The following is a 57,671-nucleotide window of genomic DNA, read 5'->3' as shown; positions in this document are numbered from 1 at the left end:
AGCCCCACCATAGGATTACAAAAATCTACACAATGCCAGAGCTTCGATACCGGTACCACAATAAAGAACATGAGTACTCATATCCTACGAGACTATCCCACCCTATCGACCTACTACGGATCAGAAACCAATAAACAACTTGGCTACACCGTACAGTACAATGAATCTGATTGGGATTTTATCACCCGTATAAGCAAGCGATACGGCATATTTACCTACTATGATGGCGAGCAATTAAATATCGGTAGAAACCCAACTACAGTAATAGAATGGTCTGGCACATTCGGGCAAGATGTTAACGAATTTATCATCAATGACAATCTAGAAGAGCAGTTAGCCACACTACACTATCACGATCATATCACACAGCAACCCCATACCGCTACTAGTACCCATAACAATAGTACCACACCAAACATACTAGCCCCTACCGCCAATAGATCCGCAGCAGCATTTAGCAAACAGAGCACTTATTACTACACACACCTACAGAACGATTATTTTGCACAGCAACACCTAGATTACCTAACCAAAGTACATACAGAGAGCCAAAAAGCCCGTATGATTACCGCTATCGGTAGCACCACTATACTGGGATTAAAACCCTGCGACCAACTACAGGTAACAGGGCACCACTACAGTAATAGTGCTACCTCAGAGCATCCCTATGGTACTTATGAGCTGACTAAAGTAACCCACCACTTTAATAACACCGGCTATTACCATAATAAGATCGAAGCAATTGTAACAGGAGTAGCACACCCACCCTATAGTGATATCAATGCCATCCCTAAGATAGAAGCCATGTCTGCTATAGTAGTCGATAATAGGGATCCAGAGGGATTAAACCGAGTAAAACTACAATTCCCGTGGCAGCAACAAGCCAATACCACTACCGATTGGGTACGCTGTACCAATGCACACGCAGGAGCAGCACATGGCAGTTATATGGTAGCCGAGATCGGAGACGAGGTATTTTGTAATTTTTTAGGCGATAATCCAGAACACCCACTAGTTATGGGATCGGCATATAATAAAACCACTAATCACCAATTCTATACCCCAGATAATACGATCAAAGCAGTAAAAACTAAAAGTGGTAATACTATCATTTCTAATGATGCAGACGGTAGTATCACCGTACAGAACCAGAGTGGTAGTACTATTACCTTAGAACCCAATGGTAATATTAAGATCAGTGCCCCAGAAACACTAACCCTAGAGGCTAAGAATATGCTTTTTAAAACTACAGAAAACATGCGCTTGGAGTCCGCACAAGATACCAGTATTACCACACAAGGTAAGATACAGGCAAGCAGTACAGATACAATGACATTACAAGCTCAAAACGATATCCGTATTGATAGCACTACTAATGCAACACTACACGCACAAGCTGATACCACTATAGAGGGAAAGAATGTAATAACAGAAGCCCTATCCAATGCCGATATGATAGGACAGACCACCACCGTATCAGGCAGAACAACGGAGATCAAAGGAGCAAGTAATAAAATAGATATCACCTAATACCAATAAAACCTATGTCATCAAAACCCATCGCAGTAGTAGGCAGTATGCACAGCTGCCCAATGTATACAGGTAGCACCCCACATATAGGAGGTGCTATTATCACCTCTGCCGCACCAGGCGTAACCATTAATGGGCAAGCAATTGCCCTACAAGGAGATAGCTGTGCATGTGTCGGAGCAACAGATATGATTGTACAAGGCAGTAGTGGCGTTTTTATCAATGGTATCCCTATGGCAACGGTAGATTGCAAAACCGCACATGGAGGAGTAATCACCACAGGCATCCTAGGAGTAACCCTAACTACCACTAGCCCAGAAACAGTACTCACCCTACCCGAAGATCAGATACCCTTCCCCGAGAGTACCCTTATAAATCGTATACTCGGCACTACCAGAACAGCACAAGAAAACCAAGACCTATTACGACAACCAGAAGAAGGCAACCCCAGAGTTGTAAACCCTAGATGGATCAAAGAAGAACGACTCATTAGACAATCTAAGGTAATAAAACGAGTAACCCTACAGGCAGATACCTATACGATCCCCGATGGAGGTATTGCTACCATACGAGTAAAAAAACCAATACCCGATGCAGATGGATACCATACCATAGAAGAGCTATCGGGGCAGGTACAGGATAAGAAGGTAACCATCGTTTGGGAAACAGAAGAAGAAGAACCTAATACAGCATCACTACAATAATGGCAGATGAACTAACATTGCAGCAGCGACAGCGACAGGCATATAATGAGGTCGTAGGGCGTTATATTTTTGAAGTAGAATACCCTGGGGCACCCATCGTGCAGAGTAGAGAACTTACAGTAACCAAAGCAGGGATAAAACTCTATTTTCTAAGGCACGGGGCATTTGATGAGTACTCAATGCGCCCTGCCATAGAGATTGATGTAGAGGATCCCAAACCGATCAAAAAACCAATTCGGATTACCAGCAATGGAGTTATAGAATTAGAAGAAGTAACCGTAATACAGTATGGAGATCGACCAGATATAGAGAACTGTTTTTATGGAGAGACCTTCCTTAGAGAAGGATATATCTATCTTCTTTTTGAAAACCGAGACGATCTATGGTTAGAGTATCAAACAGTGCGTGGCGGTGGGTTAAAACCCATCATCTGGGAGCAAGGCAGTACCATAGCAGGCAATGATGGATTCTATGATGTACGCCAGCCAGATAATACCATTATCGATAGTGGTATATCGGTAGCACAGTGCGATGTGGTATGGGTAGCATTCTCTGATGTACAGTGGTCAGTAGCTTATCATCAAAAGATGCGTAGCGATACCTCGGCAAGAGCTGCCAGAATGCAGCGTATAGAATGCACAGGATTGCAACCCAATGAAGAAATCCCTGGGGTAAAATCCTATGATCAGGTAGATGCCGTATGTACTGCCGAGCAACAAACAGAAGCACGATGGATACACCACCGATTAGAGCAGGTGCAGTTAGAGGATACCGATCCAGAGCTAAAAGAAGATATGTTTATTATACTAGAAGATCCTGTAGGTATCGTATCAGATCTGCACCATATCCTAGCCAACAAGGTACTAGAGCATAAGGCAATGGTAGATGCCGTACGTAGTGGCGAGACCCACCAACAAGCCATCAATCGCTTAGAAAAAGGAGATATTATTCCCCCAGTACCTGAGCCAGCATATCAGCACTTGTTTTCGCTAGCACTAAGCTGTTATCAGATGGTCTATAACTCTCCAAAAACGATACAAAAATATGATGGAGGGGGTAAAGGGATTGATCTTTTGCAGGTACATCCTGGAGATACTACGATTAATAGACGGATCACCAAAACAGGGACAGTAACCACCTATAGCAATACCCAATTAGCATTAGGATATGGGCTTAATAGAGAAAAACTCATCGAGATTCTGGGAGTAAACAAGCGCAGAGAACTACGAGATACCGTACTGACCTATCGTACTGCTCTTGGTAACCTATTACAAGATCCCTATCTATCCCCCTACCTAGAGGATTACTTACATAATACCTCAGAACATCGCCTATGGGGGCGGGCTGATTTCTTAACCTATCTAGAGCATATCGTTAGCACCCCCCATACCTATGAGCGGCATCTACTACTACATAATGAGTTGGTACGTACAGATCAGTGGAGTAAATGGACATGGCAACTACTAGACCCCAATAACCCCCCAGAAAAACCACCAGCACTACCCACAGCAGCACCAGAGTATACAGGTCTAGATCCATTATATGCATTAGTAGGTACCTCTCTTAATCTAACAGAGGTATACCATAAGGGAGACAAGACCAGTATCAAACTCGCAAAGTTGATTAAGAAAATTATAAAACCTCTTGCAGAACAAGCCTATACCTCTAAGATGCATAACGGAAAATTCTACCAAGAAATCGCCGAAAAACACACCTTTATGGTCAATAGGCTTAATCAATACATCAAGGTCTTTGACGAAGAATTGGTCGTAATGAGCAATACCCAGATCCAGCTACGACTACGAGAACTAGGCGTGGTATTAGACCCAGAGTATGTACAGACCACCACCTACCTCCATAAAGAAGAACAGATACTTGCACTCCTAAGAGGGTCTAAGGGGGTAACTGTGGATGAGGGAAGAGTTGGCTATTTCCCCGATCAGCAGACTAAGGTAGCGATCAGTACCGCTAGGGAGATCAATCCCGAGACCCATAGTAGAAACCTAAGGAACCAGAAAATTGAAAAACTAATTAAGAGTAGAGCCTTTAATGGGGTGTTTGCATTATTAGAGATCTATAATTTTAAAAATGCTTTTTTTAAAGTAATAGATAAGGAAAGAAAATTTAAAGAAGAAGCTAACCTTTTAGGATCTTCTGTAAAACTTACTGAGGCAATGCTAAATCTTAGGATAGCATTTATAGAACATAGCGGTAAGGAAGCAACAAGAACTTTTGGGTTAAGAGCTTCTATGGTAGGTGCTATAGGTTCTGTATTTACATCGGGCATGTGTTTTTGGGAAGCTATAGAATCCCATACCCAACGAGATAGCGATGCTGGGATGGCATTTATCGGGGCAGGTATCGCCTTTGGGATCTCGGCAGGAGTAAGTATTACTGCGGTCGCTACCTCGGCAGTCGCTATAGGGTATACTGGTGCAGTAGCCAGCAGTATTACTGCATGGGGTACTGCACTAGGATTAACAGGACCAGTAGGATGGATTGCGGCTCTAATCGGGGTCGGTATACTAGTATTGGCACAGCTCTATAAGGATACTGCACTAGAGACCTATTTTAAGCATTTTTTATTAAGTGATTATAAAGAGTTTACAGCACTCCCTAATGAGCTACCTATGGAGTATACCCGTAGACTGATTGCCGCTAGAGACACATTGGTAGATCAGCCACAGGATAATCAGCATCTTATAGACCCATATCTGGCAAGTGCTACCCTAATGGATCTGGTCGTATGTACTAAGGTATCGATTAGGATCAAAGGAGATCCTAAAAAAAGAATCCCCCTACTGGTTACCAGTACTAGTGATATATATGAGTCGAGCACCATTTATCTAACCATGCGATACCACCATTATTTTAATCATACCGATCAGGTACACTACCATGCGTTTTTATACCCCGATGGTATAGCAGATAGCTCCCCAATTACCCTACCTACTAAGGCAGTGATTACCGAGGTGGTCGATGATCAGTTACAAAAAGCAGTGCAGATAGCACTACGCCTTAGTAGCACATACCAGCGGCTATGTGCAGAGAATGCCTGTATGCTAGTGGCTACCCGACTAGAGGTAGATAGTGATACGGGGCATTATTTTCCGTTTAGGATTGCTACAACAGAGCGATGGCTTGGTACAATAGTACACCTAAGCCCACATAATTATATGGTTAAAGAACAAGAAGAATTTATAATAGGATCATTAGATTTGTTAAAAAAAGCAGCAACATGGCAGTAGAGGAGTATAAACGAGCAATCACCCACCAAAACTATGGCGCTGGGCAGGCTGGGTTAGAGCAATACCACCATAGGGTATATAAAGAGATTACAGAACGCCCCAAAGGATTAACACTAGAATCGGTACGAAAAAAGAGAAACTTTACCAAAGCGACTGATACCTATATGTTAATGGTACATGGGGCTACGGTAGCCCCTATATGGGGGGGGGGGGTAGCTTTTATAATGGTACTGATATTTCTAACACATCTTGGTGAGGAGATGATCTTTTTTGAGTGGTTAGTATTTGGGATTTCTTGCATTACTACAATCTACTTTGCTATTTACTATTTTAGGATGCCCAAAAAAGAAAGTATTCTAAACCGCCAAGATGGTTTGGTTACGATTCCTGGGTTTTATTACCAGCCTAATAGCACCATGCGGTTTGCAGATGCTCTGTTTTCTTATAGTACGGGGGGAGAGGATGCTATGGGGGCGTTTAAATTACAGATCATCCGCCCAACCAAAGGGTATACTTTTTATTTTTTTTCTGTAGGTTGGGGTTGCTATGCTGATATATCGCTAATTACATGGTATATGGATAAAAACAGACCCTTACCCCCCGGAGATGCTTTTGATGCCTACCGCCAGCAAGATTATGAGCGTCGTAAGGCAGAGGGGTTTCCTAAACCTTTATACCCTAGTACGATCCCTACCCCAGAGGCTACCCCAGAGCAACAAGCAGAACGTAAACGTATTGGAGGATGGTAAGCATAGTGAAGTAACACCTAAAACTCTAAATTATGTAGTAACAATATAACACATAAAAGTGAAACATAATGATAAGTTCAAAAACTCAAATACATGCCTATAATAATCAGCACAGCGATATTAAAGGAGGAACAACAAAGATAATGTGAGTTATACTGACAACAACATAATAGTAACTAATTATAAAATAAAATTTAAAATATATGAATACGTTTAATAAATGGATTATGCTAATTATTTTTTGCTTAGGGGCTTTATTCTTTTTATTTAAAGCATTTATCAGGTACGAAGTAAGAGATAATGACTCAGGTACTATGTTTGTTTTAACAGCCATTATGTCTTTGATAATTGGAATTGTAATATTCACTAATAAAAAAAATAAGTAGATGGCAGAAATAATTATCCGCTTTGAAGAAAAAGGAAGAGCAAAAGAATTAGATGTAATTTTGAATAAACAAAAAATAGGTTCCTTATCCAGAGGAAATACAGGTAATTTTTTGTGCAGCGATAATGCTCATACTATTCTGCTTAAAAACGAAGGATACATTACCAATGAATTGAAGTTCTACATTAAAAAAGATGAAAAAAAAACCTTTATTGTCTCTAAGCCGTCATTATTTGTATATGTAAGAATACTATTTTGGTTGGCAGCAACTTCATTTTGTGCTCATAAAGCGATAGGAATAGGTTACTATTTATTTTTTGGAGGTTTAGTTGGTTTTTTTCTTCTAGCACTATATAGTAAGAATCGTTATAACTTAAAACTTGTTAAAGAATAATTAATAGTATACATAATGAAAGATATTCTTAATAAAATTGATTCATTTAGGCTCAAAGGGAGTGATTGGTCTGAATTAAATGAGTTGTTAACAGATTTAGAAAAAACAGCTCACCCAGAAAAAGGAATTGTTACTCTTTTTAAGGTATTAGAAAGGTATCATGATAGAGATGATCATGTTTTATGGGAAGTTGGTCATGCTGTAGAAGATATGAAAGGTTTTAAACAAGAGTTGGTCAATTCTTTAAAAAGGCAACCTTCTGATATCGGGATTATGATATTAAACGCATATTATAATGATGGGGTTAAAGAGATTGGTAATGAAAGTATGACTGATATTCTAAAACACTTAGAAAATCATCCAAAATCTTCAGATTCTATGATCAGCTATATTAAAGAGGCTTTCGAGCAATGATAATAAAAAAAATAAGTATAGAAAAACCGAGGGTTTCTAAAATCTTTATACCTTAGTGATATAGGAACTCCATATAATATCCCATCGATTAAAAATGATTTTTGATACTACAATACAAAAACTTATCAATCCAGATTTTAGATGTGTAATAAAGCAGAGTGAAGAATACCCTATTTATGGCGCAGTTTTTACTTATGATAGTAAACATACTTATATGAGAAAATTAGGAGGGATAAAAGAATGCATAGAAACTATTATAAAAGAAGTAGAAAATGATCCTAGATATATTTCACCTGTTGCAGTTCAAGTTTTTGACCAAGACACAGAAAAATTAATATGGCATGGTACAATAACCAAACAACTTGATAAGGATTAGGAATTCAAAACATTATTTAGTGTTACGTTTTTAATGCTTTTGGCAAGTTGATTTAAATTAAGATCAGTCTTATAAATTGATCGTTACTTAGCTTTATATGCAATACTAAAATCATATTAAGCTGATATACCCCTATTTAATCTAAGAAACACCCTGCAATACGTTTTATTCTATAGTAACGTATTAGAGAATGGTAGCTTTTTTTTAGAGCTCTACTATTAACTATTTTTTATAAACAATTCAATAATAAATAATTATGGCATTTCGATTTTTTTCGTCAAAATATATAACTGATTTTACAACAGAACTATCTAATAAACAATCCGTAATCATAGCTTTAGAAACCATAGAGAAATTAAAATGGTACGTTGATTCTTTTCATGATGAAAAATCTATTATTATCGCCTTTACTAGATTCTCTTGGCGATCATGGAGAGAAGAAATAATTATTACTATCAATAATGGTACTATTAATATAGAAAGTAAATGCGTTGAAAGTCAATTAACTGATTTTGGAAAAAACAAAAAGAATGTTTCTCAATTTATTTCAACATTTAACACTATCAAAGAGAAGCTGTCTATATCTGATATAGAACATAAAATAACGGAGTTAGAGAATAATTTAAAATCTGCAATTGAAATAGATTAAAGATATTAGTGAAGAATTACAGTTACTATGTTGGGGGGTGAAATCATATTTCAGGAAGCATTGATACTGCGTTTTCATCCTCTAACAATCCCATTGATTTTAAATACCGCTCTGTAGTCGTTACTGTAGTGTGCCTACACATTTTTTGTATTTTTCTAATATCTTTTTCTTCTTTATACCAGTTTACTGCTGCGGTGTGTTTAAAGCCATATAAAGTGTAGTCAGGGTCTTTATCAAATCCAAAATACTGTTTTACTTTCAAAAAATGTTTAGTCATGTAATTCTTTCCCATTTGGGTATGTGATGGTTTTTTACTGCCACTAAAAACATAATAATCTTTTTGATATTGATCTAAGTTCATTTTTATTATGATTTTTCTCAGTGCATCGGCAATTGGTATAATATCACATCTTTTTCCCTTACTGGATTCTACCCAAATACGAATTATGTTTTCTTTTAAATCAATATCACCAATTTTTAAACTCCTTAATTCTACTGGTCGCATAAATGAGTAGTAAATAAAAGAGATAATATCCCATAAGTATGGGTCATTATCCAAAATCCATACTTTCATGTCTGCTATTTGTTCGTTGGTATAAGGTTTGTTTTTAGTACCATAATTTGTAGGAAGTTCGTCTATTTTTTCAAAGGGGTTATTTTCTTTGTTTATCCATTCTTGTTTGATACAATCACTATAAAAAGCACTTAGAACCCCTATTTTGTTATTATGTGTTTTAGATTCGTTTTTAAGATCAGTCAGGACATACATTTGATATTCTTGTAAAATATGAAAATTAATGTCTTGTATACGTGTAATAGGTTCCTCTAATTTTGCACCCCAGTTAATAAAGCTTTGTATTTCCTTTTTAAAAGTGCTAATACCGTTTTCTTTATATTTTTTTGCTTCTCTAAGAATTACAAGTTTATCAAGTGCTTTTTGAATAGTTGTAGGCTTTGTTTTTACTTTCTCTTTAACTTCTTTAGCCTGTTTTATCTCTTTTTGTTCTTTGCCTTTATTACGGTCTATGTGAAAACCTTCTTTCAGAAGTTTATTAATTTGTGTTCTTCTATCTTTTAGGAATGCTTCTTTTTCTGCTTTGGTTTTATATTCAGCAGGAATATAAGTTCTTTTGCGATCCAAATCATTTTTCTGCACATCCCAAACATAAAATTTTATATAATCACCTTTAGTAGCTTTAGAACGTACTATTTCAGCTTTTTTAAATTTTGGCATATTTTGAAACTCATCTTTGCTTACTAGCTTAAAAGTTTCTATTAATGTGTCTTTTACTGACACCGTTACTGACACCACTGCCCCCCTTAAACTAGAAAAGCTCCCGTTATCTGTTGATAACGAGAGCTTTAAATTAGTCGGGGTGGCAGGATTCGAACCTGCGACCTCCGCGTCCCAAACGCGGCGCGATAACCGGGCTACGCTACACCCCGAAATATAAAAAAAATGCGGAGAGACAGGGATTCGAACCCTGGCGACACTTGCGCGTCGACAGATTAGCAATCTGCTCCATTACCACTCTGGCACCTCTCCTAATAAATTTTATTATGAACGTACATTATTATTTCAAATGCGGATGCAAATGTATGCTTTATCACTCTACAATGCAACATTTTTTTAGCATTATTTTAAATTTTATTTAAACTCTTTTTTAAAAACTTAAAAACCAGTCTTTTTCAAAAAATAAAAATTGAAATATTTTTTTACTGAACCTGTAATAGAAGCCTTAAATACTACTTTTATATATTTGTATATTATTGACCCTATTATACGCTTTATGAAAATTTATAAAAATAATATAACCGTAAATAAGAATTATTTTTTAGTTATTGTTTTGCTAATCTCTAGCTATACTTTTGCTCAAAAACCAATTTTGCTTGAAGATTTCTCTTTTAAAATAGGTGAAAAATATAAACGAATAAAAAGTCTCAATACATACCATGTTGCTATTGGTAATCGACTTGCTTCTATTAAAAAAGGAAGAAACTCGATGACTATACAGAGATATTCTCTAGATAACCTTAAAGAAGATGTAAAAAAGAGACAAGTAGTCGATGATAAAGGAAATTTTGAAACAGTTATAAAACTAGGGGAAAAAGCAGTTGCTTTTTATTCTATTAATGATAAAGCCTACGCTCAGAAAATATCTCTTACTGGAATAGTCATTGAAAAACCAATTCAATTAATCAATGATAGAGAGAATGTTAATAGAGATTTTGGTTTTAAAAGCACATATGGATTTGATGCTGGAGGAAGAATCAACAAATTTGCATTTAAAAAATCTACAGACGAAAAAAATCTCTTGATTCTATATCGTATTAAAACAGAATCTGATAAAAAAGATAAAATAGGAATTGCAGTATATAGCAATACTTTAAATCTTCTTTGGAAGAAAAAAGTAACACTCCCCTATCCATCTAATAGAATCCAAAATGAAGATTTTGCAATCGGTAATGATGGAAATTTTTATATGACTGCATCTATCTTTAATGTAGAATCAAAGAACAAAAATAAGTTAAAAGAAACTTATCATACCGAAGTTTTTAAAATTACAAAAAATGATACTGAAATTATAAAAAGTAAAATCGGAATCTCAGGAAAAGCCATTACTGATGCTGTTATTGAAACTGGTCCTTTAGGAAAAGTAACGATTTCTGGTTTATATGCTAATACTGAAAATAAATCTGAAACCTCTGGTGTCTTCTCTACTGAGTTATCTGATAATGGTCTAGTTAATCAAATTACTAAGAGTGATATCCCTATAGAAACACTCCAAGACTTAGCTCTAAAACGCGAAGAACGTATTAATGAAGGAACACAAAAAGAAAATGATAAAAAAGATCTAGAAAACCTTAGAATCAATGCTGTCGCTTTTAATAATGACGGTAGTATTGTTTTAATGGCAGAACAGCGCTATGTAGAATCATTTACTACCTCTAGCTCTTCTGGATCTAGAACTACATATAGATATTTCTATCGAGATATATTTACTTTTAAATTAGCTACAGATAATACGATAGCTTGGATGCATAAGCTACCAAAAAATCAATTTGGAACGGTTAGTAAGCGTAGTATGTCATATTTTAATTTAATGAATGGAGGTAAGCATTACTTGTTTTTTATTGATGATTTTACAAATCTTAAAAGATCATTTAACGAAACCCCTACACGATATTTTGATGGCAAGAAAGAGTTTATTTATCTTACATCATATGTAATTGATGATAGTACAGGAGAAGCCACGAAAGAAGCTATTCTTACAGGAAGCGATATTAGAAATTCTCGCTTAGATGTTCTAGAACTAACTAAAACAGTTATATTACCCAATAAAACAATGATTATGGAGGCTTATGATGGTAAAAAGAGTAATTTATTGCTTAAAATATCGTTAGTAAAATAAGTAATGAGTCTATGTTTTATAGTAGATAAATACAATTAAACTATTATAGCAATAATGAAATTATCAGCAATATTAGTAATAGTATTACTTTCTATTACCAATAATACAATTCATATCAAAGATATACGAGAGTCTTATAAAACATGTAATGATTCTAGAGAAAAAGCACTACAGTTTTTTAAATTAACTCATAACTCATTACAAAACAAAGGAGCAATCTATAAAGGATATCATGGTGCTGCCTTAGCTCTAAAAGCGTCTTTTTCTTGGAATCCATATAAGAAACTTTCTTTCTTTAATAAAGGAAGAAAAATGATTGATAGTGCTATTTTATCAGAACCAGATAATATCGAACTAAGAATGATTAGAATAAGTATACAATCTAATGCTCCAAAGATCGTAGGATATTATAAAAACATCGATGAAGATAGAAATCTTATACTATCCAAGATTGATACTGTGAATGATAAAGAATTAAAACAATATATAGATAATTTTATAGCATATTCAGATGTGTTTTATAAGTAAGAATTTAATCAACTACTTTCTCACAAAAAAGTACCTGTTTTTTGTTATTACAATCTGTTGTAAAAAACAAATACTGATCTCCCCCATCTTTAATTTTTAGTTTTTTACGTATCATGGCTACACTCTCTGAAAAATTACGTGTCGTAATATTAGCTTTAGTAATACCCATTTTCATTAATTTTTTTTTCTGATATGGATATATTGCTACGATCTTAAATTTTCTTCCTGGAAAATCAATTTCATGATCCGAAGTATACAAATGAGAGTTTATGTGTAATTTTTTTAATTTAAAAGTACTAGCAATACTTAAGAAACCTCCACTTTTTAAAATCGAAGCATTAGGCTCATATAGATATTTCATTGGCATTCCTATATCTATAGTTTGTTCTGCTTCTTCGTTTTGCAAAAAAGAAAATCGTTGTATTTTCTTTTTTTGGATATTTACAGTAGTAATAGTAATATGCGCTGTATAAGATTTATCTAAAACCCATAACAACTCTTTTACTTCATTTTCTATAGCCACAATATGGATTTCTTTTACATGCTGTAATGATCTAACTCCTATTTGTATATCTAATAATGGTGAAGTTTTTAGTAGAATATTGTTACTTTTAGTGAATAAAAAATCTAAATTTTGAGGAATATTAGGTAAACAATCTTCTAGAAAAAAAACTTTCCCTTTACTATCATGCCGTCTTGAAGGATCTACATAGATCCAATCTACAATTGTTTGCTCTTTAAGAATCTCTAAGCCATCTCCTACAATAGTTTTAATATTAGTTGAACCTAGTAGTTTAAAATTATGGTTTGCGAGCTCACTAAGCTCTTTATTCAACTCACAATGTAGTATCTCTTTAATTCGTTTTGAAAAAAAATAATCATCAATACCAAATCCTCCTGTTAAATCAACTAGTTTAGCTCCAGAAACAAGATTACTTTTGTACAATGCAGTTACTTCTGATGAAGTTTGTTCTAAATTAAGTATTGGAGGATAACACACTCCGTTCTTACTGTACCAAGAAGGTAGTTTTTGTTTTGCTTTCCGTCTTCCATGAATTTGCTGTGCTAATTCCTGAACTGAAATCCCATCAAAAGGGCTTCCTTTTAGAATAAGAGTACTTAAATCTATTGTACTATTAGATTTTTCTGCAATAAACTCTTGTACTGTTTTTTTTAATAATAAACAATTCAATTATAGATCTTTAGTCAATGTTTTTACAATTTTATACTCTGATAAAAATTCCTTAGCAATTACTTTTATAGCCGTATAAAAAGGTACTGCAATAATAAGTCCGCCAATGCCAAATAATAAGCCAAAAATAAGAATCGCTAAAAAGATTTCTAATGGATGAGATTTTACACTATTTCCAAAAATCAGAGGTTGATTGAGAAAATTATCAATCAGTTGAATAATCAGATATCCTATAAGAATGTATGCTAATTTTGGTAAAATAATTTCTTGAAAATCATATCCTAAATTACTAGTTATAGCTAATATCATTACGAATATCCCTCCAAATAAAGGTCCTATATAGGGAATTAAATTAAAGATAGCAGCTATCAACGCTACTGCAATAGCATTATGAACCCCAAATATCAATAGAAGTGCAGCATATAATACAAACAGTATTACTACTTGTAATAATAATCCGACAAAATATCTAGAGAGTAAATCTTTAATTTTAGTAAATGCTCTCATAAATTTATTTTCATCTTCTTTCTTTGCAAAAATTAATAGACTATTCTCTAAAAGAAGGCTATCCTTCAATAAAAAAAATGAAATAAATAATATAGAAAACAAACCTATTAAAACAGCCCCAAACCCACTTAAAAAGGCATTAATCGCATTAGGAATAGCTTTTAGATCAAAAAACTGCATCAAATCAGTTTGCTTTATAAGCTCTACAAGATTTAATTTTTTTACCTTAAAATAGGTACTAACTTCTTGATTAAGTCTATCTAAATCATCCCCCACTTTAGTGATATCTATTTCACCAATCAACTGCCCTTGTTCGCTAATAATAGGGACAAATAGCATAAAAATACTAAAAAACAATGCTATTGTAAGTAAAAGTGTTACTACTACTGCTATTGTATTATTAAATCGAAGTCTTTTTTTAAGAAATAAAACCAAAGGTCTTCCCATTAAAGAAATTACCGATGCAAAAGCAATATAAATAAGAACAGATTGTATCTTATATAGAAACCATAGTAATCCCAAAATACCAATAATAACAGCTACTGACCTTAGGATACCATATGAGATAGTTTTTGAATTCATTTTTTAGTATTTCAGACAATCAAAGTTACAAAGTTTTTAATGGATCGCTTTTTAATAAACTCCCGTAAGTCTATAATTTAAAAATCCTTTATCATTTATTCACTCACCATTTGTTTTGTTATCTCATAAAGAGCTATTCCTGTAGCAGTAGCAACATTCATACTACTATTATTGCCATACATATTAATATGTAAACTTTTGTCTACTAATGCTAAAATCTCTTCAGCTACTCCAAAATTTTCTTCTCCAATAATAAGTGCTATTTTTTCTTCGGGTTTAAAAATATGTTCAGAAACAGGGATACTAGTCTCCGTTATTTCTAATGCAAATATACTATAACCATTAGATTTTAACTCTTGCACTACAGTTATACTATCCTCTATTAGATCATAAGGGATCATCTCGTGAGTAGCTCTAGATGTTCGAATCATTCGCTTACTGGTTATTATAGTACTATCTTTTCCGCAAAAGTAAATTTGAGGTATCCCAAAACTATCTGCAATTCTAAATATACTACCAATATTAGCAGGAGAGTTAACCCTATCACAGATTAATATTATAGGAAACTGTTTTTTTAAAAACCGTATTGTAGTATGGTTAAGTTGTTGATTCATTAATTCTCAAAAGCATATTTGATAATATTAGCTCCCATTTTAAGAGCTTTAACACGAACTTCCTCGGGGTCATTATGTACTTCTGGGTTTTCCCAACCATCACCAAGATCACTCTCAAAAGTAAAAAGTAATACCAACCTGTTTTCATGAATAATCCCTAAGGCTTCAGGTCTTTTCCCATCATGCTCATGAATTTTGGGTAACCCATTAGGAAATTCATATTTTGAAGAAAAAATAGGGTGTGTAACTGGTAATTCTATTAATTCCTTATCAGGAAAAATTTTAACTAATTCCTTTCTGACATATGGTTCCATTCCATAGTTATCATCAATATGTAAAAAACCTCCACTCAACAGGTAATTTCTTAAATTTTCTACATCTACATCGGTAAAAAAAACATTACCATGTCCTGTCATATGAATATAAGGGTATTGAAATATATCTACACTTTCTGGTTTTACTGTTTTTGGTTTAGCATTTATTTTTGTATTTATATTTTGGTTACAAAACGTTATTAAGTTAGGGAGTGCTGTAGGGTTACTATACCAATCCCCTCCTCCCTTGTAGTGTAAAATAGCTATATCCTGTGCATGGATCGATAGTGCCATGAAAAAAAAGAAGCTCCATCCAGTAAGTTTTAACATCATATCCGTCTAAAAAATAAAATCTAAAAGTACTAAAATTATGCAGATCTTACAGAAGCTTACCATACTATTACTACTTATTTTTTCGGCACTTATAAATGCTCAAGAAAATAATTCTGGAAGTATCGTATTAGAATTATTTACTTCTCAAGGATGTAGTAGCTGCCCTTCTGCTGATAAATTACTGGATAATATTAATCAAAAACATAATCCTAAAAATGTAATTACACTCTCGTATCATGTAGATTATTGGAATCGATTGGGATGGAAAGATCCGTATAGCTCGCCCCTTTTTAGTGATTACCAAAGAAATTATGCTACTCAGTTTAGCAGTAAATCAATATATACCCCCCAACTAGTTATCAACGGAAGTGAACATTTTATAGGGTCTAATTCTTATAAAACAAATATTGCATTAAAAAAATATTCAAAAATCAAACCAGAAACTTCTATCATTATAAAAAATGTAAAACGACAAAATTTTACAGTTGTTTTTGATTATACTATAAAAGGAGAATCCTTTAATACTATTACACTAGCATTAGTTGTTGCTGAACGCATCACATCTATATCCCAAGGAGAAAATCGAAATCGATCTATAAAAAACATAAATATTGTTGCTAATCGATTAGTAAAAAAAGAAAAAACTGGTACAGCATCTATTACGATACCTAATTGGATCAAAGAAAAAGATCAACTTTCTATAATTGCATATACCCAAAAGAAAAGTTTAAAAATTACTGGTGCTGATAAGGTTACATTATAATACTCAAAAAAATAAGTATTTTTACCTTAATTATAATAACCTAATATTATAAAAAGGATTGTATCAAAAGAGTAATTATAGAAAATATTACGAAATATCACCAACAATTGGGATACTAGTGTTTATATGCCTTTATTTTTACTCTTCTACATTATATCCTGGTGGTTCACAAGCTGATATGAATTCTATAGGGTTTGATTGGGTACATAATTATTGGTGTAACCTGATGAGTGAAACAGGAATAAATAAAATATCAAACCCAGCGAGACCTTTTTCGATTTTAGCAATGATAATTTTATGTATCAGCCTAGCTATATTTTTTATACAGTTTGCCACAAAATTTTCAACAGGTTTATTTTGGAAAAATACAATTCGAATCTCAGGAACGCTATCGATGATTTTTGCTATTTTAATATTTACAAAATATCATGATTTAATGACAATATTATCAAGTTTTTTTGCTGTTTTTGTTGTGGCTGGCATTATCCGGCAAATCTATAAGAGTAAAATGACACTATTTAAAATTAGTGGGATTGTTTGTATTGTATTTTTGGTACTAAATAATTACATTTATTATAGTGAACATTTTATTAAAGTATTGCCTTTACTTCAAAAAATAACATTTGCTTTTATTCTTATATGGATACTAGGCTTAAATCATAAATTAATACATTACAATTCTATCAATAAAACAACATAAATATCGAGAATAATATCTTTTAAGAAAAGGAACTGCAGAATCAACACTATTTCTTAGTGTACCAAATGCTTTAATCTTTAAAATACTTGGAGAATATCTACAACCATTATCTCTGAGATCAATTCTACATAAATAATTGGCTAATTTTAGATCTTAATTTTCGTTTATAATCTTCTTCTAGCCAGTCCCTATAGTTTTTAGTACTCTTACTAATACAATATGAGTATCTACGCACTCGATATTCTATATCTTGATCTAATAATTTACTTAAAATTCGAGCATCAAAAACATCTTCACTATTTTTTACACACATTTTTGCATGTTGTTCTATAGAGTTTTCAAGAACTGTTAAGCTTCTATATCCATAACGTTTTGTCTTTGCATATTCTTCCTCTATATCAAAGTCTATATTTGAGGATTTTGAAAATTCTTTTCTTAATTCCTCAGGTAACACATATTTAAAATTACGTTCTATCTCTTCATCTCCAACCAAGCTATCATAATAAAAATCTGGTGATTTAAAAATAGATTGCCAATCTACATCAGCATTCCATAACCCGAACCTTGCTGTATTATTTCCTAAATCAAGTATCAAAAACTCTGATTTAGTAGGTAAAATACGAGAGCCCCTTCCAATCATCTGAAAATATAATGTAAGTGATTTTGTTGCTCGATTAAGAATTATACATTCTACTGTTGGTTCATCAAACCCTGTAGTAAGTATACTGACAGATGTAAGTATTGCATCATCAGTAGTTTTAAACCAAGCTAAAATATCTTCTCTTTCTTGTTTACTGTTAGTGTTATCCAAATGACGAATGGGATATCCTGCCTTTTTTAATGTTTCATATACGTATATGGACGTATTGATCCCATTATTAAAAATAAGTGTCTTCTTGCCTTTTGATCTTTCCTCATAAGCACGTAACAGTTTATCCTGCATTACCGTATTGGTGTATAAATCTTCAGAAGATTTTACGGTATAATCCCCATTCATTCCAATTTTTAAAGCCCCTAACCCTACATCATACGAATAAATCACTGGTTTAGCCAAAAATCCACTTTTAATTAATACACTTATTGTATCACCCACAATCAGCTCATTATAGTTATCCTTCATAGGTAACTTCATATTAGAGCTAAGTGGTGTGGCAGTAACTCCCAAAATAAAACAATTTTTAAAAAATCTAAAAAGTTTTCTAAATGAATTATAATGAGCTTCATCAATAATCACCATTCCAATATTGTCTAGCTTTAGATGATCATCATTAAGCCTATTATTAAGCGTCTCGACCATAGCTACAAAACACATATACTGATTTTGATCGTCAAGTTCTTTAACAGCACTATTTATGATTTTATTCTTTACTCCAAAATCAGTTAGCATTTTAGAAGTTTGACCACAAAGTTCAATTCTATGTGTAAGAACAATCACCTTTTTTTTAGTAGACTCAATATATCTTCTAACAATCTCAGAAAAAACAACTGTTTTCCCTCCTCCTGTAGGAAGTTGATACAACAGATTATATTTTACAGGAAACTTATTTAACCGACTAAATATTTTATCTATATCACGCTGTTGGTAATCGTATAATACTTTTTGTTCTTTTTTATTACTATTTGAGGGTCGCAATCCCATGAATCCCTTATTAAAAATAAGGTACAAAATTAAACACTTTAAAAGGTTATACGAAAGAATTGATCATATATATTTGTTCAACTTACCTTTATACAAAAAAATAATTAGTATGTATTCTGTTCTAAAAGCTAGCTTTTTCTAATTTTAACCCCATAAGTTAGATACACTACCAATGAATAATGCAGATAAAAACCTAATCCCTGTTCAAGCACTTTTGATTCCTAAATCAATTCTATATATTGGAAAAATAGTAAACTGGATTTCTCCTTTTTTAGCCTCAAGATTTGCTGCAAGAATCTTTTTAACTCCTTTTGGATATAAAATTCCTAACAGAGAAAAAAGAATGTATGGAAAAAGTAAAAAAGAAGCAGTTTTTATAAAAAAAATTAATCGTAAAGTTATTGTCTATCATTATGGTAATTCTCAAAAAAAAATCCTTTTAGTTCATGGTTGGTCTGGCAGAGGAACACAGCTATCTAAAATTGCAGATGAGCTATTAAAACAAGGATATAGTACTGTCAGTTTTGATGCTCCTGCACATGGAGATGCTCCAGGAAAAAGAAGTATGATGCCTCATTTCATTGAAACCGTACATCAATTAGAACAAAATTATGGACCTTTTGAAACTGCAATTGGTCACTCTCTAGGAGGAATGTCATTACTTAGAGCAACCAAAAATGGTTTACAAATAAAAAAATTAATCATTATTGGTACAGCAAATAGCATCACTGCAATAGTTAAAAATTTTGTAAAAAACCTACAATTAGACGAAAAAGTAGGAACTCTCCTAAAAGCATATTTTGATAAAAAATATGGAGAAGATCTTGATAATTATTCTGGAGCCATCTCTGCAAAAGAAGTTAAAATACCTACATTGGTTATACACGATATTAATGATGTAGACGTACACTATAGTGCTGCTCATGAGATTGTGGATAATCTAGAAAATGGTAATATATTAATTACAAAAGAATTAGGACATAGAAAAATATTAGGGAATCAAAAAGTCATTGCTAAAATTGTAGAATTTATTTTGGAATAATTATTGATTAGTTATTTTATGCATACTTTAACGACTATTTAAGCATAACTTTATGTATTTAAAATTAAAAAAAACTATGAGACGTTTTATTTTAGTACTCATTGGAGTTCTAGCGATAAGTTGTACAAGTACAGCTCAAAAAGAAACCAAAAAAAACAAAAAATCTTACAAAGTATCTAAAACTGATGCAGAATGGAAAAAGATTTTAACCTCAGAACAATATTATATTCTGAGACGAGCAGGAACTGAAAGACCTTTTTCTAGTCCGTTGAACAAATTATATGCCCCTGGTATTTTTTATTGTGCTGCATGTAATACTCCTCTTTATGAGAGTAAATATAAGTTTGATAGCGGAACAGGATGGCCTAGTTTTGATCGTGCTGTCGAAGGAAGTGTTGATAAAGATGTAGATCATAAATTAGGATATGCCCGATCTGAGCTATTATGTACAACCTGTGGAGGGCACTTAGGTCATGTATTTAATGATGGCCCTAGAGAAACTACAGGAAAAAGACATTGTATTAATGGTGATGCCCTTATCTTTAAACCAAAAGACAAAAAATGAGCAAATATCCCATACAAAAATCCGAAGCTGAATGGAAAGAAAAGCTTACGGAAGAACAATATAGAGTATTAAGACAAAAAGGAACTGAAAGACCTTTTACAGGAACGTATAATATCCATACTGAAAATGGTACATATACCTGTATGGCTTGTGATACACCTTTATTTAAAAGTACTACCAAATTTGATTCAGGTTGTGGATGGCCTAGCTTTGATGAATCTATAGAAGGTGCTATTGAGTATATAAGAGATACCACACATGGTATGGTACGTACAGAAATAGTATGTGCTACTTGTGGCAGTCATTTAGGGCACGTATTTAATGATGGACCTACAGCAACCGGTCAACGGTATTGCGTCAATTCTATTAGTATAGACTTTGAGAAATAAAACAACGAGAAACACTAAAATTACAACCTATGAGATTTATTTTTATTTTACTATGTATAACAACATTCATATCCACATCCTGTTCTAGTGATGATGATAGAATAGATTTAGATACTATTGGTAAAACTTTTGAAGTAGCCAAAATAAATTTTACGTCCGATAACAACATCAGTAGAATTGGAGTCACTATTCCTAATACTATAGAAGTTTTTGAATCCGATGTTGCATTAGTTTATGTTCGCGACCCTCAAATTTCTTCAAATGAAAGAGCTGATGCATGGGAACCATTACCCAGAACTTTCTTTTTTGATAATAATGGTTATGCACAATTTAGATATAATTTCATTTTTGATGCAGATAGAAACATATTTGACATCGAAATTATCTTAGAATCTGATAATTTTGCTGCTTTAGATACTACTTTTACTCAAAATCAAGTTTTTAGAGTAGTTATCGTACCCTCTAGTTTTCCTAAAAACAGTAAAGTAGACCTATCAGATATTAATGCTGTAAAATCTGCTCTTAAATTAGATTTCTAAACAGATTAAATAATTTCATTTAATACTGTAGTTTAGTACTAAAAAACATCAAAACACTAAAGATTAACACCATAATCATATAATATGCTATTTTTTTAATGATTTTAATAATGATCTTCCTCTTAGGGAGTCTTTAAATCCTTTTTTCATTAACTGAATTATTCTTAAATTCGTGTCTTTAAAAAATAAAGATTTATGAGCACATATGATATCGTTGTTTTAGGAAGTGGTCCAGGGGGCTATGTAACTGCTATTAGAGCTTCTCAATTAGGATTCAAAACCGCAATAGTGGAAAAAGAAAAACTAGGAGGAGTATGTTTAAATTGGGGATGTATCCCCACAAAAGCATTATTAAAAAGTGCAGAGGTATTTAATTATCTTAAACACGCATCTGATTATGGGCTTACGGTAGATACATTTGATAAGGATTTTGATGCAGTTGTAAAGCGTAGTCGTGGTGTCGCAGAAGGTATGAGTAAAGGAGTCCAATTCCTTATGAAAAAAAATAAAATTGATATTCTAGAAGGTTTTGGTAAACTAAAATCTAGTAACACAATTACTGTTACCGATGCTGATGGAAAAACTACTGACTACGAAGCTAAACATATTATTATTGCTACGGGAGCAAGATCTAGAGAGTTACCTAATTTACCACAAGATGGTAAAAAAGTGATTGGGTATAGAAAAGCAATGACTTTAGAATCACAACCTAAAAAAATGATTGTTGTTGGATCAGGGGCTATTGGAGTAGAGTTTGCTCATTTCTATAATGCTATGGGAACAGAAGTAACTATAGTAGAATATTTACCCCACCTTGTCCCTCTTGAAGATGAAGATGTTTCTAAACAGTTTGCTCGTAATTTCAAAAAGTCAGGAATTAAGGTTATGACCGATTCTTCTGTAGAAAGTGTGGACATTAGTGGTGATGGAGTTAAAGCAACGGTAAAAACAAAAAAGGGAGAAGAAATTCTTGAAGCCGATATCGTATTATCTGCAGTAGGAATTAAAACCAATATAGAAAATATCGGTTTAGAAGAACTAGGTATCGCTACAGATAGAGATAAAATTGTTGTTAACGATTGGTACCAAACTAATATCCCTGGTATTTATGCTATAGGAGATATTGTACCAGGTCCTGCTCTAGCTCATGTTGCTTCTGCAGAAGGAATTACATGTGTTGAAAAAATTGCAGGAATGCATGTTGAACCAATCGATTACGGAAACATCCCTGGATGTACCTATGCTACACCAGAAATTGCTAGTGTAGGAATGACAGAAAAACAGGCTCGTGAAGCTGGTTATGAATTAAAAATTGGTAAATTTCCTTTTTCTGCCTCTGGTAAAGCTAGTGCAGCAGGAACTAAAGATGGTTTTGTAAAAGTAATTTTTGATGCTAAATATGGCGAATGGTTAGGTTGCCACATGATTGGAGCAGGGGTTACTGATATGATTGCTGAAGCTGTTTTAGGTAGAAAATTAGAAACTACAGGACATGAAGTATTAAAAGCTATCCATCCTCACCCTACAATGAGTGAAGCTGTGATGGAAGCTGTGGCAGATGCTTATGACGAAGTAATTCATTTATAATAATAGATAATATATTTAAACAAAATGCCTTATTCTAAATTAGAATAAGGCATTTTGCATTTTTTGTACAAAATTATCTTATCTCTCTAAATTTTATTTCTTAATACCCCTCTCTAAACAGTTACAAAACTCTGTAGTGCTAATGAATAGCTCTGTAAACCAAAACCTAGAATAACTCCTTTTGCATTAGGAGAAATATAGGATTGATGCCTAAATTCTTCTCTACCAAAAGTATTAGATATATGCACTTCTACCACAGGAGTTGCTATTGCTTTTATGGCATCTCCAATTCCTATAGAAGTATGTGTATATGCCCCTGCATTAAGAATTACTCCATCAAACTGATCATCTGCTTCCTGAATCTTAGTTATCAATTCCCCTTCAATATTAGATTGAAAATAAGCTAATTCCATCATTTTAAAACGAAATTGTAAGTCTTTAAAAAACTCGTCAAAAGTTTGGTTTCCATATATCCCTGGCTCTCTTTTACCAAGAAGATTTAAATTAGGACCATTTAATATTAAAATTTTCATCATTTTATCTTTCAATAATTAAGTGAAACTGAATAGTATAGTTTTTTATTAATACGTTTTTATGGGTATTACTATTCCTGTTCTTGCTGGCGCCTTCTATTATTTTTAGTTTTAAATAAATACCCTACAGATAACTGAGCTACAGAATGTTTATTATCTATATTAGACGTTTCTATAGTATTAATATTGGTCAACCCTAAGTTATAACGAACTTGAAAAAACAGACCGCTTTCTAATTTATAACCTGCCCCAAAAACCCAACTAAAATCATAATTACTAAAAGAATCATAGAATTCTTTAGGAGTATCTTTTGCAGATTCAGTAGCATTTGCCAATGTTCCTAATTGTGGCCCTGTTTCTAAACTAAATTTATCTATAATATTAAACTTAGCTATAACAGGAAGCATTAAATAATTTAAGCTAATCTTATTTTCTATTCCTTCTTCTTTAATTTTATACCCCTGTGCAGAGTATAATAGCTCTGCTTGTACAAAAACACGTGGTACTACAGGAAATTCTATTACAGCACCAAAATGCATGCGTACTCTAGCATCAACATCTGTATCTCCTACTATAGTAGCATAATTCGTTCCTGCTTTAAATCCTGCGCGTGTATATAACGGGTCGTCTTCTTTTTCTTGAGCATATGAAAAAGGAATCGTAATACATATAATCAGGATAGTTAAAAAAATATTCTTTATCATAATAACTAGTATTCTACCAATTCATAGTATAAATGGTATTAATATTCAAAAGTAGTTTTATTTTTTAAAATCTAAAGCTCATAATCAAAAAAAGCACCTCAGTTTAATAAGATGCTTTTAAATAATTAAGCTAAGAAATATTCTTAGAACTTATATCCGACAGATAATTGAAATACATTATTCTTTCTTGTGGACCTGCTTAAATATTAAAACCTTCTGCTACATAACATTTAAGTATTAAAGGAATATTGACATAATCACTATTTGTTTTGTATTCTCTGCCTCCATCTTTTTCTTTTGCTCCTTGTGCAGAATATAATAATTCTGGTTGGAAAACAAATTGATCAGAAATAGGAATTTCTGCAAGTGCCCCTATATGGAAATTTGTTCTTGCATCTGCAGCTTTAATATTGCCTAAAAGAGCAACAAAATTCACCCCTAATTTAGCTCCAAATCTGATGTCTTCTTCTTGTGCAATAGCGACTAAACTAAAAGTAGCAAATACTGCTAATAATAATTTTCTCATGATGAATGATTTTTTATAAAATTAGCCACTAAAGAATACTTTTTGGGTACTTTTTCTTCCTATAACGATGTAGTAAAAAAACAAACTACTATAGGCTAGAAACCGGTAGTTTTAAATAAAAGCTTGATTCTAAAATTATTAATAATCCCAAAGAGAATTGATTTTTTTAGAAAAAATTTAATATCAAAAATATTAAGAGCTAGTTAACAATTTATACAAGTGAATTCTATAAATTTGCCATCGATTTAAAACAAACAACCTTTTAAACAAACAATTATTATGAAAAAACTAATATTAACTGCTTTAGCAGTAGTAAGCTTTACTTTTGCAAATGCACAAGAAGAAGCTACAGCAACAACAGGATTTGCTAATGGAGATATCTTCATTTCTGGTTCTGTAGGGTATAGTTCTTCTAGTACAGGAGAGTTTAAAACAAATACTTTTACTTTTTCACCAAGAGCAGCGTACTTTGCTACAGAAAATATTGCTATTGGAGCAAAACTAAAATTCAATAATGAAACTAATAAAAATGGTGGTAATAAAGCAAAAAACGATTCTTTTGGAATAGGTGCTTTTGGTAGATATTACTTTACTCCTGCAAGTAAATTTTCTATTTTTGCTGAACTAGGATTAGATTACAGATCTTCAAAAAGAGACGATGGTAATACTGCCACTCCTGATGTAAAATCTACTGGATTTGGTATCGCTGTAGGACCTGGTGTTAGCTATTTCATTAGCAACAACTTTGCTCTAGAAGCAAACTGGGGAGCTTTAGGATATGGTTCTGATAAGCCAAAAGATGTTCCTAATGCAAAATCTACAGATACTTTTAACCTTAATGCTGATCTTGAAGATATCACTCTTGGTTTAGTATATAAATTCTAAGTATAAAATATTTTTACTCTTTTAAAACCATTCCAATCATTTTTTTGGGATGGTTTTTCTTTTATATATATTAGTAGTAATGAAATGGAATCATGTCATAAAAGATTACGAACATTACCTTAGAATCGAAAGAGGGCTTTCTGAAAATTCAATTATTAGCTATACTCTTGATATACAACGGTTGTTAAAATTCCTAGAAGAACAAAACACTATAGTTACTCCTCTTTCTATTGAAAAAGAAATATTACAACTATTTATTTTTGAAACAGCAAAATTAGTCAATCCTCGTTCGCAATCCAGAATCATTTCTGGATTAAAGAGTTTTTTTAATTATTTGGTTTTCGAAGATTATCGAGAAACTAATCCTATGGAACTTATTGAATCTCCTAAAATAGGTAGAAAACTCCCAGATACATTATCTGTAGAAGAAATAGATCTTATTATCGCGCAAATTGATTTAAGTAAACCCGAGGGAGAACGTAACCGTGCAATTATAGAAACTCTTTATGGATGTGGTCTACGAGTAAGTGAGCTTATAACATTAAGATTATCCAGTCTTTTTTTTGATGAAGGGTATATAAGTGTTACAGGAAAAGGTGATAAACAACGATTTGTCCCCATAGGAGAGGTTACCTGCGATTATATTAATAAGTATACCAGTGAAATACGAAGTCATATGGATATTAAAAAAGGGCATGAAGATACTTTGTTTTTAAATCGGAGGGGCAAGCAACTTACTAGAGCAATGATTTTTACAATTGTAAAACGTTTAGTAGAAAAATCAGGAATTCATAAACAAATAAGTCCACATACTTTTAGACATTCTTTTGCAACTCATTTATTAGAAAATGGAGCCGATCTAAGAGCTATTCAATTAATGCTAGGACATGAAAGTATTACAACTACAGAAATCTATATGCACATAGATCGAAGTCACTTAAAAGAGGTTATACATAATTTTCACCCCAGAAGATAATAGTTGACTGATAACATATCAATAGAAGGAAGTTTTAAAAAAATAAGTTCCTAGAAAATAAAATAAGTTTTGATAAAAATATTTGTACAATTATTAATTTAGAATAATTTCGATTTGTTTTCTAATTGTAAAACTATCCATTTAACCGCTTCTTCTAGGCTTTCAAATGAAGCAATACCATCTTGATAAAACATATTTTCTATTCGTATACTCGCTTTCTGAGATTTATTATATATAACTGCAGCAAAAGCTATCATATTTGGAAATATATTTTTAATCCTCATATAATCTATTGGCTCTAATGAGTATGAATTTACTCTATTAGAAATATACCCAAAAGAGTGATTTTTATAATGTAAGTCTGTTAATCGGGATATTTGTTTTGCTTTTTCATAATCAAAACAAATACCTTCAGCTACTTCAATAATCAAGTAATTTTTATAAAAAACAATTTTCCCTATTTCAAGGTCATATTGCTTTATCACTTGATTATTTTTAATGGGTTGAAGCATAATTGAATATTAAGTACTGTATAATTTATTTAGATACATCACTATTTTATTATTAGCTATACTAATTTTGTATGTACCCCATTATTTTGATCATGACTATAAATTATAATGGATTTTTTTACACTATTTCTCCTTAAAACAAAGCTGTTTTTAATTCATTAATTTAAGAATCTATTATTAAATTAACAAATTATTTCACAATTTAATTATAAGTTTATTTGTTTTTTAACATTTTTAAAACACTAATATAATTGAGAGTTAGTTTTAAATACATACACCGGTAAATTATATACAAACTCAAAATTAAATTTAATGAAAACGAAAAATGTAGTCAATTGGCTTAGAATTGGTGTTTTAGCAATTGTTTTATCATTTACTTCTTGTCAAAAAAATGAAAACTTTGAAGAAACCCCTGAAGCAGTTAACGATCAGAATCAATTTATTGAAAAGTATTTTTTAAATGAACGTGTTCTTGTAAAAAAACAAGACGACGGAACCTATAGTCTTCAAGGAACCGATGTTCGATTATTTGAAGATCAATTAACTAACTTAGCTATTCCTGTAGCTAATACAGAAGCTCCTAATACTAAGATAAGTGCTAAACTTGGATTAGGAGGAACTGTTCGTAAATGGACAAATAACACTGTTGTATATGTAGTAGAAGGATTGAGTCAATCAGTTCGTAACGAGCTTCAAAAATCAATGGATGAATGGAGTAGTAAAACAAATGTTCGTTTTAAAAAACGTACTAATGAATCTAATTATGTAACTATTAGTAGTAATGGTGATTCTTGTAATTGTGGTGTTGCTACCTTAGGAATGAATGGATCAAGAGGGTTTATTCGTTTAGGAAGTGCTACGACAGCTGTTGTACTTATCCATGAGATTGGACATACCTTAGGGTATATTCATGAACAGAATCGTTCTGATAGAGATAATCATGTTATTATTAAATATGAAAATATACAAGATGGCGCCGCTGATCAATTTTATAAAAGTAATTCTGCCATTCTGGTAACAAAAGATTTTGATATCAATTCTACTATGATGTATGGTAGTTATACATTCAGTAAAAATAGACAACCAACTATAACTGACCTTAATGGTAATGTTTTACCAAGAAGACAGGCTGCTATTTCTGCTTTGGATATTAAAGGAACAAATAAAGTTTACCCATCTGATGATGGTGGTACTCCTACTACAAATCCTTGTAAAGGTATTGCTGAATGGGTAAAAGGTAAACGTTACTCTGTAGGAGATAAAGTAACCTATCGAGGAAGCTTATATGAGAGAGATTTTACAAGATGGAATCGAATTGCTGAATGTAAAAATACTCCTACAAATACTGATATATGTAATGGAGTTACAGAATATTCTGGAAACAAAAATTATGCTTCTGGGGATAAAGTAACTTATAATGGATATTTATATACGCTTGGCACTAATGGTTATTGGTCTAGCAATGGTCGTTGTGGATCGTAAACACATTTGTTGTTTAGAATCAAAAGAAGTGCTATTTATATAAACTAGCATAGCATCATCTTATAAAATTATCATATACTGTGTAAATAGAGATTAGTCGAAGGTTTAAAAATTTTCGACTAATTTTTGTTATTAACATAAGTTCTAAAAAAAGAAATCCCTTCACTAACAATTAAGGAAATAAAAGCTCCTAAACTTCTTTTTATAGTCAGTAATTCTTTTAAGAAGACAATATTTTATTACTCTTTTCTAAGTAGAAAGAATATCCGAAATACGTAATAACTCTCTGTTTATCTCATGATCTTGTATCAAACTATTATCAAAACTGGTAGCTGTAATTTTATTATTTATGATTCCAACCATCATATTTTTATGACCATCCAGAAGTAACTCTACAGCTCTAACACAAAGCCTACTAGCCAATGTTCTATCAAAACATGACGGAGACCCTCCTCTCTGCATATGACCTAGTACAGTAACTCTCACGTCATAATCTGGTAAGTTATCTATAACATAATCCGCTAATTCATATACATTTTTACCTATTTTATCTCCTTCACTTACAACGACAATGCTTGATGATTTCCCAGAACGTTTACTACGTTTTAAAGATTCTAACAATCTATCAAGTCCCAAGTCTTCTTCAGGAATTAAGATTTCTTCTGCTCCAGCTCCAACACCACTATTTAATGCTATAAATCCTGCATCTCTCCCCATTACTTCAATAAAAAATAGCCTATTATGAGAACTAGCAGTATCTCTTATCTTATCTATAGCATCGACTACTGTATTTAAGGCTGTATCATAACCAATCGTATAATTAGTTCCTGCAATATCGTTATCGATAGTACCAGGAACACCTATAACAGGGATATTAAATTCTTCGCTAAAAATTTTTCCTCCTTTAAAAGTACCATCTCCTCCTATAAGTACCATAGCATCTACCCCTATTTCTTTAAGCTGGTCTGCGGCTTTTTTTCTTCCTTCTGGAGTTCTAAAATCTTTAGATCGAGCTGATTTAAGTATTGTCCCTCCTCTGCTTATAATATTACGGACACTCCTTGCATTCATCTCACAGTAATCTCCTTCAATCATCCCTTGATAACCTCTATAAAACCCTATACTTTTTACATTATAATATGCACATGTTCTTACAACTGCACGTATCGCAGCATTCATCCCTGGGGCATCTCCTCCAGAGGTCATAACACCTATTGTTTTAATCCCTTTTAGCATGTAATTTTCTATTCAAAAAATTATAATAAAAACTACTTTTTATTATTTGTAAAATTAATAAAATTTGGGGTATCTATTTTTGTAGTATCTTTTGATTTTGGTTTGGTTATAGAATCTTTTACCTTTTTATTTTTAAAAATTTTAGTCCAGAGCTCATTAAAATTATCAAAATCTACTGAGTATGAAAGTCCAATCCCTTGTTTATACCCTTGGTTTCCTGTACCAACATACTGAACTGTATTTTCTTTGTTAAAAATTTTCCCTCTTAAAGACCCATCTTCATTAAAGAGGTATTCTATTTCTACATCTCCTACGACGCCTGACTCATTAACTCCACCTATAGGAACCCCTACTCTACCATTAATCAAAACCCGATTACTTATTTGGGTAGAAAGAGTTATTCCAAATTGATCTGCATCTTCTCTATCTAAATTACGAATTCCTTGTACATAATTTAATCCTACTTGAAATTTATCATCTTCGTCAGAAAAAATCCCATTAAAAAGACTAGATGCTCGTTCTGCAACCAATCCACCTGTAAGAGTATTGGCATCAAATGTTCCGTTATAAAACTGTCCAGACGAAACTAATGAAATTGCCTGTAACTCTTTATTAGATTGATCACTTAATTTATAATCTAATTCACTTTTTACAACAGAACTTAAATTTGGAAATTCTATATCAAACTTAACATCAGGTTGTATTAACTCTCCCTGAAGGTTTACAAGTACTTCTACAGGAATTTTACGATTTATAGTAGAGTTTTCTAATAATATTGCTGGATTCGCTTCTGTTTTATATACTGCACTAAGATCCAAAATTGCACGTGTGGGATTCCCATCCCAATTGATTGTTCCTCCTTCTCTAACCGTAAATAGTTTTTCTATAAATGCTCCATATCTAAAATTATAAGTCCCTTCATAAGCTACAAAATCTCCCCACATCTTAAATTTTCCATTAGTATTGATTTCAATAAGTAGTGTCCCTGCTCCACGTCCTTTTAAGGAACTTCCTGTATTTTTATCAATTACAACCTCTACTTCCGCTTTATTATTGACATCTAGTTCGAAATTGAGCTCTAACCCTTTTATTTCATTTATTATAATTTCTTTTCCTTCTAATCGGGCACGCTTCTCATCAGGGCTTAAAAAGTGAATATATGAATTATCCCCTATAGATTCTATTTCGTTTAATGGTATTTTAAAAGTAGTCCCTTTTTCTGTAGTTGCATTAACATTTATCACCAATTCGTCAGTTGGGCCATTTATAGTTGCTTCACCACTTATAAATCCTGTACCATAATACAAAGATTCTTCGTCTTCTTCTGTATCCAAAACAAGTAATCGTTCATTAGCCAATACTTTTAAACCTAGTTCCCATTTAGAAAAACGTCGATGAGCAATAAAACCCTTTAAAATCCCTTCTGTATTATATTTAGTATCTGTAATATTAACATCATCAAAATTAAACTGTTGTCCCTCTAACGTAACTCTTGAGTTATTTTCTAAATCAAGATCTATATTTAGATATGGTATGGTAAGCCCTGCATTATCTAAATATAATATTCCATCAATCGAAGGGTTTTTATAGCTTCCTGAGATTTTTGTTTCACCAGAAACAAAGCCTCTTATATTAGTCAATACTTCTCCTCCTAGTGCACTAAATCCAGAAATGTTAAATTTATGTAATGCTACATTTACATCTATAGATGGTTTTTTTTCTGAAACATTAATAACACCAAGAGCTGATAATGTTTTCTGTTTTTGAGAGTTTAATAAGCGTGTATTAACGGTATACTCGGTTAGGGTTTCATTACCAGATACATTAAGCCTTAATTCTCCTAATGGAGTTTTATTAATATCTAAATCTCTAATAATAATTGTAGATGTAGGAAAATAACTACCATTTTCCTGAAGCACTGATAAATCACCATCTACTCTTCCTCTAAAATCTAAACTATCAACTCTTGGTGTAATTTTATTAAGATCTACATTATTAAAAGTTGCTTTTAGATCTTTATAACCTTTACCTTTAGTGATACCATTAATTTTTATTTCTTCATCCATATAACTAAGTATTATGGATCGTATATCTATACTCGTAAAGTTATTATCAAAAATAATTTTATTATTCTCTTTATTTTTTTCTTTGTTTGCATACCAAGTATACCCTTTATATGTAAAATCAGATTTCCTTAATCCAACAACAGAATTATTTTCTTCATTTATAGTATGGTAAAATTCTAGATTAAAATTGTCTTTATTATTTTCTCCTCCTTTAAATTCTGAGTGCATAAATAATGTATCTTTTAGAGTTACATTAATTAAACTAAATTCAGAAAAATCATAGTACTTAGAGTTGATACTATCAATAGCAACATAGGTATTAAATAATGGGTTTTTATTATCTATCTGAATATCCACATCTTGCATTAAATTATCAAAGGCTTTAATAGATGGGGATTTAAATGTCAGTTTAAACTCTGATTCATTACTTTCTACTTTTCCTTTTATAACTGTGTTAGGAGAAAATTGAACTTCTGGAAAAAATACATCTACTATTTTATTATAAATATTAAAATCAAAGACCATAAACTCATTATCTGTAACTTCTGTTGCTTCAAAATTTGTGTATAGACTTCCTATAGAATTTCTAAATAAGTCATATACATTTTCAAACCTAAAAATCCCTTTTACATTTCCTTCTATAATATCTGGACTATTAATAGTAATTGTACGTATGTTATCATCATCAAATTTAGAAGTGATCTCAAAATCTTCAAAATAAAATGCTGCATCTTGATTTGTATAGAGTGTTTTTTCAAAAGAAATTGTTCCAAAAGCGTCATTAATCCCTGTACCTTTCATATTCATATAAACATCTCCTTTAAAAATCGAAATACTATCTCTCTTAAAAAGGTTTAATGCATTAAAATCTATATGGTCGACGTAAGCCTTAAAATTATAATTATGTACATCCTGTGATAAATCGGCAACTCCATTAAAATCAAATTGTATATTAGGGTCTTTAGACTTTAATTTACCATCAAATACACGTTCTTTAAGAATCCCTAGAGCTTTTATATTTGTATACGTATATTCATTAAATTCTAGTGCACTTATATCTCCTTCTATCTTAGTATTGAGACTTCCTAACGTAAAACCACTTCCATCTATATGAATATCAAAAGCTGAGTTTTTTACAGATTTCTTACCTAACAATTGACCAATATTAAATCCTTTAGAAATAATATTTCCATTATACGATGCTCTTTTTACATCATTAAGGTTCTCTAATAAGACAAAAGCATTTATCTTTCCTAATTGAGAATACAAATCCATATCTACATCTACAGTTTTTGTAGTTATGATGGCATTACCTGTAGCTTTTACACTTCCAAATTGATATAATTGCCTTGGTAGAGACTCTCCTAATATATTAGGTAATAAATTAACTAAATCGTAATAATTAGTAGTTATATTTTCAAAATCTCCTTCTAGTTTAAATTTTGAAGCATCATCTAGAACATTCTTAATCTTTATATTTCCTTTTATGATAGATCGATCTAATCCAGATATAGTAGTATTGATAACTTCAAAATCATTTAGAACTCCTGTGATTGCTGTATTTTTTAATTTTAGTTTTTGATCTTTGCCAAACTCGTTATAAAAAGGGATTAAATCATTTGTAGAAATTATAGCATCTTCAAATTTTGCATTGATATAGACTTCATTTTCAAAATCATTTAATCCATCATCGTCATATGAAAACAATATTTCTCCTCCAATCTTAGAATCTTTAGTTTCTATAATTAACTCCTGAAAACTCATACTGTTTGAGGTTATAGCAAAACAAGTTTCTAGATTAGATATATCTAACCCTCTAAAGTCTTTAAATGAAGATTTTTCTATAGTACTATTTACATTATCTCCATTAATCGTTAAGTTTTTTGCTTCAAGAGTAATATCGCTATACTCAACAGCCTTTGGTTTTCTTAAATTTTCATTAATAAAGCTATATTTTCCTCTTTGTAGACTAATATCTTCTGCGGATAATGTAAAAGCAGCTTTAGATGTTGTTTTTTTCTTAGTATCAAACTTTCTTACAAATGTCATTAAGTTATCACTACTCTCATCTTTATATATTTTCATATTAAAGATTAAATCTTCTATAGAAACTCTTCCTAATTCAGGGTGTCCTTTTGAAATTTCTTTAATATTAAGAATAGAAGTTGCGATACTCCCTGCATATAATAATGTATCCTGATGATGGTCTTTGATAAATACTTTTTTTAGACTCATATTACCTGCATATGTTAATCCTATTTGATCAATAGTAATATCAACACCATAAGTTTTATTAAGAGTATTGGTAACTTTTTTACCTAGATATGTTTGGATAGCAGGAATAGATAATAGCACTATCAAGAAAATAAATAGTGACAAAAGAATAAGAAATATTCTCAACAATATTTTTCTGAATTTCCTGATACGTTTTATTATTTTAACTTTGCCCACAATATTAACAATTTCTATGCCTTTTTCCTCATAATGAATAAACAAAAAATATATATTCTTGGTATTGAATCTTCATGTGATGATACCTCTGCTGCTATACTATGCAATAAGAAAGTTTTATCTAATGTTGTTGCATCACAAAAAATACATGAATTATACGGTGGCGTAGTACCAGAATTAGCCTCTAGAGCACATCAAGAAAACATCGTACCTGTTATAGATCAAGCTATTAAACAAGCTAATATTACCAAAGAAGATATACATGCTATAGCTTTTACACGAGGCCCTGGATTAATGGGATCATTATTAGTAGGAACTTCGTTTGCTAAATCATTGGCTTTAGCATTAGATGTTCCATTAATTGATGTAAATCATATGCAAGCACATATTTTGGCTCATTTTATTGAAGAGGATGCATTAGATACTCCCCAATTTCCGTTTCTGGCAATGACTATTAGTGGAGGACATACTCAGATTGTAAAAGTTACCAATCATTTTGATATGGAAGTTATTGGCGAAACCATAGACGATGCTGTCGGAGAAGCTTTTGATAAAAGCGCTAAAATATTTGGTTTACCTTATCCTGGAGGCCCTCTAATTGACAAGTATGCCCAAACCGGTAACCCTAAAGCTTTTTCTTTTCCTAAACCAAAAGTTAATGAGTTAAACTTCAGTTTTAGTGGTCTTAAAACAGCTGTATTATATTTTGTTCAGAAAATGAAAAAAGAAGATCCTAATTTTATTGAAAAAAATCTTAACGATATCTGTGCTTCTCTTCAATATACCATTATTAATATACTTATTGATAAGCTAAAAAAAGCATCACTACAAACAGGGATTAAAAGTATTGCTATTGGAGGAGGAGTTTCTGCTAATTCAGGAATTAGAAAAGCATTAAAAGAAGGGGAGCAAAAATATGGTTGGAAAACATTTATTCCTAAGTTCGAATACACAACAGATAACGCCGCAATGATTGCAATTGTAGGACATCTAAAATACTTAAAAGATGATTTTACTGATATGAGTGTTGTAGCTAAAGCTCGAATGAAACTATAAAATGATTAAACTAGCATCTCTTTCCTTTAATTCTATAAAGATTAATTCTTAATAAAATGCAACTATTTTATAATAATACATTAACAATATCTAATACCGAAATAAAATTCTCTAGAGAAGAAAGTAAGCACATTACTAAAGTCTTAAGAAAAAAAGAAGGTGATTTGTTACATATTACAAATGGTAATGGACATCTCTTTATTGCTAGAATTACTTTTTCTACTCCATCTCAATGTATTGCTATAATTGAAAAATCTGAAAAACATTATCGTAAAAATTATCGATTACATCTTGCTGTAGCTCCTACAAAAATGAACGATCGATACGAATGGTTTTTAGAAAAAGCAACAGAGATAGGAATTGATGAAATTACACCTATTATATGTGATCATAGCGAGAGAAAAGTAATTAAATTAGAACGATTAGAACGAATAATGCAGAGTGCTATGAAACAATCATTACAGTATTATTTACCTATATTAAATCCTGCAATTTCTTTTTCAGACTTTATAAAACAACAAAATAAAGATCAATTACTCATTGCTCATTGTGAAGAAACAAAAAAACAATCTCTAAAAGATATACTTCTTCCTAAATCAAACACTACTATTCTTATTGGTCCCGAAGGCGATTTCTCTACCAAAGAAATAGAATTAGCACTAACATCAGGATATCTACCTATCACCTTAGGAAAAACCCGATTACGAACCGAAACAGCTGCAATTACAGCAGTACATAGTGTTTCTTTTATCAATTTATAATCTTTGATTATGAATTAATAGTACTCCTTATTTTTTACTTTACTGTCATAAAAATTAATCTCTTAGAAAAGATATGACAATGGAGAGAATAATTGTATTAACGATCCCTATATGGCATTAAATCAATAACCAAAAAAGCATAGCATAAAAATTGACAACAAGCACATTAAAGAAGATCTTGTAATAAATTATTGTGTAAAAAAACTGTTATAATATGTCTAAAAACTGAGTAATATTAGTTAGAAAAACACTTCATTTTTTTTGAAAAAAAAGCTAAATTTAGAAAACTATTAACCAAAAAATTGCGCAAAATGATCAAAAGAATTGTATACATTAGTAAATCTACTATTAATTTTAATTCTAATGAATTAAGACAATTAGCAACGAGAGCATCAGAATGTAACAAACAGTTTGATATTACTGGGTATTTATATTTTGAAAAAAATCACTTCTTACAATATATTGAAGGAGAAAAAGATGTTATCAATACATTAATTAATAATATAAAAAATGATAAAAGACACGAGGTCTTAAATGTCCAAGAAAATAAAGACTCTTCTAATAGAAAATTTCCTACATGGCATATGCATCAATTAACAAAATCTTCTTTAATACAAATTAATATGGAAAATATTCTTATGGATTATATGACATATAATCATACGGGGATTAGTTCAGAAAGCATTTGGCGTATGATTGATAAGCTTTCGAAATTCAGAAAAAAACTATCTTATTCTCTTTAATCAACAACCTCAGAACAAGCTCATGAGGTATGCTTCGGGAAAAATATTTTGATGTCGAAGCAAGTCTCGAAGAATTAAATCCTCAATGAGGGATTAAAAAATGGTCGTCTTTTTAGTTCATTAAAAAGATGACCAGAATTAATAGCTAAGAAAATAACTTTATATGTTATTAAAGATTAATCATAAATTTATTGTTATAATATTCTATTATACTATACAAATTACTCTTTTTTAATGGTTTTTCAATATAGCTATACACCATATTTGTATCAAAAGCTTTCATTTTATCTTTAGACCAATTAGAAGTCGTAAGAAATACTATTATCATTTCTGCTCGTTTCTCTACTGGAATTTTAGAATAATGCTCTAAAAACTCGAAACCATCCATTAGTGGCATATTTATATCCAAGAAAATTATATTAGGGCGAGGGTATTTTTTATGTGATTTTGATTCTTCAAATTTACCTTTTCTATGAATATAATCAAGAGCTTCTACCCCATTAAAAGTTTCATAAACTTCATTAGTCACATTAGCAACTTCTATTAATTTTTTGTTAAAAAAATTAGTTGAAGGACTATCATCTACTAATAATATACAATCTACTTTTCTCATAATTCATTAGTTTTAAGAATAGTAAAATAAAAAGTTGCTCCCTTTCCTAGAAGTGATCTCACCCATATATTACCTTTGTGATTATCTATAATTCTTTTGCAATTAGCCAAACCTATACCTGTTCCATCATAATCATTTCGATTATGAAGTCTTTTAAAGACCTCAAATATTTTTTTGTGATACTTAGAGTCAATACCAATCCCATTATCTTTTATAAAAAATTTATAATATGTTTTTTTATTTTCGAATCCAATATCTATTTTTGGTTGCTTTTTATTATGATACTTTAAACTGTTTACTATTAAATTTTGAAACAATTGCCTAATCTGAGTCATATCACAAATAATTATAGGTAATTTCTCACAAGTAATCATAGCATTGTTTTCATTGATCTGCTTCCTAAGATCTTCTAATACTTCAGAAAGTAATATGTTTAGATCTACAGGTTGAAGATTTAGCGATTTATTATCTAACTGAGAATAAGCTAATAAATCATTCGTTAGAGTGATCATCCGACCAGAAGCTTTTTCTATAAATTCTAAATATTTTTTGGCGTTATCATCAAAGTTTTCTTGGTATTCTTCTTGAAAAAGCTGAGTAAAACTTAGAATAGTACGTAATGGTTCTTTTAGATCGTGACTAGCTAAATATGCAAACCGTTCTAATTCTGTATTTAATTCACTCATCTTATTTTCGGCTTCTTTTCTAGCATTAATATCTATTAAAGTACCTACTATTTTTTGAACATTTTTTTCTTTATCAAATTGTGCTTTAGCACTCATCAAAAACCATTTGTATCCATTTTTATATGTTCTTATTTGAAGCTCGTGTTTAAAAGCTTCTCCTTTACTAATATGATTCTGGATTCTTTCTTGAAAAACTTGTAATTGATTAGGATGAATCATATTAAGAAAGGAAGTAAAAGTAGAAACCTTTTTTTCTGTACGATACCCCAATAATTCATGAAATTCATCAGACCACCAAGCATCATCAGTATTTAAATTACTCCACTCCCATAACCCTGCTTCTGATCCCATAATAGCTAGTCTGAAACGCTCTTCACTTTCTTTTAATTGTCGTTCCATATCTTTAGTCTTTGTAATTACATTCATTACACCTAAGATATTCTTAACCTTACCTTTACTGTCTTTTTCATTTAATTTATCAGTACATAATATCCATATATACTCTTCGTTATTTTTATGTCTAATACGGTACTCTATTTGTAGTACCTCTCCTTCTTTAATAGTTTTTAATTTTTTATAATGATTTATTACCATTAGACAATCATTAGGATGTACCAATTTCTTTACTAAATTACTATCTAATTTTTGAATGTCTATTGAAGAATATCCCGCTTCTTTAAGGATTTCACTACTACTATAGATATATTCATTTTTTTGAATATCATATATGTATATAATAGCTGGATTAGCGTTCATTATATGAGTTAAAAAATCATTCAATTTTTCTTTATCATATACTGTTTTTATATGATGAATATTTATAAAATTAACAACCACTCCTTCTATAGTATCTACATGATGTTTATATGGAAATATTTCCATCATAAACCAATTTCCCATAGGGTTTTGAACTTCTTTTTTATAAGGTTGTAGTGTCTCAATGACATTTTTAGAATATTCTGCTAAATTCTCCCCTCCTAGTGTTCCTGAAAAATGATTAATTGGTCTGCCAACATCTTCAATTCGTAACTGAAAATGCTCATTAATAGAAGGAGTAAACTTCCTTATTTTAAAGTTTTTATCTAAAAATATAGTTCCTATATTAATGTTCTTAACTAAATTCTCCATATCAGAATTCAGTTCTATTAATAATGTATTTTTTTCTTGTAATTCTCCATTTACAGCATGAAGCTCTTCATTGACTGATTGCAGTTCTTCATTAGTACTTTGTAACTCCTCATTAGATGCCAAAAGTTCTTCATTAGTCGTTTGCATTTCTTCATTAGAAGTTTCTAATTCTTCAATAGTAGCTTGTAAATCTTCTCTGGTTTCATTGAGAGCCCGTTCTAACTCTTCGATATCTTTTTTTCTAGTAAAGCTACTATGTATTGATATATCCTTTTCTTCTTTTGTTATTTTTCGTTCTATTCCTTCTAAAAAAGTAATTAGAAAACAACTATAATTCGTTGATATTATTTTTATGGAACGTATAACAATTGTTATGATCTTTAATTTATTATTTTTATAAGGAAATCTTACTTGTTTTTCAATCAAGTCTATTGTTTTAGAAAATGACAACTTTCGTATAGCAGTAATTACAGCAACACTAAACTCATTAGGTAACATTTTTAATAAATTACTAGAAAACCCTTCTTTAGGGAAATGAAGGTAATTTTTAACATCTCCAAAAGCATGAATAATCTCAAACTCCTTATCAACACAGACACTTACAGCTCCTAATTCATTAATCAATATCTGATTTATTGATTTCTCTATCTTTTCTTCAAAAGATTGTTTTATTTTATTATTATTATTGTGAACATTGAAATTAGTTTGATTTATTTTCCAATTATCTCTCTTTTTTCTTCTTATAACACTACCTTCTGGTTTAGTAAAAATTTTCCATTTAGAGTCTATTTTTTCAAAGTAATGATTTAATGAACCTAAGCTTTCTGAGCTTCCTAAAAAAAGAAAACCATTTTGATTTAAGGCATAGTGAATTGTAGTTAAAACTTGATGTTGTATCGTATTCTCCATATATATCAACATATTTCTACATGAAATTAAATCTACTTTATTAAAAGGAGGATTGTGTAACACATCGTGCTTAGAAAAAATAACTTTTTGCCTGATATATGGTGATATTTGATAATTTTCTTCTTTTTTGATAAAATATTTCATGAGTCTTTCTGTAGATATGATATTACCTACATTATTATAAATCCCTTTTGAAGCGCTATTTATTGCTCTCTTATCAATATCTGTAGCAAAAATTTTATATTCAATATCATTATAATTTTTAGATTGTAAATATTCTTCAAGTAATATTGCTAAAGAATATGCTTCTTCCCCTGTTGAGCATGCAATAACCCATATTTTAATTATACCTGAATCTTCATTCTTATTTTTTATTAGATTCGGAATTACTTCTTTTTCTATAATCTCATATGCATCTCTATCTCTAAAAAAAGAAGTCACACCTATTAAGAATTCTTGTGCTAAAACAAGTTCTTCTTCGGTATTCTGTTTTAAAAATTTTGTATAACTCTCTATAGATTTATTTTTTGTAATCTGCATCCTTTTTGATATACGTCTAGAAAGTGTCGGTTTTTTGTAACAAAAAAAATCATGTCCTGTATTATTTTTTAAAATTTCTAAAATTTTATTTACGGCACTTTGTTCATGATCATCTACAGAAGAAAAAAAATGGTTAGAAAATTCATAACTCTCTATATGAGAAATTAGTTTATCTGGCATTTCTTCTATGGTTAATATAAAATCACTCAATCCATTAGAAATAACACTCAGAGGCATCCCATCAAAACGAGAACTCTCTGGATTTTGCACAAATAATACTCCTCCTGCTTTTTTTATAGCCATAGCACCTTTTGTTCCATCAGAACCTGTCCCTGAAAGGATGACACCTATAGCTTTCTCTTTCTGCTCTATAGCCAGAGAGTTAAAAAATATATCTATCGAAAAATTTACTTGATTATGTTCTGAGCGAGAAATAAGCCAAAGTTTATGATCTTGTATTATGATATTTTTATTCCCCGGAATTAAATATACATGATTTGGTTTTATAACACTTTCTTCTTGAGCCTCTCTCACTACCATTTCAGTATGTCTAGATAATAATTCTGGCATTAAACTTTTATAATCTGGCGACAAATGTTGTATAACAACAAATGCATAACCCGTATTACTAGGGCATAAATTAAAAAAATCTTGTAAAACGTTTAACCCTCCTGCTGAACAACCTATACCTATAATATAGCAAGTTTCATTATTTATTTTATTTAAAGAAGTCTTGAGTATTTCTTTTTTCATAATTGAATATATATCACAAAAGTTTTAAAATATATTTGCACAGAGATAAAAGAGGGGGTGTTTTAACCGGTAGAATAGTAGAAAGATAAATATTTTTATAAAAAAAAGAAAGCTAAACACTATACTTATCCTATCAACAGTAAGTAGTTTGTGGTTAAACCCGAATTATAGATTATACAATAGAATAATCATTTAATTATCTATTGATTAAGTGTGTTTTTCCTCAAAAAAATGCTTATAAATCATAGTGTCAAAATTGGAATATAAATCATGTTTATACACTTTGAATATCAGAGAAATTATTAGAATAGAGTTTTAAATAATTTTACAATAAAGAAATATCCCGTTGGATTAAATCAATAAACTTTCTTTTCATCATTTCTTAATGAAAAAGACAATATCTTTTGAAATAAATCACTTCGCTTATACGGCTTAGTAATAATACCATTCATCCCAGATTGATAAACTTTAGTTACCATCTTTTCTAAATCAACAGCTGTTAGTGCCATAATGATAATATCTTTATCAAACTCTCTTATCTTTTCTGTTGTTTGTAAACCGTCTTGTTCTGGCATATGAATATCCATAAAAACAATATCATAATCATTTTCTTTTACCATTACTACAGCTTCAATCCCGTTATCTATGGCAATACATATTGCTCCTGCATTTTCTAAAATCTTCTTGGTGATCATTAGATTGATTTCATTATCATCTACTACCAATATAGTATATCCTTGCAACACATTTTTATAATCTTCTTCTTTTACCTTCGGAAGGTTTATATCTTTTAAATTTCGATCCATTTTAATCTCAAAAGAAAATGTGGTTCCTTTATTCTCTTCTGATTCTAAGGTAATGGAAGATTTATATAAATCTTCTATCACTTTTTTTACAATATATAAGCCCAGCCCCGAACCACCATTATGCTTATCTATATGCTCCATCCCATTAAACCCATTAAATACATCTGCTTGTAATTCTTTTTTTATACCTACTCCATCATCTCTTACTATAAAGCGAAATGTAATTGTATGTTCTGTAGTTATAACAGGAATAACTTTTAACCAAATATTACCATTAGATGTAAACTTAATTGCATTAGAGATAAGATTAATAAAAATCTGAGAAATTTTCAATCGATCACCTAATACACTAGTTTCTAATTCTTTTGGCATATCAATATGTAATCTTGTATTATTCTTTTGAAGCTGGTATGAAAATGAGTTACAAATTTCCTTTAACATTTCGCCTAAACAAAAAACATCATTGTTCAATCTTATATTTCCTAATCGAAATTTAGAGTACTCTAAAACATTATTAACCAATCCTGATAAATGATTATTAGAAAACTTTAATGTTTTTATAAATTCTTTCCTTTGTTTTTTATTTTTTGCATTTTCTATAAACTCTACCAACCCTTGTATCGTATAAATAGGGGTTCTTAACTCGTGACTTATTACAGAAAAAAATTGATTTCGTTCTTCATCAACAACTAATAGTTCTTTATTTTTATGCTCCAACTTACTATTGATATTATTTTTATGACGATTAGATCTAAATACATAAACACTAAAAATAATCGCTAGTAACAATAAAAACCCAATTAAAAAACTAATATAAAAATAGTTCTTTTGTAGCTGTACATTTTTTTTATTAATAATCGAAAGTTGCTCTAAATCGTGTTTGTTTTTAGCAATATCATAAATAAACTCATCAGCCTGAGCCGCTCTGCTTTTCAGCTTTTTTATATAGATTTCTCTATAATTATTTGCTAATGATTGGTAATAGAATACAGAATCCATTTGTTTTTGATGTTCATAAAAATAGCGAGATTTATAACTCATTACACGCCATAAAAACTCTTCACGTTCTCTTTTGGCAAAGAAAAGAGAATCTTTTTCTAATTCACTTAATACCCTATATGACCTCTTATAATCTTCTTTTTCTTCTATCAAAGCCATAGCCAAATGTAATTTTAATTCATTACGAACTATTTTACGAATACTATATACTTCATTTGGTTCTACAGTGCTAAAATCAAAACTATCAATCTCCTTTAAAGCTCTTTGAGTAACATCGATATTACTTCTGTATTTTTTTCTATTAGTATGTGTTATCACAAAATCTATATAATTAAAAAAGATATTTCTATCTTTATTTTTCTTATTTCGCTCCACATTAATATGAAATAAACTATCCACTTGTTTATACATATCCATCTCTCTATAGATTCGTAACATTACGGTTGGTAATTCTGAAGCATATAAATTATTCGATAATTCTTGGGTAATATGCTGTGCTTTTTTAAGATAAGACAGGCTTTCTTTAAATTTTCCTGAACTCAAAAAAATAATACCATAGTTATAATTATAAGCAGCTAAGAAATTTTTATCAACCGAGGTTCCTTTATTTTTAAGTAAACTATCTAGCATAATTTTTGCTTCAAGAATACTTTCTTCTTGCATCATCTTAATTACTAAAGCATCTATAGTACAAGAATTCTCTTTAATCTGGCATACACCTTTAAAGCAGAATAATATTATTATTATAATTATTTTTACGTCCAGATTCTTCATATTCATTTCTTCTTACTCTTACTCCTATTTTCCTACTAAAATATGGTATATCTGCATAAAACCAACACTTTAACTATAAATATCGACAAATAACATATACAATAACCTAAATTAGATCTAAGGTTTTAATTCTAAAAGACATTAATTTGAATGATTTTTTTATAACGACCTATTGATTTTAGCCTGCCTAGAGTAAAACTAAAAGGCTAAAGATAACTGAAGAAAAATTGTATAAAAAATCAATACTATTAACGTAAATTTCGTTACATCAGACTAACATTTATATAGTATCCTAAAATAAAAAGAGCCAGTATTGTGTGCACAATACTGGCTCTTTTGGTTATTAAAAAAAATAGTATTTTATTTAATAACCTGCATAGATAAAGGATATGATGGCCTCTCTCCTTTATTTACTTTTATAGCATTGATAATAGGAAACACAAAACACAGTATTGCTATGATAGCTAATCCTAAAGCTCCTAAACCAAAAAATAATGTTAATGGAATACATACTACAGCATAGATGAACATACTAATTTGAAAATTCATAATTGATTTACCATGTTCATCCATTGCCAATACTCTCTCTCTTTGTGTTAACCACAATACCAAGGGTACGACAAATCCTCCAAATCCTGTAATAAGGTCTAATAACTGAGATAAATGTGTAATAACTAGTAATGATCTGTCTTCTTTCATGATTTCTATGTTTTTGATTGATGATTGATTTGCTAAAAGTATTAGCAATATATATTTATATGACGAGAATAATAGTATTTTGTTACAGCACACATCTTCAAAAAATTATTCTATAATATATTACACATAAAAAAAACATCTCGAAACAAAGAACGAGATGTTTTTAACTATAAATTTAATGTCTTATAAACTTGATATTTAATTAATGATTAGTTTTTTAGTAGTGGATTCTCCCATACTACTATTGATTTTTATCAGGTAAATACCTTTGCTTAAAGATAGATTATTAGTTGATATTGTATTCTTTCCTGGTTTTAAACTTATCCGACCTTTTTCATTACCCAAAATCGTATAAATAGTTGCTGTTACATTTCCTTTAGCATATTGATTAACATGTAATGAAAAGATATTTTTGGCAGGATTGGGTTCTATGTTTAATCCAGCAAGATCTCCTTCATCTTCATCCCCTAATAATGGCGAAGCTGATTCTAGCTGAGCCACCAAATTTTCTGATGTTTCAGATTTTCCGCAAGAACCTTCATATATTTTTATAGCACTAAATATAGAAGTATTACCACTCCCTGCATCATTATCATTAATAAAGACTAATCTATCCATACTACCTGTATAAAAATTTCCTACAGGAATTGTATAAGTCTTTGTTCCAGATCCGGAGTAATTATCAAAATTTCCAACACCATAATTCTGTGTACCATATACTCTAAAATATCTTGATGAAGTAAGTGAATTATTATTTTCGAACCCTACAGCATGTATCTCTCCTTGTGAGGCACTACTAAACTTAAATTCGATTACTGTATTAGAGGTTACGGTATAGTTTAAAGAGATATATTTCCAAGTATTATTTTGTAAAGATAACCCTGCTCCTCCATTAATTATTGAAAAATTACCAGCAACGTCTTGATTCGCAAACGAGGTAATCTGAAAATCATTAAAATCAATAGTAGCACAATCTGGTGGAGGTGGATTTCCATCTAATCCCATAGCTTTCCAAAAAGCTGGTATTGTCGCTCTTTCTCCAAAATTAGAACCTCCAGATCCCGAACATCCACCATATGCATGAACCCCTACAGCATTTCCGGTTGCAACATCAATTATTGGGCTTCCTGAGTTCCCACCAGTAGTATCTGTCCTATATCTAACAAATGTATTATCTACTGAAGATAATGGACCTGTATGAGTTTGCTGTGTTTGATTATCCACACCAGTATCAGTACCATATCCAGTAATTCTTATAGTGTTTCCTGGAGTACTTTGTACTACATTAAATGATTTACCTTGTGCTTGAATAGGTGTTTTATTGGTTTGCGAATTTGCACTTGCTGTAAATACTGCCCAATCAGTTTTGGGGCTTCCTGCTCTATAGTTAGTAACAAAATTACTTATTGGATACTGATCTTGTGGTCCAGGATGTACAATACTTCGGTCTGGATTAGATTTAGGTACATTAAACTCTATAAGTTGCGCTCTACTACCTCCACAATGTCCAGCAGTAACTAATTTACCATTAGAGATAATCCAACCTGTACATCCAATAGGTACTATTCGACCTATTGCATCATCTACAGAACTCACTCTATCATCTGTAGATCCACACTGACTCTTTGCTGTTACCCCTATTTCGCCAATTCCGATTTCATTAATATGTAATCCTATAGATTGTTCTCCTGATGCTATGATCAGTTTTAGAGTTACTTCATCTCCATTAAAATAAGCACTTGAATTTTTCCAATCTTTAATGGTATTTGATGTAAACGTTTGTTTTGCTCCATCTAATACTGATGTTATGGTTAGTGTACTATTCTTTCCTAGATTTACCTCTTTAAAGAATAAACGTAACCAAGTTGCTCCTTTTTCTGATATCGTACGTGTAATAACTTCTGTATTACTTTTGCCTTGTATATCATCAGACTGTATACTCATGTCATACTTTTTATAATGCCGAGGGAGTTCATCCTGAGCAAAATTAATAAAAGGCACAAGCATAAAAACTGTATATATCAGCATACAAGTTTTCTGTACTGAATGTCTGCAATTAAAATAAATTGAGTTTGTGTTATTGAAAGTCATAAGAGTAAGATTAAAAAATTATTTAGACATTAAATTTAGTTTGCATATAGTTTTCTGTAGCATCTCATTTAGTACTACAAAATTGTATATCACCAATTGAATCTCTCTCTTTTTTTAATCTGGTAAAAACCTAAATAATACTCTTCTATTATTTTTTTTAGAAATGAATAAGTTGGTTAATACTGATTTTTTTCCTACCACAAGTTAGTAAAAAATAAAGTCTCTTAAAAAAATGATTCATTAAGACAATGTTAATAATTAACCATTCTTACTCTATATCTTACTGAAATAAAAAGATATAGAGTAAGAATAGTTAAACTTTTTTAGGAATCCGTAACAGATATAAGTTAGGTTTAATCAATTAATGAAACCCCATTAAGATCTGTGGTAAGCACATCACTCATGTAATCAAAATAAGGTCTTAGCACCTCATAACTATATAGAATTTTATCTAAGAAATCTTCTTTAAAAACCTCTGCATCTGTAAAACTTTGAGTTACAAAAAATGATTTATTTCTTATCAAATCTATATTTGGATGATCCTTACTAAAACCTTTCGGAGCTGTTTTTACTTGGTTTGAAGAATCAAAACCTCCAAATGTTTTTTTAAATTCTGCATTGGATAATATCGCTCTAATTTCTTGATCATCCATTTCGAACTCTTTTCTTATTCGTAATAAATCAGCAGGTTCTGGGCTAAAAAAACCACCTGCTAATAAAGAATTGCCAGGCTCTAAACGGAGATAATAGCCTCCTCTTCTGTGAGCACCTGATCGACTAAAACTAACACTACGATGGACATTATATGGTGTTTTATCCTTACTAAAACGAATATCTCTATTAATTCTAAACACTTTCATTTTTTCGATTTCATCTTTCTCTTTTAATCTTTCTAGTATAACTGCATAAAATGATTTTAATAGTTTTTCATTATCCTGATATCGTTTCTTATGCGCTGCCATCCAATCTCTGTGATTATTCTCTTTTAAATCTTTTAAAAAATCAAATGTTATTTTAGGTATTGTATTCATGAATATTACTTTAGTTTTAAAAATACTAAAATCTAATTTTAGAATTAAAGTTTAACTAAAAATTATAATCATACTAAAAAAAAACAGGAAGTAAACGACCTCCTGTTTTTTTTTAATAAATACATTTAATAAACTACCTTGGATCAATTCATAAGGTATTTCATAGAAACTTTTTTTCGTTTCGAGGTAAACCTATCAGAATTTCCACAATATGAGTTAAATCATTAAAATTGTTCTAACAAATAGTTTATTAAATCAGTTGTTGTTACAATACCAACCAATTTATCATCATCAATAACTGGCAATGCATGAAATTCTTTTTTAGATAATATTTCTGCAACTTCCTTTATTGTAGCATTAGAAGTAACACTCACCAAGTTTTTTGCCATTACCTGTTCGATTGTAAACATTTCATAAACTACAGTATCTACATCTTGTTCATTTTCGTCAACAGCATCTACAAAACTAATTCGTAGTAAATCAGTATAGCTTAACATTCCTACAATCGTATCACCACTTACCACGGGGATATGACGAATATTATGTTCTTTAAATAGTAATTCTGCTGTTTCTAAACCATTAGTCTGATTTAAGGTTATTACATCAGAAGTCATAATTTTAGAAACGGGTGTTCTTTTTTTCATCTTATTAAGTTTAAATTCTATAGTGAATATACCACCCTATACATAAAAAAAATATGACAAATATCAGTCTATAGATAAGAAAATGCTCATCATTTTTTATTTAAATAAGACTTCTTATATATATACATTCTTCACTATTTTTAATAATTTTTAGTTTTTGATGATTACTTTAACTAAAAATTAAACAATAACCTAAATAAGTCCTTAATAGTGTTATTATTATTCTAAAAATGTAAGGATTTATTATTTAACATCACTTATATATTCTTTATTCTATATATTTACTAGAGTTTTCAAAAAAACCGCGATGACTAAAGAAAAAGAGCTTATTATTGCCCAGATAGAAAAGCAAAAAAAGAATCCAAACCTAAAGCTAAAGCTAAAAGAAAGAACTGAATATTTTACAAAGTTACTTTTTTATACCTTGTTCGATACTGATACAGAGGTTGCAAAGCATATCGATATTCTAGAAAAAACTTTTGAAGAACTTGTTGAGTTAGCCTGTTGGGAAACCGAAAAACCATGTCATAAACTTTGGGAATCATTTCTAGAAAAGTTACCTAATATATTACAAAAATTAAATCTAGATGCACAAGCTTTTATGAAAAGTGATCCTGCAGCCAATTCTATTGAAGAAGTGTATATGGCGTACCCCGGATTTTATGCTATAGCTATATATAGACTAAGTCATGAATTATTAAAATTTGGCTTACCTCTTGTACCTCGATTAATGACAGAATACTCACATCGATTGACTGGTACTGATATTAATCCTGGTGCAGAAATCGGAGAATCTTTTTTTATTGATCATGCTACAGGTATTGTAATTGGAGAAACAGTGATTATAAAAGATCATGTAAAAATATATCAAGGAGTTACTCTTGGCGGATTATATGTAGATAGAAAACTGCGTAATGTAAAACGACACCCTACCGTAGAAAATAATGTAACTATATACGCTAATGCTACAATACTTGGAGGCAATACTGTAATAGGAACAAATAGCACTATTGGAGGTAATGCGTGGATCACCTCTTCAGTACCCGAAAACTCTATTATATCAAACACTTCAGAAATTAAGATTAAAAAAGTTATTTAATGTCACATAGTATTTTAGACCTAATAGGAAATACTCCTTTAGTAAAAACTTCTTCTTTAATAAACAATCCTAATATTACACTATATCTAAAACTAGAAGGAAATAATCCTGGAGGTAGTGTAAAAGATCGGGCAGCATATAACATGATAAAATCCGCGTTAGATCGTGGAGATATAGATCAAAACACTAAACTTATTGAAGCTACAAGCGGCAATACTGGGATTGCTTTGGCTATGATTGCAGGAATCTTTAAGCTAGATATCGAATTAGTAATGCCCGAGAACTCCACTATAGAACGCGTACAAACCATGCGTGCCTATGGAGCAAAAGTTACGCTTACCACTACCGATGTAGGTATTGAAGGATCTAGGGACTATGCCGAAGAAAAAGTAGCTAATGGAGGCTATGTAATGCTTAATCAGTTTGCTAATGATGATAACTGGCGGGCACATTATAAAACTACAGGACCCGAAATATGGAAAGATACACACGGTTCTATCACACACTTTGTATCCTCTATGGGAACTACAGGTACTATAATGGGAACTTCTACCTATTTAAAAGAACAATCTAAAGACGTACAGATTATAGGTGTACAACCTACGGATGATGCTAAAATCCCAGGCATACGAAAATGGCCAAAAGAATATCTCCCTAAAATTTTTAATCCATCAAAAGTAGATCAAGTAATCGAAGTAAGCCAAGAAGAAGCAACTCTTATGGCTAAACGCCTTGCTAAAGAAGAAGGTGTCTTTGCCGGTATGAGTAGCGGTGGATCTGTTGCAGCTGCATTAAAGTTAGCCAGTACTATAACACAAGGTACTTTAGTTGCCATTATATGTGATCGTGGAGATCGATATCTAAGTTCTAGCTTATTTGAGTAATTTATCAAACACCTAAAATCATAAAATATCACTATGAATATAGGCTTAATTAGAGAAAACTTAGTACATAAATACACAACTAAATTTGTTCCAAATCCTAAAGGAGAAGGATATATATATTACGCTTCTGAAACATCTAATGGATACTCTTGCACCAAACAGCAAGTAAAAAGCTATATCAATGATTATGATAAATCACTAAAAAAAAATATCCGATTATTTTCCTTGTGGATTATAGGTGCTGTAATCAGTATGGCAGTATTATCTGGATTAGAGATATATGTTCTTAGCACAATAGAAATGGGAATTTATTTTTTTATACCTGCTCCATTCTTCATTGCCAAAATACGAACAGTATATAATGCTCCCAAAGCATTAGAAATCAGAAAAAATCAAGCAACCAATCTAAGAAGCCGACAAGAACTCATCAAATCCAGAATAAAAGGAATAAATCCAGGAATGCTGTATATAGTCATATTTGTTTCAATTTTTGGGATATATCAAACCATTACAGACACAGATCCAACTCTAAATAAAGCACTATATATTGTATGCTATTCTGGGGTATTAATTCTATCCAGCATTATATTATATATCCAAAAGAAAACAAAATAGTATTTATGAGAATAGAAATTTCTGATACCCGAGATATTACTACAACATAGATACTTCCGCTCTACAAAGCCAATAAGTGGAGTACTGCCAATAAACCCGAAGTATTACATAAAACACCTATCAATTCGCATACCTTAATTTCTGCATAAGATACCAATGAGTTCGTAAGACTTGGCAATGCTATTTCTGTCTGATAGACATCTTGTTGTTTACTACCCTCATCTACTCATACACCCCAATTACCAAGAACAAGGAATAAGGAAAAATGAATCTAAATAAAATACAAGAAAAGTATGGACATTTTTATATACAAATGCTGATCGCAGATGGTAAAGCCATTGACTTTTATCAAAAATCAAGACTTGTAAAAGCCAGAGAAACACAACCCATGTGGATTTATAACAGAGACGAACATTAACTGATAAAAATAAAACCATTTATCAGTCTATTTTCTTTTCTTTGTGATTATGCCAGATCAACAACAATTACTACAGACTTTAAAAGAATATTTTGGGTACGACAGTTTTCGCCCATTACAACAACATATCATTGATTCCGTTTTCTTAGGAAAAGACAACCTTGTTATCATGCCTACAGGAGGAGGTAAATCTATCTGTTACCAATTACCCGCACTACTACTACCTGGTATAACACTTGTGATCTCTCCATTAATAGCATTAATGAAAGATCAAGTAGATGGCTTACGAGCTAATGGTATTAAAGCAGCCTTTGTAAACAGTAGCCAAAATGAAAATGAACAACAAGAGATTTATCAGCAACTAACCAACAAAGAAATTAAGCTTCTGTATATAGCACCAGAGAGCTTATCATTCTTAGACGTAGTACTCTCACAAATAACAATTAGCTTAATTGCCGTAGATGAAGCCCATTGTATCTCCTCATGGGGACATGATTTTAGACCAGCATACACACAATTAGGATACCTAAAAAAACGATTCCCTACAACACCAGTTATTGCATTAACAGCAACCGCAGATAAAGCAACACGCCAAGATATCTGTAATCAATTAAATATTCCTAATGCCACACAACACCTCGCTTCTTTTGATCGTCAAAACCTAAGCTTAGAAGTACGCCCTGGTACCAAAAGAATAGAACAAATCATTGATTTTTTATCTAATAAACCTAATGATTGTGGTATCATCTATTGCCTAAGTAGAAAAACTACCGAGATGTTAGTAGAGAAGTTACAAAATCAAGGATTTAATGCCGCAGCATATCACGCAGGGATCGATCACCAAAAAAGAGCACAAGTACAAGAAGGATTTATTAATGACACAGTACAGATTGTCTGTGCTACAATCGCATTTGGGATGGGAATTGATAAATCTAATGTACGTTGGGTGATCCACTATAACCTACCCAAAAATATAGAAGGATATTATCAAGAAATTGGTCGTGCAGGGCGAGACGGACTCCCCTCCTTTACCCTACTTTTTCATAGCTATGCTGATGTAGTGCAGTTACAAAAATTTGCCAATATGTCCGGCAATCAAGAAGTACAACTCGCCAAACTAGACCGTATGAAACAATATGCTGACTCCCTTAGTTGTCGGCGTAAAATATTACTAAGCTATTTTGGAGAATTAGTAGAAAAAGACTGTGGCAATTGTGATGTATGTAAAAACCCACCAACCATTATCGATGGTACTATTATTGCCCAAAAAGCCCTATCTACTGTTACCAGAATCAAAGAACAAGAACCTATAGGTACTGTAATCGATATCCTGAGAGGTTCGCAGAATGCAGCAATATATGATAAAGGATATCAAAGCGTCAAAACCTATAGTATCGGTAATGATATCCCCTGGAGAGATTGGCAGCAATATATCATTCAATTAATCAATCAAGGATATCTAGAAATTGCATTTCATCAAAATAATAAACTAAAACTCACTTCGCTATCGCAAAAAGTATTATTCGAAAAAGAAACCGTAAGTCTAGCACACTTACAAGAATTCGAAAAAGCAAAACAAGTCGTTGTACAACAAATCAATAAAGGAAATGCCCCTAACCTCTTTGAAAAACTACGCCAACTACGACTACAATTAGCCAAAGAAGCAGGTATCCCAGCCTATCAAATTTTTAGTGATGCCACACTTAAGGAGATGGAAAAATTTAGACCAATGACAGATCAAGAGTTTATGCAAATTAGTGGAGTTGGTAAACAAAAAATGAAAAACTACGGATATCAGTTTATCAAAGCCATCATAGATTTCTCTGCAGAAAAAACAGCAAAAAAGAAAAGTAAAAACAAAGGCAATACACATAAAGAAACCCTAGCCCTATATAAACAAGGATTAGATATAGAAGAAATAGCAACACAGCGCCAATTAGCTGCATCAACCATCTTTTCTCATATTATGAAACTATATGAAGCTGATGAAGATATCGATCTAAAAAAGTTTGTTTCTAATGCAGATCTCAATACTATTAAACAAGCTAAAAAAGAACTCGATAATCCCGATAGCCTAAAATCATATTACGAGCATTTACAAGAAGCTATAGATTATAATACCATACGTATGGCATTACTACTTATAGAAAATGGAGAGTAATCCAGTAACATATTTATAAAATAGAGTACACACACTATAAACATTTATTTTTTTAACAAAATAGATATTTAATAAATAATTTATTTTATATTCGTTTCTGTTAATAAAACTCCTACCCTATAATAATATTATTGTATTCACACAATAATAATTGTTCATATTTTTTTTAGTAAAATACTACTATTCGTAGCACTTCCATGATATTATTGTATCAATCATCATGGCATGAGCATTAACCATTATGTCTCTAATGTCAACCATTATGGCGCGAGCATTAACCATCACGTCTCTAATATCAACCATTATAGCGCGAATATTAACCATCATGTCTCTAATATCAACCATTATAGCGCGAATATTAACCATCATGTCTCTAATGTTAAACATCATGGCGTAAGCATTAACCATCATGTCTCTAGCATCAAGCATCATGGCATAAGCATTAACCATCATATCTCTAGCATCAAACATCATGGCGTAAGTATTAATAACTAAACAAAGAACAATCAGTATAGTATATGATAAATATATATCAAAAAAATAATAATAAATAAACCTATAAAAATATGGCAGAACGAAATTATAACTTAAAAGACAGTGTATTATTAGAATGGGGAGATGTTATAATAGCACATCTAACAGATGATATTAAACACTTTTCTAATTTTGACCCAAAACTAGACATTACTTTTTTGGAAGATTTAGAGCAAAAAGTGACACAAGGATATAAAGAAAGTGGAGATCAGCTAAATATCTTGCAACTACAGCAAAAAACAGAATCCTTAAAAAATGAGATGATAGCCTGTCGTAATTATTTTAAAAAACTAAGATACTGGGTACTCGAAGCCTTTGAAAAAGAAAAAGTAATACAAAAACAGTTTGGTATTGGTAGATTTAAAAACATAAGAAACAACCAATCTAAGATGATGCAATACATGGAAGGGCTCACAGATACTATCAATCAGCATCGCGATGCCCTTGTCGCTACAGGAATACCCATACCACTATTAGAACAACCCCCAATATTATCCAAAAACCTTAGAACCATCAATAAAGAACAAGAACATAAAAAAAGAACACGTACCGTAGACACCGCAAAACGTATCAAACAGCTAAATGAACTATATGCACTATTACAAAAAGTCAATACCATAGCAGATACTATATTTGATAAACAATCTGCTAAACGACAACTCTATCGCACACCAAAAAGTAAGACAAAAACTAAAACGATACATCAGCAAGAAGAATAAGATAATACCTACGTATAAATAGGATTAATCCCATCCCTATCTACCTCTTAATCTGACACAAAACTCCTACAAAACCCTTCTTAATACTAACCATTGTGTTATTAATACACTATAAACCGTACTTTATCGAAAAACAATACTAAACATAGACAATCCCCAATAACTTGATTACTTTTAGTACCTCTTAAAACCGAATCATCTATGACCACACGATCCATAGGGAGGCTCTATATTGATGGATATAATGCCCCCATACTATTTCTAAAAGAGTTGATAACCCAGCAAACAGACTATAACGGGATGCCTTCTTCAATTCCACAAGGAGGAGTTTATGAAATTACAATCCCCGATATTGCCCGATGGATGCACCTTTTTGATAACTGGGCATTATCAAAAACGATGATGAAAAACTGTATCATAGAAGTTCAATCATGGGATGGCACTACAATGCTAAAAAAACTAGAATTTAGAAACACCCATTGTATACGCTTAGACTATATGGATGGTAGTGCAGATGGCGCGATGTACTATTTAACCCTTTCTGCCGGTACAGTAGTACGTAATGGAGAAGTCATTATCTCTAAGTGGTGGGGAGAAGACCTTACCACAAGTACCCCAGTATCCCCTACAGCACAAGAAGACACCGATAAGCAATGGACAACCACCTTTATCCCCAATACCGATGATCGCAAAAACGGAATCTATGGCTGGGATCAGTGGAGCCAAACCCTGCAAGACAACTGTACCTCTGACCAAACCAAATATAAAGAATCCTACACATGGATTACTGTAGGAACAGCACAATATACCGTACCCAAACTCAGTATGCGAGTAGGGCAAACAATCACCCTATCTCTAAAACATAAAACCAAAAACCCTAGGCAATACAACTCTGTAGTCATAGAACCCCATCCTGACTTTGATATCCATCCACTAGATATAAAGAATGCAGATGAGGTAACCATTAGATGCCTTAATAACGGAGATATTTCACAGATTAGAGTACTCGCCGATAACAACCCCGCAGGAGCATTAGAAATCTGGCATCCAGTACCCAAAACAGCAACCCTACGATGGGTGTTTGTGGAGATTGAGGGGGGATTGGTTGATTTTAGAATACTAGAAAAGCTAATTACAAAACAAAAGTTAGAAGCCTATTTTAAAAAAGCGTTTAATCCCGCTTTGATAGATATAAAGATTGTTAATAAGGATGTAGATATACTCGACATCTATTCTATCAAAGAACGTATACAAAACAAGGAGGAGTTAACCACAATAGATAAACTACAGCAAGGATATTTAAAGAAGTTAGATGAATCGTTTAAAAGTAGTGATAATATTAAGAGTGCTATATCTGAAAAAATAAACCTATTAATACAATTCAATAGACTATCTCTTTCAGAAACCAGAAGAGGCACTTTTAATGAAATTACGCTATACCTCACTTATTTAAGAAGTGTATATCCCGATGGGTATAGTAATGGTATTTCCTTAACAGGTCGTGGAATATCTGCCATGTTTCTAAAAAATAAATTATTGCAAACCTCTGTAGAAATTCCTCACGAAATTATGCATGCTATAGGATTAGAACATACCTTTACAACCAAAGACGCTAACGGAGAGGTCATAAATGAGGGACAAGCACATACATTTAAGAAAGGGATGACTACTAATTATATGGATTATAATAATGATAAAGAGCATACGCAGCTATATCAATGGAAAAAATTACATAACAGTAAATACACCAAATAATGAAAACACTCATAAGTACAGTACTCCTATTTTGTACACTTACTGCAGCATGCCAAAGCACTGAGGCATTGATTAAGAATGACGATTTATGCGAGTTTAATTATCATTTATTAGAAAAAGAAAAAAAAATTAACCCCAAAGCATACGATAGTATTCTAAATAAGAAAAGTAGTTTTATAAAAAATGATAAGTTGTATGAAATTAGAATTACTAAATACCCAAAAGGGTATGAATTTCTTTATGGTTATAAACAAACAAACAAGCAAACAAATATTGGTAAATGGATAGATTATTTCCCTTCAGGAAATATCTATAGTGTACAATTTGTTTATGAAAAAGGTTTTCAATATATAGGCAAAGAAACCCATTACGATACTTTAGGCAATATCTCTAAAGTAATCGATCATAGACAGGCAGATAAGTATCCGATCTGCTATAGAGAAGCATTAGAGATTGTAGAACGGATAAAACCTAAAAAAGATTCTATCCTATCTATAGAGCGAGGAGAAGTGGAATTTATAGACAATGATTCTCTATATACATGGAGTGTATATGTTGATAAACCTAATACACATGTCGATTTTTATATGTATTCAATCCATGCTAAGACAGGTGAAATTCTTAAAAAGAAAGATTTACATAATATCCATCAAGAAGGGATTTATATAGAACCAGATTATTTTAAGAAGTGGTACGATTCTATACAACCTTTTTTTAAAGATGACC

The 57,671-nt window shown here is 31.3% G+C and carries 51 protein-coding genes and 2 tRNA genes (1 of these 53 running past the window's edge); 31 read left to right on the top strand and 22 right to left on the bottom strand.

Annotated features, from left to right (window positions below; translation table 11 throughout):
- The 8 genes from N456_RS07865 to N456_RS07825 all read left to right on the top strand — a co-directional run.
- Positions 1–1,530, top strand: partial view of a type VI secretion system Vgr family protein gene (locus N456_RS07865; RefSeq protein WP_062055665.1) — the 3' portion only. It extends 294 nt beyond the left edge of the window; only the last 1,530 of its 1,824 coding nucleotides appear in the window; the start codon falls outside the window, past its left edge; the stop codon is at positions 1,528–1,530.
- A 14-nt stretch (positions 1,531–1,544) separates the two neighbouring features.
- Complete coding sequence (locus N456_RS23695) at positions 1,545–2,234, top strand: PAAR domain-containing protein (RefSeq protein ID WP_082422478.1); 690 nt, start codon at positions 1,545–1,547, stop codon at positions 2,232–2,234.
- Complete coding sequence (locus N456_RS07855) at positions 2,234–5,482, top strand: toxin VasX (protein WP_062055663.1); 3,249 nt, start codon at positions 2,234–2,236, stop codon at positions 5,480–5,482. The genes N456_RS23695 and N456_RS07855 overlap by 1 nt, the downstream gene beginning before the upstream one ends.
- Complete coding sequence (locus N456_RS07850) at positions 5,473–6,231, top strand: hypothetical protein (protein ID WP_062055661.1); 759 nt, start codon at positions 5,473–5,475, stop codon at positions 6,229–6,231. The genes N456_RS07855 and N456_RS07850 overlap by 10 nt, the downstream gene beginning before the upstream one ends.
- A 386-nt stretch (positions 6,232–6,617) precedes the next feature.
- On the top strand, positions 6,618–7,010 hold the full coding sequence (locus N456_RS07840; protein WP_062055657.1) for a hypothetical protein: 393 nt from the start codon (positions 6,618–6,620) through the stop codon (positions 7,008–7,010).
- Positions 7,011–7,025: 15 nt separating this feature from the next.
- Positions 7,026–7,424 (top strand): hypothetical protein, encoded by a 399-nt coding sequence (locus N456_RS07835; RefSeq protein ID WP_062055655.1) that lies wholly within the window; start codon positions 7,026–7,028, stop codon positions 7,422–7,424.
- Positions 7,425–7,518: 94 nt separating this feature from the next.
- Positions 7,519–7,800 carry a hypothetical protein gene (locus N456_RS07830; RefSeq protein WP_062055653.1) on the top strand — a complete coding sequence of 94 codons (282 nt, stop codon included), beginning with the start codon at positions 7,519–7,521 and terminating at the stop codon, positions 7,798–7,800.
- Between the two features lie 256 nt (positions 7,801–8,056).
- Entirely contained in the window at positions 8,057–8,449 is a 393-nt protein-coding gene (locus N456_RS07825; RefSeq protein WP_062055650.1) for a hypothetical protein, read from the top strand.
- 43 nt (positions 8,450–8,492) lie between these two features.
- On the opposite strand, the gene N456_RS07820 is transcribed toward N456_RS07825, so the two are convergent.
- The 3 genes from N456_RS07820 to N456_RS07810 form a co-directional block, all read right to left on the bottom strand.
- Positions 8,493–9,683, bottom strand: coding sequence for a tyrosine-type recombinase/integrase (locus tag N456_RS07820; RefSeq protein WP_158447849.1), 1,191 nt, complete (start codon positions 9,681–9,683; stop codon positions 8,493–8,495).
- A 137-nt stretch (positions 9,684–9,820) separates the two neighbouring features.
- Positions 9,821–9,895: transfer RNA gene (locus N456_RS07815), tRNA-Pro, on the bottom strand.
- A gap of 16 nt (positions 9,896–9,911) precedes the next feature.
- Positions 9,912–9,995: transfer RNA gene (locus N456_RS07810), tRNA-Ser, on the bottom strand.
- 157 nt (positions 9,996–10,152) lie between these two features.
- On the opposite strand from N456_RS07810, the gene N456_RS07805 reads away from it, so the two are divergent.
- Together N456_RS07805 and N456_RS07800 are read left to right on the top strand one after the other, a co-directional pair.
- Complete coding sequence (locus N456_RS07805; RefSeq protein ID WP_062055646.1) at positions 10,153–11,862, top strand: hypothetical protein; 1,710 nt, start codon at positions 10,153–10,155, stop codon at positions 11,860–11,862.
- Between the two features lie 54 nt (positions 11,863–11,916).
- A complete protein-coding gene (locus N456_RS07800) occupies positions 11,917–12,390 on the top strand; it encodes a hypothetical protein (RefSeq protein ID WP_062055644.1) in 474 nt (157 codons plus the stop codon).
- Between the two features lie 4 nt (positions 12,391–12,394).
- Here N456_RS07800 and N456_RS07795 read toward each other — a convergent pair whose 3' ends face one another.
- From N456_RS07795 to N456_RS07780, 4 genes are all read right to left on the bottom strand, one after another.
- Positions 12,395–13,582, bottom strand: coding sequence for a THUMP-like domain-containing protein (locus N456_RS07795; protein ID WP_062055642.1), 1,188 nt, complete (start codon positions 13,580–13,582; stop codon positions 12,395–12,397).
- Positions 13,583–14,671: an AI-2E family transporter gene (locus tag N456_RS07790; RefSeq protein WP_062055641.1), complete on the bottom strand. Its 1,089-nt coding sequence runs from the start codon at positions 14,669–14,671 to the stop codon at positions 13,583–13,585.
- Positions 14,672–14,766: 95 nt separating this feature from the next.
- On the bottom strand, positions 14,767–15,285 hold the full coding sequence (locus N456_RS07785) for a TrmH family RNA methyltransferase (protein WP_062055638.1): 519 nt from the start codon (positions 15,283–15,285) through the stop codon (positions 14,767–14,769).
- Entirely contained in the window at positions 15,285–15,929 is a 645-nt protein-coding gene (locus tag N456_RS07780; RefSeq protein ID WP_062055636.1) for a DUF4159 domain-containing protein, read from the bottom strand. Before N456_RS07780 ends, N456_RS07785 begins: the two co-directional genes overlap by 1 nt.
- A gap of 40 nt (positions 15,930–15,969) precedes the next feature.
- On the opposite strand from N456_RS07780, the gene N456_RS07775 reads away from it, so the two are divergent.
- Positions 15,970–16,695 carry a DUF1223 domain-containing protein gene (locus N456_RS07775; RefSeq protein WP_062055634.1) on the top strand — a complete coding sequence of 242 codons (726 nt, stop codon included), beginning with the start codon at positions 15,970–15,972 and terminating at the stop codon, positions 16,693–16,695.
- 226 nt (positions 16,696–16,921) lie between these two features.
- Positions 16,922–17,395: a hypothetical protein gene (locus N456_RS07770; RefSeq protein ID WP_240315504.1), complete on the top strand. Its 474-nt coding sequence runs from the start codon at positions 16,922–16,924 to the stop codon at positions 17,393–17,395.
- 124 nt (positions 17,396–17,519) lie between these two features.
- On the opposite strand, the gene N456_RS07765 is transcribed toward N456_RS07770, so the two are convergent.
- Positions 17,520–19,034 carry a DEAD/DEAH box helicase gene (locus N456_RS07765; RefSeq protein WP_062055632.1) on the bottom strand — a complete coding sequence of 505 codons (1,515 nt, stop codon included), beginning with the start codon at positions 19,032–19,034 and terminating at the stop codon, positions 17,520–17,522.
- Between the two features lie 172 nt (positions 19,035–19,206).
- Between N456_RS07765 and N456_RS07760 the strand changes: the two genes are divergently transcribed.
- The 5 genes from N456_RS07760 to lpdA all read left to right on the top strand — a co-directional run bounded on the left by N456_RS07760 (position 19,207) and on the right by lpdA (position 23,156).
- Complete coding sequence (locus tag N456_RS07760) at positions 19,207–20,076, top strand: alpha/beta hydrolase (RefSeq protein WP_062055630.1); 870 nt, start codon at positions 19,207–19,209, stop codon at positions 20,074–20,076.
- A gap of 76 nt (positions 20,077–20,152) precedes the next feature.
- Positions 20,153–20,641 carry a peptide-methionine (R)-S-oxide reductase MsrB gene (msrB, locus tag N456_RS07755; RefSeq protein WP_062055686.1) on the top strand — a complete coding sequence of 163 codons (489 nt, stop codon included), beginning with the start codon at positions 20,153–20,155 and terminating at the stop codon, positions 20,639–20,641.
- Positions 20,638–21,030 (top strand): peptide-methionine (R)-S-oxide reductase MsrB, encoded by a 393-nt coding sequence (gene msrB / locus N456_RS07750; RefSeq protein WP_062055628.1) that lies wholly within the window; start codon positions 20,638–20,640, stop codon positions 21,028–21,030. Before msrB (N456_RS07755) ends, msrB (N456_RS07750) begins: the two co-directional genes overlap by 4 nt.
- 29 nt (positions 21,031–21,059) lie before the next feature.
- Positions 21,060–21,569, top strand: coding sequence for a hypothetical protein (locus N456_RS07745; RefSeq protein ID WP_062055626.1), 510 nt, complete (start codon positions 21,060–21,062; stop codon positions 21,567–21,569).
- Positions 21,570–21,764: 195 nt separating this feature from the next.
- The gene (gene lpdA, locus N456_RS07740) at positions 21,765–23,156 is read left to right on the top strand and encodes a dihydrolipoyl dehydrogenase (protein WP_062055624.1); all 1,392 of its coding nucleotides are present in this window, start codon (positions 21,765–21,767) and stop codon (positions 23,154–23,156) included.
- 113 nt (positions 23,157–23,269) lie between these two features.
- Here lpdA and aroQ read toward each other — a convergent pair whose 3' ends face one another.
- The 3 genes from aroQ to N456_RS07725 form a co-directional block, all read right to left on the bottom strand.
- Positions 23,270–23,689, bottom strand: coding sequence for a type II 3-dehydroquinate dehydratase (gene aroQ, locus N456_RS07735; RefSeq protein WP_062055620.1), 420 nt, complete (start codon positions 23,687–23,689; stop codon positions 23,270–23,272).
- 71 nt (positions 23,690–23,760) lie between these two features.
- Complete coding sequence (locus tag N456_RS07730; RefSeq protein ID WP_062055618.1) at positions 23,761–24,393, bottom strand: porin family protein; 633 nt, start codon at positions 24,391–24,393, stop codon at positions 23,761–23,763.
- A gap of 199 nt (positions 24,394–24,592) precedes the next feature.
- Entirely contained in the window at positions 24,593–24,919 is a 327-nt protein-coding gene (locus N456_RS07725; protein ID WP_062055616.1) for an outer membrane beta-barrel protein, read from the bottom strand.
- A gap of 279 nt (positions 24,920–25,198) precedes the next feature.
- Between N456_RS07725 and N456_RS07720 the strand changes: the two genes are divergently transcribed.
- Both N456_RS07720 and xerD read left to right on the top strand, forming a co-directional pair.
- Positions 25,199–25,804 carry an outer membrane protein gene (locus N456_RS07720; RefSeq protein ID WP_062055614.1) on the top strand — a complete coding sequence of 202 codons (606 nt, stop codon included), beginning with the start codon at positions 25,199–25,201 and terminating at the stop codon, positions 25,802–25,804.
- Between the two features lie 79 nt (positions 25,805–25,883).
- Entirely contained in the window at positions 25,884–26,780 is an 897-nt protein-coding gene (gene xerD / locus N456_RS07715) for a site-specific tyrosine recombinase XerD (protein ID WP_062055612.1), read from the top strand.
- Positions 26,781–26,878: 98 nt separating this feature from the next.
- On the opposite strand, the gene N456_RS07710 is transcribed toward xerD, so the two are convergent.
- Positions 26,879–27,292: a hypothetical protein gene (locus N456_RS07710; RefSeq protein ID WP_062055610.1), complete on the bottom strand. Its 414-nt coding sequence runs from the start codon at positions 27,290–27,292 to the stop codon at positions 26,879–26,881.
- Positions 27,293–27,604: 312 nt separating this feature from the next.
- Between N456_RS07710 and N456_RS07705 the strand changes: the two genes are divergently transcribed.
- Positions 27,605–28,774 (top strand): M12 family metallopeptidase, encoded by a 1,170-nt coding sequence (locus N456_RS07705; protein WP_062055607.1) that lies wholly within the window; start codon positions 27,605–27,607, stop codon positions 28,772–28,774.
- 249 nt (positions 28,775–29,023) lie between these two features.
- On the opposite strand, the gene pfkA is transcribed toward N456_RS07705, so the two are convergent.
- Together pfkA and N456_RS07695 are read right to left on the bottom strand one after the other, a co-directional pair.
- Positions 29,024–30,010 (bottom strand): 6-phosphofructokinase, encoded by a 987-nt coding sequence (gene pfkA, locus N456_RS07700; protein ID WP_062055605.1) that lies wholly within the window; start codon positions 30,008–30,010, stop codon positions 29,024–29,026.
- Between the two features lie 32 nt (positions 30,011–30,042).
- Positions 30,043–34,431, bottom strand: coding sequence for a translocation/assembly module TamB domain-containing protein (locus N456_RS07695; RefSeq protein WP_240315505.1), 4,389 nt, complete (start codon positions 34,429–34,431; stop codon positions 30,043–30,045).
- A 129-nt stretch (positions 34,432–34,560) separates the two neighbouring features.
- Between N456_RS07695 and tsaD the strand changes: the two genes are divergently transcribed.
- The 3 genes from tsaD to N456_RS07680 all read left to right on the top strand — a co-directional run bounded on the left by tsaD (position 34,561) and on the right by N456_RS07680 (position 37,087).
- A complete protein-coding gene (tsaD, locus tag N456_RS07690) occupies positions 34,561–35,583 on the top strand; it encodes a tRNA (adenosine(37)-N6)-threonylcarbamoyltransferase complex transferase subunit TsaD (RefSeq protein ID WP_062055603.1) in 1,023 nt (340 codons plus the stop codon).
- A 56-nt stretch (positions 35,584–35,639) separates the two neighbouring features.
- Entirely contained in the window at positions 35,640–36,344 is a 705-nt protein-coding gene (locus tag N456_RS07685; RefSeq protein ID WP_062055601.1) for a 16S rRNA (uracil(1498)-N(3))-methyltransferase, read from the top strand.
- A 311-nt stretch (positions 36,345–36,655) separates the two neighbouring features.
- Positions 36,656–37,087 (top strand): BLUF domain-containing protein, encoded by a 432-nt coding sequence (locus N456_RS07680; RefSeq protein ID WP_062055599.1) that lies wholly within the window; start codon positions 36,656–36,658, stop codon positions 37,085–37,087.
- Between the two features lie 169 nt (positions 37,088–37,256).
- Here the strand turns inward: N456_RS07680 and N456_RS07675 are convergent, their stop codons facing one another.
- From N456_RS07675 to N456_RS07645, 7 genes are all read right to left on the bottom strand, one after another.
- Positions 37,257–37,700: a response regulator gene (locus N456_RS07675; RefSeq protein ID WP_062055597.1), complete on the bottom strand. Its 444-nt coding sequence runs from the start codon at positions 37,698–37,700 to the stop codon at positions 37,257–37,259.
- Entirely contained in the window at positions 37,697–41,716 is a 4,020-nt protein-coding gene (locus tag N456_RS07670) for a chemotaxis protein CheB (RefSeq protein WP_062055595.1), read from the bottom strand. The genes N456_RS07675 and N456_RS07670 overlap by 4 nt, the downstream gene beginning before the upstream one ends.
- 356 nt (positions 41,717–42,072) lie before the next feature.
- Positions 42,073–44,295, bottom strand: a complete 2,223-nt coding sequence (locus N456_RS07665) for a hybrid sensor histidine kinase/response regulator (RefSeq protein ID WP_158447848.1) — start codon at positions 44,293–44,295, stop codon at positions 42,073–42,075.
- Between the two features lie 360 nt (positions 44,296–44,655).
- Positions 44,656–44,994 (bottom strand): DUF4870 domain-containing protein, encoded by a 339-nt coding sequence (locus N456_RS07660; RefSeq protein WP_062055590.1) that lies wholly within the window; start codon positions 44,992–44,994, stop codon positions 44,656–44,658.
- 198 nt (positions 44,995–45,192) lie between these two features.
- Positions 45,193–47,001 (bottom strand): T9SS type A sorting domain-containing protein, encoded by a 1,809-nt coding sequence (locus N456_RS07655; RefSeq protein ID WP_062055588.1) that lies wholly within the window; start codon positions 46,999–47,001, stop codon positions 45,193–45,195.
- A gap of 437 nt (positions 47,002–47,438) precedes the next feature.
- Complete coding sequence (locus N456_RS07650; RefSeq protein WP_062055586.1) at positions 47,439–48,116, bottom strand: DUF2461 domain-containing protein; 678 nt, start codon at positions 48,114–48,116, stop codon at positions 47,439–47,441.
- Between the two features lie 224 nt (positions 48,117–48,340).
- Positions 48,341–48,760, bottom strand: coding sequence for a CBS domain-containing protein (locus N456_RS07645; protein WP_062055581.1), 420 nt, complete (start codon positions 48,758–48,760; stop codon positions 48,341–48,343).
- 307 nt (positions 48,761–49,067) lie between these two features.
- Here N456_RS07645 and epsC point away from each other — a divergent pair, with 307 nt between their 5' ends.
- From epsC to recQ, 5 genes are all read left to right on the top strand, one after another.
- Positions 49,068–49,859: a serine O-acetyltransferase EpsC gene (gene epsC / locus N456_RS07640; RefSeq protein WP_062055579.1), complete on the top strand. Its 792-nt coding sequence runs from the start codon at positions 49,068–49,070 to the stop codon at positions 49,857–49,859.
- Entirely contained in the window at positions 49,859–50,743 is an 885-nt protein-coding gene (cysM, locus tag N456_RS07635) for a cysteine synthase CysM (protein ID WP_062055576.1), read from the top strand. The genes epsC and cysM overlap by 1 nt, the downstream gene beginning before the upstream one ends.
- A 33-nt stretch (positions 50,744–50,776) precedes the next feature.
- Positions 50,777–51,358 (top strand): hypothetical protein, encoded by a 582-nt coding sequence (locus tag N456_RS07630; protein ID WP_062055572.1) that lies wholly within the window; start codon positions 50,777–50,779, stop codon positions 51,356–51,358.
- A 265-nt stretch (positions 51,359–51,623) separates the two neighbouring features.
- Entirely contained in the window at positions 51,624–51,776 is a 153-nt protein-coding gene (locus N456_RS25020) for a hypothetical protein (RefSeq protein WP_240315503.1), read from the top strand.
- 49 nt (positions 51,777–51,825) lie between these two features.
- Positions 51,826–53,937 carry a DNA helicase RecQ gene (gene recQ / locus N456_RS07620; RefSeq protein ID WP_062055570.1) on the top strand — a complete coding sequence of 704 codons (2,112 nt, stop codon included), beginning with the start codon at positions 51,826–51,828 and terminating at the stop codon, positions 53,935–53,937.
- Between the two features lie 180 nt (positions 53,938–54,117).
- On the opposite strand, the gene N456_RS07615 is transcribed toward recQ, so the two are convergent.
- Positions 54,118–54,411, bottom strand: a complete 294-nt coding sequence (locus N456_RS07615) for a hypothetical protein (protein WP_148639235.1) — start codon at positions 54,409–54,411, stop codon at positions 54,118–54,120.
- A 92-nt stretch (positions 54,412–54,503) separates the two neighbouring features.
- Here N456_RS07615 and N456_RS07610 point away from each other — a divergent pair, with 92 nt between their 5' ends.
- The 3 genes from N456_RS07610 to N456_RS07600 form a co-directional block, all read left to right on the top strand.
- Complete coding sequence (locus tag N456_RS07610) at positions 54,504–55,190, top strand: hypothetical protein (RefSeq protein WP_062055565.1); 687 nt, start codon at positions 54,504–54,506, stop codon at positions 55,188–55,190.
- A gap of 201 nt (positions 55,191–55,391) precedes the next feature.
- Positions 55,392–56,945 (top strand): type VI secretion system tube protein TssD, encoded by a 1,554-nt coding sequence (tssD, locus tag N456_RS24310; RefSeq protein WP_158447846.1) that lies wholly within the window; start codon positions 55,392–55,394, stop codon positions 56,943–56,945.
- On the top strand, positions 56,945–57,671 hold a 727-nt coding region (locus N456_RS07600; protein WP_148639234.1), incomplete at its 3' end, for a PepSY domain-containing protein. The genes tssD and N456_RS07600, both read left to right, overlap by 1 nt.

The organism is Aquimarina longa SW024, assembly GCF_001401755.1.
Lineage (GTDB): Bacteria > Bacteroidota > Bacteroidia > Flavobacteriales > Flavobacteriaceae > Aquimarina > Aquimarina longa.
The sequence above is the reverse complement of the archived record's forward strand: the minus strand, read 5'-3'. Positions and strand labels throughout refer to the sequence as shown.

Coding starts and splice junctions, on each gene's coding strand:
- N456_RS07665 (WP_158447848.1), bottom strand. CDS start 44,295: ATGAAGAATCTGGACGTAAAAATAATTATAATAATAATATTATTCTGC.
- N456_RS25020 (WP_240315503.1), top strand. CDS start 51,624: ATGAATCTAAATAAAATACAAGAAAAGTATGGACATTTTTATATACAA.
- pfkA (WP_062055605.1), bottom strand. CDS start 30,010: ATGCTAAAAGGGATTAAAACAATAGGTGTTATGACCTCTGGAGGAGAT.
- N456_RS07835 (WP_062055655.1), top strand. CDS start 7,026: ATGAAAGATATTCTTAATAAAATTGATTCATTTAGGCTCAAAGGGAGT.
- N456_RS07760 (WP_062055630.1), top strand. CDS start 19,207: ATGAATAATGCAGATAAAAACCTAATCCCTGTTCAAGCACTTTTGATT.
- epsC (WP_062055579.1), top strand. CDS start 49,068: ATGACTAAAGAAAAAGAGCTTATTATTGCCCAGATAGAAAAGCAAAAA.
- N456_RS07630 (WP_062055572.1), top strand. CDS start 50,777: ATGAATATAGGCTTAATTAGAGAAAACTTAGTACATAAATACACAACT.
- N456_RS07800 (WP_062055644.1), top strand. CDS start 11,917: ATGAAATTATCAGCAATATTAGTAATAGTATTACTTTCTATTACCAAT.
- N456_RS07830 (WP_062055653.1), top strand. CDS start 7,519: ATGATTTTTGATACTACAATACAAAAACTTATCAATCCAGATTTTAGA.
- N456_RS07825 (WP_062055650.1), top strand. CDS start 8,057: ATGGCATTTCGATTTTTTTCGTCAAAATATATAACTGATTTTACAACA.
- tsaD (WP_062055603.1), top strand. CDS start 34,561: ATGAATAAACAAAAAATATATATTCTTGGTATTGAATCTTCATGTGAT.
- N456_RS07685 (WP_062055601.1), top strand. CDS start 35,640: ATGCAACTATTTTATAATAATACATTAACAATATCTAATACCGAAATA.
- N456_RS07660 (WP_062055590.1), bottom strand. CDS start 44,994: ATGAAAGAAGACAGATCATTACTAGTTATTACACATTTATCTCAGTTA.
- N456_RS07675 (WP_062055597.1), bottom strand. CDS start 37,700: ATGAGAAAAGTAGATTGTATATTATTAGTAGATGATAGTCCTTCAACT.
- N456_RS07780 (WP_062055636.1), bottom strand. CDS start 15,929: ATGTTAAAACTTACTGGATGGAGCTTCTTTTTTTTCATGGCACTATCG.
- N456_RS07775 (WP_062055634.1), top strand. CDS start 15,970: ATGCAGATCTTACAGAAGCTTACCATACTATTACTACTTATTTTTTCG.
- xerD (WP_062055612.1), top strand. CDS start 25,884: ATGAAATGGAATCATGTCATAAAAGATTACGAACATTACCTTAGAATC.
- N456_RS07615 (WP_148639235.1), bottom strand. CDS start 54,411: ATGATGTTTGATGCTAGAGATATGATGGTTAATGCTTATGCCATGATG.
- N456_RS07645 (WP_062055581.1), bottom strand. CDS start 48,760: ATGAAAAAAAGAACACCCGTTTCTAAAATTATGACTTCTGATGTAATA.
- recQ (WP_062055570.1), top strand. CDS start 51,826: ATGCCAGATCAACAACAATTACTACAGACTTTAAAAGAATATTTTGGG.
- aroQ (WP_062055620.1), bottom strand. CDS start 23,689: ATGAAAATTTTAATATTAAATGGTCCTAATTTAAATCTTCTTGGTAAA.
- N456_RS07680 (WP_062055599.1), top strand. CDS start 36,656: ATGATCAAAAGAATTGTATACATTAGTAAATCTACTATTAATTTTAAT.
- N456_RS07730 (WP_062055618.1), bottom strand. CDS start 24,393: ATGATAAAGAATATTTTTTTAACTATCCTGATTATATGTATTACGATT.
- N456_RS07765 (WP_062055632.1), bottom strand. CDS start 19,034: ATGGGATTGCGACCCTCAAATAGTAATAAAAAAGAACAAAAAGTATTA.
- N456_RS07820 (WP_158447849.1), bottom strand. CDS start 9,683: ATGCCAAAATTTAAAAAAGCTGAAATAGTACGTTCTAAAGCTACTAAA.
- cysM (WP_062055576.1), top strand. CDS start 49,859: ATGTCACATAGTATTTTAGACCTAATAGGAAATACTCCTTTAGTAAAA.
- N456_RS07790 (WP_062055641.1), bottom strand. CDS start 14,671: ATGAATTCAAAAACTATCTCATATGGTATCCTAAGGTCAGTAGCTGTT.
- N456_RS07840 (WP_062055657.1), top strand. CDS start 6,618: ATGGCAGAAATAATTATCCGCTTTGAAGAAAAAGGAAGAGCAAAAGAA.
- N456_RS07770 (WP_240315504.1), top strand. CDS start 16,922: ATGAGTGAAACAGGAATAAATAAAATATCAAACCCAGCGAGACCTTTT.
- N456_RS23695 (WP_082422478.1), top strand. CDS start 1,545: ATGTCATCAAAACCCATCGCAGTAGTAGGCAGTATGCACAGCTGCCCA.
- N456_RS07850 (WP_062055661.1), top strand. CDS start 5,473: ATGGCAGTAGAGGAGTATAAACGAGCAATCACCCACCAAAACTATGGC.
- N456_RS07855 (WP_062055663.1), top strand. CDS start 2,234: ATGGCAGATGAACTAACATTGCAGCAGCGACAGCGACAGGCATATAAT.
- lpdA (WP_062055624.1), top strand. CDS start 21,765: ATGAGCACATATGATATCGTTGTTTTAGGAAGTGGTCCAGGGGGCTAT.
- msrB (WP_062055686.1), top strand. CDS start 20,153: ATGAGACGTTTTATTTTAGTACTCATTGGAGTTCTAGCGATAAGTTGT.
- N456_RS07655 (WP_062055588.1), bottom strand. CDS start 47,001: ATGCTTGTGCCTTTTATTAATTTTGCTCAGGATGAACTCCCTCGGCAT.
- N456_RS07670 (WP_062055595.1), bottom strand. CDS start 41,716: ATGAAAAAAGAAATACTCAAGACTTCTTTAAATAAAATAAATAATGAA.
- N456_RS07720 (WP_062055614.1), top strand. CDS start 25,199: ATGAAAAAACTAATATTAACTGCTTTAGCAGTAGTAAGCTTTACTTTT.
- N456_RS07610 (WP_062055565.1), top strand. CDS start 54,504: ATGGCAGAACGAAATTATAACTTAAAAGACAGTGTATTATTAGAATGG.
- N456_RS07705 (WP_062055607.1), top strand. CDS start 27,605: ATGAAAACGAAAAATGTAGTCAATTGGCTTAGAATTGGTGTTTTAGCA.
- N456_RS07745 (WP_062055626.1), top strand. CDS start 21,060: ATGAGATTTATTTTTATTTTACTATGTATAACAACATTCATATCCACA.
- N456_RS07710 (WP_062055610.1), bottom strand. CDS start 27,292: ATGCTTCAACCCATTAAAAATAATCAAGTGATAAAGCAATATGACCTT.
- N456_RS07725 (WP_062055616.1), bottom strand. CDS start 24,919: ATGAGAAAATTATTATTAGCAGTATTTGCTACTTTTAGTTTAGTCGCT.
- N456_RS07650 (WP_062055586.1), bottom strand. CDS start 48,116: ATGAATACAATACCTAAAATAACATTTGATTTTTTAAAAGATTTAAAA.
- N456_RS07785 (WP_062055638.1), bottom strand. CDS start 15,285: ATGAATCAACAACTTAACCATACTACAATACGGTTTTTAAAAAAACAG.
- msrB (WP_062055628.1), top strand. CDS start 20,638: ATGAGCAAATATCCCATACAAAAATCCGAAGCTGAATGGAAAGAAAAG.
- tssD (WP_158447846.1), top strand. CDS start 55,392: ATGACCACACGATCCATAGGGAGGCTCTATATTGATGGATATAATGCC.